The following is a 55,523-nucleotide window of genomic DNA, read 5'->3' as shown; positions in this document are numbered from 1 at the left end:
CCTTCTCGACGACGGTGACGTCGTATCCTCGTTCGCTCAGCAGGTACGCGGTCGAGCAACCGGCGATACCGCCACCGACTATCGTGATGTCTTGCATAGGTGTGTCCCCGCAGTGACAGCTCTTATTTAGTCGGTGCATAGTCTCGGAAGTGAGCTAATACTCTCCGGTAATGCTCTTTGTTTTCGGCCTCCACTGGAACAAACTGCCACAATCTCGCCGCAGACGTTTGGTTTTCAACTAGGACACCACCTTCATCTCGCCTGTCCACTATCGACCCACCAAGTCACCACCATTCGAAGCGGTTTCACTCGAATATCCGGATCCAACCGTCGGGAAGCTTCTCCATGCCCGGAACGCCGTCCGCCCACCAGACAATCGCCGCCAGCAGTGCTAGCACCGCTTCGGCGGCTCGAATCCACCAGCCGATTACCGGTGCCGTCGGGAGATGGCGGGCCGTCCAGACCGGCTTGATCGCGATCAGATCACTGAGGCCTGGAACACCGGTCAGCGCGCTGACGATGGCTGGGCCCGGAATCGTCAGCGGCCAGACGACGAACGATACCTCGAGAAAGTCTTTCGCGACCGTTCCCTGGAGTAAGAACAGCGACGCGTCGACGAATGGATGACAAACGTAGCCGACGGCGAAGGCGACGGCCGGTCCCCACGCTTCCGTCCGGCCGTGAATCAACACGCCGACAGCGAGGACGAACGGCACTGCAAATATCATGGAGTGCCCCACCGTCCGTCCGCCCGCGAATCCCCCGCCCAGCAGCGCCAACGGTTTGTCGAACAGGTCCGGGAGCTGGGTCCCAAGCATGACGAAGGCGATTTCACGGAACTCCGGTCGGCGTCGACGCGTGGCGCGGGCGTAGCCGGAGAACAGCAGGTAGCCGACCGCGAGGTGGCCGTGGGGTAACATCGTCGCTCGATACTGTTCGCCTGCTGGCTTCAGTAACAACTGCTTTCCAGTGCTCTGCCGTGCCCGTGCGTCATCGAATCACTGATGCGTGCCAGCTTACTCCCGGATCGCAATCTGTTCTGCCGGGACGCCAGCGACGACGGCGTACTCCGGCACCGACTTCGTCACGACGCTTCCGGCCGCGATTACGGCCCCCTCACCGACGGTCACGCCGTCGAGAATCGTGCAGTTCGCGCCGATCCAGACATCGTCGCCGATCTCGATGCCGGCCCTGGATATCTCTTGTGTGGCAATTGGCGCGTCCCTGTCGATGCCGTGTTCAGCCGCGACGATGGTTGTATGCGGACCGATTAGCACGCCGTCGCCGATGCGGATGTCGCCGTGTCCGATCAGCGTCACGAAGACGTTAAGCAGGCAGTCAGCTCCGATGTGGACGTTGCCACCAGACGGACCGATGACCACGTACCGGCCGATAGAACTCTCTCGTCCGATTGCAAGGGTCCCGTTCGTACCGACTTGCACGGTGGCATCGACCCTCGCAGTCGAGTGAATGTCGGTGTGTCGTCTGTGGTTCAGCGAGTGGCGTCGTACGGCGTCTCTGATGCGAGAGACGGCCAGCGATCCGGTCGTGAGGATGTCGCGGCTCCAGAATTGTCGAATCGCGGACCACGCCATTGCTGGAATCCGAACAAACGCTTTGCCGGCACGGATGCTGCGTGACATAGTCGTTATCGGTACCCGAGGTCCTCGAGACGAGCTTCGACATCGTCGTCCAGTCGACTGTCGCCTGCCGATGGCACCCCATCGCCCGCCGTCCCTGCGCGAAGATACTGGAGTCTGTCCTCGACGACCGCTCTAATTCGTGCTGCGTCTGGGGCGTCCGGGTCGACCTGTTGCATCGACCCCGTCTCGAAGAGACGGTGCTCCCCGAGAATCTCGTCGACTTCGTAGAGCCACGCATCGGACCGAGCGCCGACGACCCTGTCACCGTCGACCTCGTGTTCAGCGATCACGTGTGATCTGGACTCGCTCCCGGGGACGATCCCCTCGTAGGCTACTGGGACGTCTGTGCCCAGTGCCTCGTGGAACAGCGGTGGCAGATCGAGGAGACTCACGAGTTCGTCCTCGGGGAGCTCGAGCGATGGCGGACTGTTCACGACCACAAGCGGCACCCGGATGAGCTCGTCGTACATCCGTTCGGGTTTCCCGTACTGTCCGTACTCGCCGAACAACTCGCCGTGATCCGACGTGAGGACGATTAGCGTCTCCTCGAAGCGGTTCTCCCGTTTCAACACCTGCACCAACCGTGATATCTGGTCGTCGACGTACGCTATCGCAGCCCGGTAGAGCGCCGCCATCGTCTCGAGATCGTCGTCGGTGAGCGACGCCGAGTCGCCTATCAGAGCGGAGTAGAGCTCGGAAACCGTCTCGCTGTCGACGTCCTCGACTCCGTAGGCCGCTCGGTACTCCCGAGGCGGATGGCATGGGTGGTGGACGTCCATGTAGTGTGCCCAACAGAAAAACGGGTCACTCGTGGATTCGAGCCACTCGACTGCATCGTCCGTGATCACTTCGGCGCTGACGTAGGGTCGTGCCTTCCCCTGCACGTGGCGGTAGGCACTCTTTATCAGGCCGGTGAGGTTGACAACCTCGTCGACCCGCTTGAGTCTCGGATTGTTTATCTCGATGCCGCGGGGGAATATCTTCGTCGCGACCCCCATCAACGGGTTCTGGTAGTCCCTGAACTCGTCGAAGCCAACGTCGTAGTTGAAGTGCGTCGAGAGGAACGGGTTGCTGTGAAAGCCGGCGGTTGTCAACCCTCGCGCTCGCAGTTCCGCCGCGACCCGGGGCCGGTCCTCGGTGAGTGGACCGAGCCCGTGGTACGACAGCGGGAGCGTCCCGGTCAACATCCCCGGGAACGACGGCGTCGTCCCGGGGCCGGTGGCAAACGCACGGTCAAGACTCGTTCCGGCGCTTTCGAGTTGCGGGCCGGCGGTGAGCGACGGGCGCATCTCGTTCCAGACGTCGTACCTGAGTGAGTCGTAGGTGAGTAGCAGCACGTTCTCGACGGTATCGTTCATCGGGCGGGCACCTCCACGCGCGGTGCGGTACCGGCGAGCATTTCGTGATACTGGTCGACTGCCTCGTCTTTGACGAAGTGTTCCTCGAACGCCGCTCGCGCGTTATCCCCCTGTCGGTCGACGAGGTGTGGGTCGGCCAGCCACTGCTCGATGGCAGTGACGACCTGCTCGACCGCCCCCTGCTCGACGTTGAAGCCAGCGTCGAATCGTCTGACGATACGACCCTCGTCGTCGTTCGGTTGCGAGATGACCAGCACCGGTTGGCCCGCCGCCATCGACGTGTACAGTTTACTGGAGACGACGATTCCCTCGAACCCCTCTTTGACCGTGACGACGGAGACGTCTGCCGACGTGAGGCTATACGGAAGGTCGTCCCACGGCTGGTACGGAAGGAAGGTGACGCTCTCGCCCCGGACCCCCAGCTCCTCGGCCAGGTCGACGATGTGCTGTTTGTTGTCCCCCTCACCGATCAAGAGGAACTGTACGTCGGCGTCGTCCAATCGAGCAGCTGCCCGAACCAGTGTCTCCAGGTCGTGGAACTCGGCCATGTTGCCGGAGTACAATACCGTGAACGTCTCGACGAGGCCGTGTTCCCGGCTGAACCAGTTATCTGCCTTCTCCCGCGGCGTGATGAACGACTCGTCCTCCCAGTTGTGGATGATCTCGACTTTTCCGGCGTCGAAGCCGTCACCGGCCTTGGCGTCGATACGGTCCCGCATCACTGGGCCCAGCGCTACGACGTGCTTCGCGTCGCGGAACGCGTACCTGTCGAGCAGTTCCCAGCCCTGATGGATGAGGCCACCTCGTTTGAGGTACCCGAGTTCGACCGGTTCGTCCGGGTAGAGGTCGTAGGCGATGTACGTGTACTCCCAGCCTCGGAGGCGGCAGACGGCCCACATCGCTGCCGGCAGGAACGGGGGGCAGGTGACGAAGACGAGTTCGCGCTCCCTGTCTGTCTGGTCGAACAGGAGCACCACGGACATCCACGCCGTGAAGACGGTCCAGTTGAATAGGCGACGGACGAGTGAGGACTGTCGGACCTGTGGGGCACGAATGCGCCTGACAAACACGCCCTCGTGGACCGACCGGACTGGCTGTCGCTCGTTCTCCCCGCTGTGGTAGTTGGGCTGGCCGGTGTAGACCGACAGGTCCAGCCCGCGTTCCTGCAGGCCGACCGCGAGGTCGGTCATCAGCTGGCCGGTCGACGCGGTATCTGGATGGAAGTACTCGGTCACCAGCAGGTACTCTGTTTCCGTCCCCGACATCTATCGTTCGTGCAACAGCGTCTCGAGGTTCTCTCTCACGTACGCTCTGTCCCGCGCGCCGGTGTACCACTCGAGAGTGCGGCGGAGTCCGTCTTCGACAGTGTACTCCGGCTCCCAGCCGAGCAGGTTTTCGGCTCGGGTCGTGTCCGCGGCGCGATGACGAACGCCGACTGGCTTGTCTGTCATATACTCGCGTTCATCGGGCTCCCAACCGAGGTGGTCGAAAATGGCGTCGACGACTTCGTTGATGGTGACGTAACGGCCGATACCTGCGTTCACCGGCGTGGCGTCCGTGATATTCTCCGCTGCGAGACGGAGCGCTCGCGTGATGTCCTTGACGTAGGTGAAGTTGCGGGTCTGTTCACCGTCCCCCCAGATCTGGTATGGGTCCTGTTGGGCGTACGCTTTCGCCATGAGCGCGATGATCGCGTGTGTCTCGTTCTCTCGGGGGCCGTATGCGGTGAAGATTCGAACGATGCTCGCGTCGATGTCGTACTGTTCGTGATACGCCTGCAAGGAGCGCTCGCCCATGAGCTTCGCCCACCCGTACACCTCGTCGGCGTACGCGCCGCCACGCTCCTCAAAGCTCACCATGTCCTCACGTAGGGGTCGCCGCTCCTGCTGGATGTCGGTCGGGTAGGTACACGCGCTGGACGCGAATGTGATGCGTTCGACGCCGTTGTTCGCGGCGGATTCGTAGACGATGTTATCGAGCGCCATGTTCGTCGCGCAGTTGGCCGGATAGTTCGAGATGTATCCCCGACCGCCGTGATCTGCAGCGAGATGGAATACGGTCTCGATGTCGCGCGTCACCTCGTCGGCAAACGCTTTCTCGGTGAGGTCACCGTCGACTACGTCGACGCGGTCGTGCACGCCGTCGAGGTTGGCTCGCTCGCCGCTGGAGAAGTCGTCAGCGACGCGAACGTTCGCCCCTGCCGCGACGAGGTCTTCGACGAGATGGCTTCCAATGAACGACGCACCGCCGGTGACCAGCACCCGCTCTCCGTCCCAGTCGCTCATCGTCGCCCCCCGTCGGCCGAGACAACCGGCCGATCGGCGTCCAGTTCGCGTTCGGCCCACTCGTAGACCCTTTCGAGGCCATCTTCGAGGCTGACCGACGGTTCCCAGTCGAGTTCGGCTCTCATCGTGGTCATATCGCAGGCGTACTTGTCGGTGCCCGTCGGCTTCGACCGGTCGTAGGTCAGCGAGAGGTCCTTGCCGCTGATGTCGATAATCGTCGCCGCGAGTTCCTCGATACTGACGACCTCTTTCGAGTTCCCCAGATTTATCGGTTCACCGTCGGTTTTCGTCCGGAGCACCTCGATCATCCCGTCGACGAGATCCGTCACGTAGATGAATCCGCGCTGCTGTGACCCGTCGCCGAACAGCTCTATCGATTCACCGGGGTCGGCTTCGATGACTTTGCGACACAGCGACGGGATGACGTGGCTGCTATCGGGATCGAGACTCTCTCTCGGCCCGTAGCAGTTGAAGATACGGACACTGCTGGTCGTCAGGGAGGTGTCGGTGTGATACGCATCACAGGCCACTTCGCCGAGAATCTTCGCCCACCCGTAGGTGCTGTGGGGATTCGCTGGAATCGCCTGGTCCTCACTGAAGCGGTTGAGGCCGTCGTGCTGCTGGCGGTAGATGCAGGCACTCGACGCGAACAGGAAGCGGTCGACGCCGGTGATTCGTGCGGCCTCTAACATACACTGGTTCATGAGCACGCTGGGCGCGAGGCCGCCGACGTTCGCCTGCTTGATGTAGTGGATTCCGCCGACGCTCGCGGCGAGGTGGAAGACGTGGTCGACGCCTTCTGTCGCCTCGATACAGCCTTTCTGGGTCGTCAGATCGACCGGCAGTACCTCGATGTCTTCTCTGACGTTGTCCAATTTCGAAGGGGTTCCCCGCGAGAAGTTGTCGGCGACTCGGACGTCCGCGCCGAGTTCGACGAGTTCCTCGGTCAGAAAGGACCCGATGAAGCCCGCACCACCGGTAACGAGTACGGTGCTCCCTGATAGGTTTGCGTCCATGAGTTCGGTCCAGAGGAACTTTGGCAACTGTATTGTTATGTATCAGATACCGGAACACCAGCCCTCAGATGCTCGTTCCCGTGATAGCTTGAGGATACCCATTTGGCTTGGAGACGCTCTGAGACCGTCAAAATATTGCGTTTTACAGATATATCGAATATCGGTTGAGTTCGGGCGTGATAGTAATACCCTTACTCGTCACACGTCAATGCAGGGTCCGACACATTCCTGATAACCATCGTATAATTATTACTGGCTAATTGCAATTCATCCTCGATGCCAGAGTCAGTGTTCATAACCGGGATTGCCGGGTTTCTTGGTAGTCACCTCGCGGACGAGTTCATCGAGCGCGGCTACGACGTCTCGGGAAACGACACGTTCGTCGGCGGCTACGAAGCTAACATCCCGAAGGAGGCGACGTTCTTCGAAATCGATTGTAACGACGTTGATGCGATGAAGGAGGCGATGGCAGGAACAGATATCGTCTACCACACCGCCGCACTAGCCCACGAAGGGTTGAGCGTGTTCGCGCCCGCCCGTATCAACAAAAGCATCTACCAGTCGACATCGGCGACGCTGGCAGCGGCCGCTGCGACTGACGTCGACCGCTTCGTCTACTGCTCGAGTATGTCGCGGTACGGGGAAAACGAGACGCCCTTCACCGAGGACATGGAGCCCCAACCCCAGGATCCCTACGCTGTCAGCAAGGTCGCCGCCGAGGAGATGGTTGAACTGATGGCCGAGATTCACGACTTCGAGTACGTCATCGCAGTCCCGCACAACATCATCGGGCCGCGCCAGAAGTACAACGATCCGTTCCGGAACGTTGCGGCCATCTTCATCAACCGGATGTTACAGGGAAAACAACCCATTATCTACGGCGACGGCGAACAGATGCGTTGTTTCACGTTCATCCAGGACGACGTGCGCCCGCTCCGAAAGCTGGCGACCTACGACAACGTCACCGGCGAAGTGATCAACATCGGTCCCGACGACGAGTTCATCACGATCAACACGCTGGCCGAGACCATCGCCGACATTATCGGGTTCGACCTCGACCCGATCTACGAGCGAGACCGGCCACAGGAGGTGCGACTCGCCAACTGCTCGGCCGACAAGGCACGCGAGATGCTGGACTACAACGCCCAGTATACGCTCCGTGACGGACTGCAGGAGATGGTCGACTGGATCGAGCGTGAAGGGCCAAAGGAGTTCGAGTATCACCTCGATCTGGAGATAATCAACGAGGAGACTCCGGACACCTGGAAGAATCAGCTGATCTGACCGCCTGTCGACGGCTGTTCGATTTCCCCGTCGTAGTACCGGGCGACCACGGCGACAGTTTTCGGTGCGCGATGCGTTCAGAGGTCTCGGTGGATCGCGTCGGCGGCCTTCAGCGAGAGCGCGGCGATAGTTAACGTCGGGTTCATCGCGCCCCCGGTTACGAAGACGCTACTCGACGCGATAGAGAGGTTTCGTAGGTCGTGGGTCCGGAGTCGCGAGTCGACGACGCTCTCTGACGGGTCTGTCCCCATCCGTGTCGTGCCCATCTTGTGAGAGGCAGTCCGTAGTGGTGAGTCGACGATATTCGATGCGTCCATCTCGTTCAGAATGTCGCGTTGCACGTCCCGGATGAACTCAATCGTCCGGCGTTCGTATCCCCCGATGGTGAACGAGACGTCAGGGACCGGATTTCCATGCGAGTCGGTCTTCTCGTAATCGAGCGTCACACTGTTCTCCGCCCGCGGGAGAGTCTCTGGGTTGCCAAACATGCCGACCCGTCTGTTGGGCATCCGGTCGCGGACGGTGTCGACCAGCTCGTCGCCCCACGTGTCTCCTGCCACAACGTCGCTCAGATCGCCCGGGGTACCGGTGTCTCCACCTCGAAGCGCGCTCTCGGCCAGCGATGGTGGATTCACGTTCTCGAACACGAGTTTGACACTCCCTGGCGGCGAGTCGTCGTGGTCGTAGAACTGGTGTGTCTCGCGCGTCTGGTAACCGATCGGTTCCTGGTTGGTCGGTTCGTCGAGTTCCGCTCCGACGCGAACGACGAGGTGGTCCATGAAGTACTTCCCGACGACGCCGCTCGTGTTCGCGAGGCCCTCGGGGTACTGCGAAGAGCGCGAGAGCAGGAGGAGGCGCGGTATCTCGACTGCCCCGCAGGCCAGGACGAACTGTCTGGCCTCCTGTCGGTGTCGCTCGCCGTCGGGCGTCGCGTACACCGCTGCTTCGACTCTTTCGCCCGCACTGTCGTGTTCGAGATACTGGACCGGCGCCTGTGATATCACCCGCGCCCCGTTCGACTGGGCCTTCCGGACGTGGACGTCGCCGCTGTACTTCGCGCCAGACGGGCAGACCGGGATGCACGTGCTGTACCCGACACACTGACTCCGGTCGTCGTATGGTTCGGAGTTACGGGCCTGTGGGACCGAGTGCATCGTGATGCCGAGCGCCTCGCAGGCCTCGGCGAATAGCGAATCCGAGTAACTCGCGGGAAACGCATCCATCGGAAAATCGGTCTCTCGTGGCGGTGCGAACGGGTTGTCGGTGCCTCCCGAGACACCCAGTTCTGTCTCCGCCTCGGCGTAGTACGGCCGGAGGTCCTCATAGCCGATCGGCCAATCGCTGGCGAGGCCGTACCGCGACTGCATCTCGAAGTCCTTCTCGTGGAACCGTGGCGTGATTCCAAGCCAGTGGAGCGTCGTCCCGCCGACAGCCTTCACCCGCGTCCGGTTCAGCGCGTAGTAGAGGTCGCCTGAGGACGTGAACCGATCACGCTCACCACCCATATCCCAGACTTCGGGGAGGTGGTATTCCGGTCTGATCGCCCGCTCCATCCGTTGGAGACGGTTCGCCGGGTCGAATCGCTTTCCCGCTTCGAGCATCACGACATCGTGACCGCGGTCGGAGAGTGCGTAGGCGACCAGCGCCCCCGCGACTCCGGAACCGATTACACAGACGTCTTGCTTCTCGGCTGGCGCACGGTCGCCGCCACGCTGGCGCTCACTCATCTGTCGGCGGCCGCTGATAGGACTCATAGCCTCCGGGATAGCCGACAGGGTTCTCGACACCGATCAGTTCGCTACCCTGTGGAGTCGTGAAGAGACTGTATACCAACTGGTTGATAAGGTAGTACCGCACTCTCTCCGCCAGACTGCCTGACGGCGACGACCCCACCCGGGCGATACCCATCGAGCGGAGCGCGGCCCCGCGCTGTTGGACCGACATCTCCGCGAGCAAGCGTCCGTGGGACCCGAAGACGCGTCGATTCAGCTGGGTCAGCGTCCTGTGGAAAGCCGATCGCTGGTCATCGGGAACCCGGGTTGCATATTCCGATACGTCTTCGGCAGTTACGTCGATGGCTGATGGGAACACTACCTCCGCGATCGCGACGAGTTGCTCGAGATTCGCCCCGGTCAGGTCCCCCTGTCTCTCGGCCGTCTCCGTTTCAACGAGACCGGATGGGAGCGCCGACACGGCTGTGCCCGTTGCCCCTCCCGCGAGGAGTGCAGCGATCACTTCCCGTCGGCTCAATGACATACCTCACCTATCAATTGGACTCACCTAATTAGTAGTAAACTATATATAGGTAAGTGCAAAATCTGTAATTTATATGTGTAATTAATATTACTTTAAATCGGCACCACTTCTCTCCCCGTGTTATCTCCGTCTCGCACGATTCGACCGCTCGCGCCATAGCCAGGATACAACGCCCATATTACTTTGAGTGGTGCCAGTTTCTCGCCTCTCGTGATCTCTGGTCGGTCTCAGCGCCTCGGTCGCATCTTCCTCTCGCTGGTACTCGGGAGTGTTCTCACAATCGTCGTCTTCCGGATACAGGCGCTTCTCCCGCTCTCTGTGGGGATTCTCACGCTGCGTCCACTTGCCGCAACAGCGGTCGTCGTCGGGTACCGCGGCGGCATCGCGGGCGTCGGCGGCGTCGCGCTGGGATACTCTTCGTACGTGGTGTACCACCAGACTCTCGGCCCGCTACTGCTCCTCGAAGGAGTCGGATTCGTCATCCTCGGTGTCGGCGCTGCGACGCTCGTCGCCGAGCGACCGGTCTCGTTGGCTCGCTCACCGCCCGAACTTCGGAACGGGCCGCGACTTCGCTATGCCCTCATCGCGCTGTTCGGTGTGTGCGTGAGCGTGTCGGCCGTTCTCGCGGCAGCATACGAGGTGCTGGCTCTCGCGGATTTCTATCCCTTCGCTGCCACCCGAGTGACCGAACTCACGGTCTCCATGCTCCTCTTCGCGGTCCCGACCCTTGTTGTCACCGACCGTCTAGCCAACCGCGTCCTCTCGGACGACTTCCCGGCGGTCGCTGACGCTGCCCCGTCAGGTCGCTCGGACACCGTCCGGCCTCGATTGTCGAGGTTCCTCGGCCTATCGCTACTCTGGGTGCTTACCGGGTCGACGATTAGTATGGGATACCACGTCGCCGAACAAATCCCGATAATCGCCTTTTACCGACGCGGCCTCGAACTGCTGATCCCACTGACCGACCCACGCCTGGTCGGTCACGGCGGTCGCACGCTCCAGATCGCCCTCGGAACTGTCTTTCTGCTCTTGCTCGCCACGACGCTCTACCGGTCGCGCGTCTAGAACGGTCCCCCGACGCACCGGGCGAAAGGTGGAGGCGGCCCGACTCCGAGACAGTCCGGGCTACGATTTGGTTGCCAGACACCGCTCGGTGCAGTGCAAACCTCTCGAAGAAGACGAGTCAGGCCTATCGTGGACCACGACTGAGAAAGTGGGCCGGCGCGAATTCGAATCGCGGTTACGGCCACCCGAAGGCCGAAGGATACCAGGCTACCCCACCGGCCCGTGCGATAGCAATTATGCCGACGAGCGCTGCAGTTTTAATCGTTGCGAAACGCGAGGCCTTTTTCGGGGGTCGGGCGAACCCTCAGTATGGACGTTCACGAGGAGTTCATTCCGGCGGAGACGTTCGCGACCTGCCTCGAACACGTGCCCCAGCCCTGTGTCGACCTCGTCGTCGAGCACGACGGTGGCATCCTCCTGACCCGACGGCAGAACGAACCCGCAAAAGGCGAGTGGTTCTGGCCGGGCAGTCGTCTGTACAAGGGCGAGCGACTCGACGACGCCGTCCATCGAGTTGCCAGCGAGGAACTGGGTCTCGAAACAGTCGATATCGAGCGTCTCGGCGTCAGCGAACATTTCTGGGAGACGTCGTCGGTCGACGGCGTCGACTCCCGACACACGATCCCGGTGGTATACCGCGTGGTTCCCGCAGCGGGCCAGTCGATTACGCTCGACAGCCAGCACGACACGTATCGTGTCGTGACCGAGCCCCCCACAGATGCAAACGAGTACGTCGTGGAGTACTTCGAGCGGTTCGACCTCGTCTGAGCGACGAATTTCTCGCCGGTACTCGACGCCACACAGGACAGAAAATATTTACCACAGCGGAGTTACTCACGAACTGAGTAACTAATGACGATCCTCGTCACTGGCGGCGACGGCTACCTCGGCTGGCCGGCTGCCCTGCGAATCGCGGACAGAACCGACGACAGAGTGATTCTCGTGGATAACTTCGCCCGCCGCGAGTGGGTCGAGGAGGTCGGCGCGACCAGTGCCACGCCCGTCGCGAGCATCGACGCGCGCCTCGAAGCCGCCCGCGAGGTCCACGACCTCTCGAACCTCTCCTTTGTCGAGGGCGACCTCGTCGAGAAGTCCTTCGTCGACGAACTGCTTGCGGTCCACGAACCCGACGTCGTCGTCCACGCGGCAGCCCAGCCGTCGGCACCCTACTCGCAGATCAACGGCGAGCGGGCCAACTACACCCAGCACAACAACTTGCAGAGCACGCGCAACCTCCTGTGGGGTCTCGAGGAACACGACCTCACGGACACCCACTTCGTCGAGACCACCACGACAGGGGTCTACGGCGCGCCCGAGTTCCCTATCCCGGAGGGCGGCGCGACGATGGAGAACCAGGGCGAGCGAGACGAGGTGCCGTTCCCGGCGATGGCGGGCAGCTGGTACCATCTCACGAAATCGCACGACGCGGCCAACATGCGCCTCGCGCACAAGCAGTTCGACATCCCGGTCTCGGACGTCCGGACGGCTATCGTCTACGGGACCGAGACCGAGGAGACCCGCGCGGACGACCGCCTGAAGACGCGCTTCGACTTCGACTACTACTTCGGGACCGTCGGCCACCGCTTCGCGGCGCAGGCCGTCGCCGGTTACCCGGTCACCGTCTACGGCAAGGGCGAGCAGCGCAAGCCGTTCATCTCGCTCGAAGACGCCGTCGAAGGACTCGCTCAGGTCGCGCTCGTGGACCCCGACGACCGGCCCGAGGGGCTGACTGTCTACAACCAGGTCACCCGTGCCATCAGCATCGTCGAGATCGCCGAGACAATCGCCGATGTCGGCGACGAGTTCGACCTCGACGTGGCCGTCGAGCACTTCGAGAACCCCCGCGACGAGGACGAGACCCACAAGATGGAGATCGAGAACGACCGCTACGCAGGCCTCATCGGCGGCCAGTCCCAGACCTTCGAGGAGGGCGTCCGCGACATCTTCGAGACGCTGACCCGCTACGCCGACACTATCGAGGCCCACGAGGACCGCTTCCTCCCGGGCGTCCTCAGCGAGGACTGACCGATGGACGTGCTGGTCACCGGGGCGTGTGGCTACATCGGCAGCGCGCTATTGGGGCTGTTACAGGACGACGAGCAGGTCGACCGCGTGGTCGTTCTCGACAGCCTCGACTCGGGGTCGCCGCGTGCGATGCTCGGAACGCTCCGCGACGACCTAGATTTCCGACAGGGCGACGTCCGCGAGTACGGCGACGTCGAGAGCGCGATGCGTGGCGTCGACCGCGTCGTCCACCTCGCGGCCATAACGGGCGCATCGAGCACACACGACCGCCGCGAGGAGACCTTCGCGGTGAACTACGACGGGACCGAGAACGTCCTGACCGGGGCGGGGAAACTCGACGTCGACCACGTCGTCTTCGCTTCCTCCTGTAACGTTTACGGCCGCGCGACCAGCACCGACATCGACGAGACGGTCGACCCGGACCCGATCAACCCCTACGCGGAGTCGAAACTCGAATCCGAGACGCTCGTCCACGAGTACTGCGAGGCGTTCGACATGACCGGCACCTCGTTGCGGATGGCCACCAACTACGGCTACTCGCCGGGGGTCCGGTTCAACCTCGTGGTCAACTACTTCGTCTTCCGCGCGCTGACCGGCCGGCCGCTGACGGTGTATGGCGACGGGTCGAACTGGCGGCCGTTCGTCCACGTACGGGACGCCGCGCGTGCCTACGCCGACGCCGTGTTACATCCCGAGACGTGGGACGAACACGTGTACAACGTCGGCTCCGAGGACGGTAACTACCGCGTCTCGGAGGTTGCCGATATCGTCGCCGACGAAGTCGCGCCGGTCGACGTGACCTATCTCGAAGACGAACACCCCGGGCCGTCGTATCACGTCAACTTCGACCGGCTCACGAGTACCGGGTTCGAAACCGAATGGACGCTCCGTGAGGGCGTCCGTGACCTTGCGCAGGAGTTCACCAATGCCTGAACGAGCTATCGACACACCACACATCGCTATCACCGGTGCGGCCGGCTACATCGGTAGCCGCGTCGTCCACGACCTGCAGGAACAGCACCCCGACTGGGAGCTCACCGCGCTTGACAACTTCTATCGCGGACACGTTCGCTCTATCGACGACCTCGATATCGAGCACGTCGACATCCGGAACCGTGACCGGCTGGAAGCGGCACTCTCCGGTGCGGATATCGTGATGCACCTCGCTGCCATCTCCGGCGTCGACGACTGCGACCAACAACCTGACCTCGCATACGAGGTGAACGTTCAGGGGACCGAGAACGTCGCGTGGTTCTGCCGGAAGACCGGGGCTGGGATGATCTTCCCCTTCTCGATGGCTGTCCTCGGCGACCCCCAGGAGTTCCCGCTGACTGTCGACCATCCGCGCGATCCGATGAACTGGTACGGGCGCACGAAACTCCTCAACGAGCGCGTAATCGAGACGTTCGCCGATGGAGCGTTCCCTGCCCACCAGTTCATGATATCGAATCTGTATGGTGGGCACGAAATCGACGGTGAGCGGATCTCGAAAGGGACCGTGATCAACTTCTTCCTCTCACGGGCGCTGGACGGAGAGACGTTGACCGTGTACGAACCGGGCACGCAATCCCGGAATTTCGTCCACGTCAAGGATGTGGCGAGGGCGTATTTACGGAGTGCGGAGCGGATGATCGAGCAATTAGCTGCTGGCGAGACTGGCACGGAAAAGTACGAAATCGCGAGTGACGAAGACCCGAGCGTCCACACCGTCGCGGAACTGGTCCAGACTGTTGCGGCCGAACGGGGACTCGACTGTGACGTCGAACTCGTCGCGAACCCGCGTGCCGGCGAGGAGACGCTCGTCGACTCGTTCGCAGTCGAGACCACTCGCGCTCGCGAACAACTCGGCTGGCAGGTCGAACACGATGTCGAGTCGGTCGTCACCACGGCACTCACTGCTGCACTCGAGTGAGCGACCGGAACGCCGACTGGCCAATTCGTACTTGTGTTTGATTGTCACCGTTGTTGTCAACTATGGTCAAATTAATCATAACTCTTCAAACATGTGTCTTCGTTCTGTAGTCCACCGCCTAGCCGTTTGTGAGATTCAGCCCGGAACGCTTTTATCCAGGAAATAACACAACTCACACAATGGAGACAGGGTGGCGGTACCGATTCATCGCTCTCGCGGGGACTGCAGCACTCATCCTCTCGTCTATCGTTCTCGCGAACACGCCGACCGCTCAATCGGCGCTCACGGCACTCCCGATACTGGACAGACTGGAGCCCACCGTAATCGCCAGTACCGAGCTGCGAGACGAGCTCGCTACGACGCTGGTCATCGTCTTGGGTGCGATGTGGCCGCTGTTCAAGCCACGTCCGCGGCGCATTCTCGACGTGATCTCACTGGCGCAAAAACGGGTGTTCCTTGCCGCCGCGTTGCTGGCGACGATCGGGTACTTCGACTGGTCGACGCGGCTACCGAGGTCGACGCTCATCGCAGTGACGATGCTACTCGCGCTCGTACTGCCAGCCTGGTTCGTCTACATCCGACAGCGCCCACAGTCGGCGTCGCGAGCGATTCTCGTCGGTGACGACACGGAGTCGATGGAGACGCTGCTGGAATCTACCGAACTCCCGATTCTCGGGATCGTCGCACCGCCGGCGGTCCAGATTGACCGACAACGGATCGCTGATGGGGGACTGCTTGTCGAGTCTCCCGACAAGCTCACCCGGCTTGGTGGCCTCTCTCGGCTCGACGAAGTCCTGGTCGAGTACGACGTCGATACCGCCTTGCTCGGATTCCGGCGACCGGACCGACAGGAGTTCTTCGGCGCGATCGCATCCTGTCACGAACACGGCGTCCAGGCGAAAGTCCATCGTGGCCACGCCGATAGCGTCCTGGTGACGAACGCCGCCGGTGGCGATATCGTCGATACCGATCTCGAACCGTGGGACTGGCAGGATTACGTCGTCAAACGGCTATTCGATGTCCTGTTTGCTGCCACTGGGTTATTGTGTCTCTCGCCACTGCTGGCCGCCATCGCGGTCAGTATCAAGATCGACTCGCCGGGCCCAGTTCTGTACCGTCAGCGGCGGACGGCTGAGTTCGGGAACACGTTCGACGTCTACAAATTCCGCAGCATGGTAGCGAACGCCGAGGCCGAAACCGGTGCGAAGCTGAGCGAGGACGATGCAGGCGGTACCGATCCTCGAGTGACGGCCGTCGGTCGCGTACTTCGCACGACCCACCTCGACGAGATCCCACAACTCTGGTCGATACTCGTCGGAGATATGAGCGTCGTCGGGCCGCGTCCAGAGCGACCGGAACTGGACTACGATATCGAATCGGACGTCGACGAATGGCGGAGTCGCTGGTTCGTCAAGCCCGGCCTCACTGGCCTCGCGCAGATAAACGACGTGACTGGCCACGAACCCGAAGAGAAGCTCCGCTACGATATCGAGTACATCCGTCGACAGTCGATCTGGTTCGATATGAAAATTGTCGTCAGAGAGATCTACAGCGTCGGTCTCGATATGCTCTCGATAATTTCTCCCGGACGATTCGAGAACGAATGACTAGCAAGTGATCGGACTGGGCGAACGAAATGAAAAGACCAATACTCGGGCTCTGACACGAGTGATATATGACTGACTCGGACGGGTCGTCGGGGGTCATCGACGACGAGGGTAAGCTGCTCGGTCTGATCAATATCGTCGATCTTCTCGTCGTTTTGCTGGTCCTCGCTGTGGGTATCGCCGGCGTCGCACTGGTTCAATCGAGCGGCAGTGACCAGACGGATACCGAACCCGAACCCGAACCGACTCGATACGCGACCGTCGCGTATCCCGCGCCGCTCTCGAGCGACGCTGCGCTCATCGAAACCGGCGAAACGCTGTCACCGGTTGGAAGTAATACGGCGTTCACCGTCGTCGACGTGTACCGGAGCTTCACGACGGGCGGCGACGCGTACGTGCTGACTCGCATCGAGTACGACGGGGCGCTCTCTGGCGCTCAGGATAGGCTGTACGGCGGAGACGACACGGCCCTCTCGACTGACTCGTATCGCGTCAGCGCGCACGTGCTCGCGGCCAACCAGACTGCTACGGAAATCCGAACCCGACAAGTCCCGGTCGTTCTCAGTGCGAACGTCACCGATGCGACCGCTCGTTCGATCGCTGCGGGACAGCAAGCCACTATCGATGGTGACAGAGTCGCGACCATCGAGACGGTGACCGAACGCTCGCGGACCGAAGACCGACGCCAGTTACTGATCGGTGTCGAGCTCATCGTGTGGGACACGGAGCCGGTCCCGCAGTTCGACAGCCAGGCGTTGCGCGTCGACAACGACGTGACCATCGTGACGGACACGGCGACAATCCGGGGCCAGGTCTACACTGTCGGCACCACGGACGCCACCGCGGGTTCGTAATCAGCCATCACCGATGGAGGGATACCTATGTCGATGATACCCGAGCGAATGTACGACGGTTCGTACGTCTACGGCGTCGTAAGTCAGAGCGAGCGGCTGCAAAACCGTCTCAGAACGAGCTACGACCGCTCGGCGCTCGGACGTGGCGTCGAGACGCTCGGTTCGATTACCCGCCACTCGTTCCTCTTCCGGTGGCTCACAGCGGAACCGGACCCTGACGTTATCGTCATCGACTTGCGCGAGACGGTCACAGTCGGACCGCTCCTCGCTGTCCTCGACAGCGTCCTCTCGGTCCTCACGGATGCCTGGTCAAGCTCTCGTTTCCGTACCGTCACGACCGCAATCGAACGACACCTTCGAACAAGACCGGTCAGAATCGGCAGTTTCGTTCTGTTCCTCGCACTTGCTATGACGACGCTCGTTTCGCTCGCGACCGCGACGCTGACGACGCTCGAATTTGGTATCCGATTTGGTCTGCTCACCGTCTTCGCTGTCGGCACGCGGATCACCCACTCGTGGCGCGACATCACGGAGTCACGAATATACCGTCTCCTCCTCACCATCATCGAACCACCGGAGATGCCCGAAGACGATAGCGGAGACGGCGACCCGGGACCGAAGTAGTCCTCTCGACTGCCTCCTGCAGATACGTTTCGAACGGTGGGTCAGAACCGAGCTCAGGTTCCAAAGCTCGACAAGAGTTTTACCTGCCGGCGGACGAACAGACGAGCATGAAGGCTGTCGTACTCGCTGCTGGAGAGGGAACGCGGCTTCGCCCACTGACCGAGGACAAGCCGAAGGGGATGGTCGAAGTCGCGGGGAAACCGATCCTCACGCACTGTTTCGAGCAGCTCATCGACCTGGGTGCCGACGAGCTGTTGGTCGTGGTCGGCTACAAGAAACAGGCCATCATCAACCACTTCGAAGACGAGTTCGAGGGGGTCCCCATCACCTACACCCACCAGCGCGAGCAGAAGGGGCTGGCCCACGCGTTGATGACCTGCGAGGAGCATATCGACGACGACTTCATGCTGATGCTGGGGGACAACATCTTCCAGGCGAACCTCCAGGACGTCGTCAATCGCCAACGGGAAGACCGGGCCGACGCGGCGTTCCTCGTCGAAGAGGTCCCATGGGACGAGGCGAGTCGCTACGGGGTCTGTGACACCAACAAGTACGGCGAGATAACCGAAGTCATCGAGAAGCCCGAAGAGCCGCCGTCGAACCTGGTGATGACGGGCTTCTACACGTTCACCCCGTCCATCTTCCACGCCTGTCACCTGGTGCAACCGTCGAACCGCGGCGAGTACGAGATCTCCGATGCCATCGACCTCCTGCTTCACTCCGGACGGACTATCGATGCGATTCGGATGAACGGCTGGCGAAACGACATCGGCTACCCGGAGGACCGGGACGAGGCCGAAGAGCGACTGCAGGGTGAGGTCGACCCCGAACTGGCCGCGGAGAACCTCGCGACCAGCGAGTAACCGGACTCGGCGGTTTTGAGGCGGTCTGACCCATCTTCAGTCGTATTGTCCGCGTAGAGGCGGACTCCACGTCCGTCACTGGACTCCAAACTCGACACAAGACGTAAGCCTCATCGGGACTCAGTAGTTGCATGGCTGACACGAAAGACGGCCGCGACAAGAAGGGGCACGACGAGGAGCAACACCAGCGCGAACGCGAACTCGAGGAGGAGCTGGAGTACGAGGAAGAGGCCGAAGAGCGACGCGAGGAGCACGACGAAGCGGAAGCCGAACGAGAACTCGCCGACGACGAGTGACCGTCTAGCGGCACACTTGCGTCTGGTCCGACGACCCGTGTAGGTCAGGTCACACGTTCACGGGTACGGCCAACGTCCCTTCACCTATGGCACACCTGAGCGAGAACCTCGTCTCGATTCCGGTCGACGGTGTGGAACTCGAAGGCGACCTTCGACTCCCCGAGGATGCCACCGGCCTCGTGGTGTTCGCCCACGGCAGCGGTAGTAGTCGAAAGAGCCCGCGTAACAACTACGTCGCGGAGGTCCTGCGAGACCACGGCCTCGGAACCCTCCTGTTCGACCTGCTCACCGAAGCCGAAGACGAGACCTACGAGACGCGATTCGACATCGACCTCCTGACCACGAGACTGCTGGCGGCGACAGACTGGCTGCGCAGGCGAGACGAGACAGCCGGCTTGACTCTCGGCTACTTCGGGTCGAGCACGGGCGCGGCGGCCGCACTCCAGACCGCTGCAGTGCGAGGTGACGACGCGGGAGCTGTCGTCTCGCGCGGCGGCCGAGTCGACCTCGCCACCGACGAACTCCTCGACGTGACCGCGCCGACGCTGTTCATCGTGGGCAGCGCAGACACACAGGTGCTGGAACTCAACCGCCAGGCACGGACGAAACTCACGTGTCCGAACGACCTGCGAGTGGTCGAGGGCGCAGGCCACCTCTTCGAGGGGGCAGGCGAACTCGAAACGGTCGCCGACCTCGCAGCCGAATGGTTCGAGCGACATCTGTCGTGAGTCGACCAGTGTGCGGGAGGCCAGCGCTCAGATGAGACTCGTCCACGCCGCTCGGACCCAGCCGTGCTACGAGTGCCGCGAGCGCGCCGACGTGGCTATCGCTCGAGGCCACAGAATCTGGTACTGCTGCTGGGACCATGCTCAGGGGCTCCTCGAACACGGCGGCGTTATAATCGGCGGTGACCTCGACGGACGCTGAAAAAACGGGGCTCGCTATCCGACTACTCGATTTTGATGGTCCGCGCGGGTTCGGCCTCGATGCGGAGCGTGTGGTCTGTGACGTTGATACTGACCTCGTCGTGTTCGAAGCCGGGCAGGTCGACCGTCGCGACGAACTCCTCGTCGCGCTCGACCAGGTCGATCGCCATCGATCTGGCCTCGGACCGATAGACTGTGAGGGGCACCGTTCGTCCCCCATGACTGAGATGCTTCGTCGAACTGCCGGCTCATGCGCTCGAACAGGCGTTCGACCTCCTCGAAGGGGTTACTGCGTGCGCTCACGTTCGTTGCCTCCAGCAGTATGTTTGTTCTTTTGACATGAAGGTTCTATCGGCGAACGTCCCGACACTGCCGTCCGTCGGTTCTCGGGTTCCATGACTACTCAACCGGCTCGGTGCGACAGGGGCGCGAACAGCTTAATATTCAATCGGTTGATAGTAATAGTATGCACGAGATGTATGTCGACCAGCTCATGTCACGACCGCTGGAAACCGTCGCCGTAGACACGCCTGTTATCGAGGCGGCGGGTACACTCATCGCACAGGACGTCGGCGCGGTCGTCGTCGACGATGGGGACCAGTTGGCGGGTATCCTCACCGCGACGGACTTCGTCCGGATGGTCCGGGACGAGGGAGTGTCGTCGGACGCGACCGTCGGTGAGTTCATGCACGAAGACGTGGTCACGACGACCCGGAGCCGGCCGGTCAGTGAAGTGGCCGCGAAGATGCTCGACCACGGCATCCACCACGTCCCGGTGGTCGACGACGGCGAAGTCGTCGGCATCATCACGACCATGGACCTCACTGCGCACCTCTCGCGGTCGCTCAGTGCCTGAGACACACTCGTGATAGTCTTCGAGCTATCGCCCCGACTCACTCGATTGCTGGATGGGCGACGCGGTCAAGGAAGCACACCCGTCCGGTTCTTCGGCGAGTTCGATATCGCTCCCGAACGCGGTCAGCAGGTCCAGGTTCGTCCGGACGTGGTCGGTCACTCGCGGAATTCGGACGCGGCCGCCGGCCAGCGCGAGGAACACCAGCACCTGATCGGCCATGAACGGGTCGACCGGCGCGCCACGCTCGTGAACCGTCAGGAACCGCTCGACGGCGCCTGCGGCGACCGCTTCTGACGTCCGCCCCCGTTCGCCGAGCGCGTCGACGCCCGTCAGCGACCGCTCGTAGACGCCCCGGAGCAGTAACGAGGACCCCGTCGAGAGTGTCTCCGGGTACGAAACCTGTCGAACCTCGGCAGAGAAACCCAGGGCTTCGAGTTCGTCCAGGGCGTGCTGTGCCTGTCGATCCGCTACCTCTCTGGCTTCGAGTGTCTCGGCGGCCTTCGAGTAGATGTCGACCCGTTCGAGGTCGCCCCGCCGGTCGAGTTCGATAGGTGCGAGCGTTGCGGGCTTCGTCCGCAACACGGCCTGCCCCCCACCGGCCGGGAAGAAGCCCGTCTCCAACAGGTCGATGTCGGCGTCGAGCCCCCAGGTCGACAACAGGGGCAGTTTGACCCGTTGGTGATAGGCTATCGTCGGGGCCCACTTCACGTCGGTCCCGCCCGACGCCAGCAGCAGGACGGGCGTCTCGGCGGTGGTCGCAATCGGCAGGATAGTGTCGAACAGCAGCGTCACGCTCCCCGCCGTACCGATGTCGGCCGCCAGCCCCGACCGACGGTCGCGCCCCGGTCGGAACGTCAGCGTCTCCGAACCGGGCTCTGCCCCCGTGACCTCGGCCTCGCACAGCTCGGCGGTGACGTCGACGGCCGTGAGATGCTGTGGCCCGAGACCCGGGTTCGGTCGGGCACCCCGAATCGACTCCATTCGAAACGGCGTGTCCGTGACGACAGAGAGGCTCAACGCTGTCCGGAGGAGTTGCCCGCCGCCGTCGGTTCCGTCTATGGTAATCATCTGATTCGTGTCGCTCTGCGTCGGTCGTGCCTGCAGGATGTGAGCCGGACCGCCCGCCGTGCGTTCATCGGTCGAACCTGTACACGAGCGCGTCCCCTTCGCGCTCGAAGGTCGTCCCGAACGGGTCCGAGCGGTCCTGGATTCGCGCTCGACTCCACTGGGCAGCCCCGTCGCTCGCCCGGTGGACGGCGAAGTCGTCGATTTCTGTCGGCAGTAGCCGGAGCTCGACGGGGCCGCCGTCCTCGCTCACGGACAGTTCGAACAGGAAACTCCGATCGTTCCACAGGCGTGGGTCGACGGCGTAGTCGTCGATGAAATCGCCCGTGTCGTACAGTATCGGCCGGCCTTCGTACACCTCGACGCCCTGGAAGACGTGGGCGCTGTGACCGTGGACGACGTCGACGCCCTCCGATACGAGCCAGCGAGCGAACCGCTGGTGGGCCTCCGGTGGCTCTTCGACCATGTTCGGCCCCCAGTGCAGGGAGACGATCACGAGGTCCGGGTCGTGGGCCCTCGCGCGGGCGAGCGTGTCTTCGACGGCGGCCCGTGTCTCTGCGTCGTCGACGTCTATCTCGACGTACGCCGTCCCCGGCGAGTCGTCGCCGGCGGCGTACTCCGGGCTGTTGTCGGTCAGCGACACGAACGCCACGTCGAGGTCGCCGACCGTCACGAGGGCCGGTTCGAACGCCGCCTCGCGGCTCTCGCCAGCCCCGGCGTGTGCGATACCCGCCGTGCCGAGGTGCGTGAGCGTATCGAGGAGCGCTTCTTCCTCGTAGTCGAAGACGTGATTGTTCGCCAGCGCGCAGGCGTCGACACCGACCGTCTCGAGCGCCGGGACCGCCCATTCGGGCTCCGCGCGGAAGTGAAACGCCCGCTCGGTGCGTCGCCACTGTCGGCCCCGCGCCGAGAGACAGCACTCGAGGTTGACGAACAGGCCGTCGAGGTCACGCAGCCGGTCTTCGAGGTCGCCCCACACCGCGCTCGCGGGCCGGCGCTGCTGGTACTCGTCGACGAGGCGGCCGAGCATGACGTCCCCCGTCAAACCGAGTCGGTGTGGCATACCTGCAGACTTCGTGCTCCACTGACAAAACCATACGCAGGCTATCCGTCGGTCGCCGAGTCTTCTCCAGTCATCGGCGGCTCACCGAGTCCGGGTCGGCTCCCGGGGTGTCGAGCGAACGCGGTATCTGGGCTGGTCGCGAAGGGCCACCCATGACTGATGGCCGATCCACTCTCTACATCGCGACCAGCGTCGACGGGTACGTCGCGACACCGGACGGTGGCGTCGAGTGGCTCGACGCGTTCCAGACCGACGCCGAGAGCGACGTGACCCGGAGCTACGAGGCGTTCTACGAGACGGTCGACTGTCTCGTGATGGGGTCGACGACCTACGAGCAGATCCTGGGCTTCGGTGACTGGCCCTACGACGACCGGCCGACGTACGTGGTCACCAGCCGCGACCTCCCGCTCGCGACGGCGGCCGTCGAACTGGTCGACGGTGACCTCGACGCACTCGTCACGGACCTCAAGCGCCAGTACGACCACGTCTGGCTGGTCGGCGGCGCGCAACTCGCCCGGGCGTTCTTCGCGCTCGAGCAGGTCGACCGTCTCCGGCTGACGCTGGCTCCGGTGCTCCTGGGCGAGGGGATTCGACTCTTCGAGGACGGTGAGCGGACCGACCTTCAGCACGCTGAGACGACGACGTACGAGAACGGGCTGGTCGAACTGGCCTACGACGTCGACGCGTGATTCTTTCGGTGGTTCCGAAGCGGAGCGCGACTTGCGACTATTACTCGACGGTCACGCTCTTCGCGAGGTTGCGCGGCTTGTCGATGTTGCGCCCCAGCCGCGCGGCGACGTGGTACGACACCAGCTGGAGGTGGATGTTCGCGAGCACCGCGGCGGCCCGCGGATGTGTCTCGGGCAGTTCCAGCACCTGGTCGGCGTAGCGGTCCACGTCGCTCTGGCCGTCGGAGATGGCCACGACTGGCGCGTCGCGGGCCTCGACCTCCTTGACGTTCCCCACGGTCTTGCGGGCGCGCTCGTCGTCGCCGGTGACGATGGCGAACACCGGCGTGTGCTGAGTCACGAGCGCGAGCGGGCCGTGTTTCAGTTCCCCGGCAGCGAAGCCCTCCGCGTGTTTGTACGTAATCTCCTTCATCTTCAGCGCCCCTTCGAGCGCGACGGGGTGCTGGTAGCCCCGGCCGATGAAGAAGTACGCGTCGGCGTCCTCGTACAGTTCGGCCACCGCCGCGGCGGCCGACTCGTCGAGGATCTCCTGGACGTTGCCCGGGAGGTCACGCAGCGCCGCGATGACCTCGCGAGCGTCCGGGCAGCTGGTCATCCCGAGCGCGAGCAGGTTGAGCGCGGCCAGCTGCGAGGCGAAGGTCTTGGTCGCGGCGACGCCGATCTCGGGGCCGGCGCGGATGTAGAACGCGTGGTCGCATTCGCGGGCGGCCGTCGAGCCGACGACGTTCGTGACCGCCATCGTCCGCGCGCCGCGGCGGCGGGCCTCCCGGAGCGCCGAGAGGGTGTCGGCCGTCTCACCGCTCTGGGTGACGCCGACGACCAGCGCGTCGCCGATGGGCGGCGGGGTGGTGGCGTACTCGCTTGCGAGGAACGCCTGGGCCGGGATACCGCTCTCCCGGAACAGCTGCGCCCCGTGGAGCGCGGCGTGGTAGGAGGTCCCGCAGGCGACGAACTGGATGCCGGTCGGCGAGAGGTCGCCGAGGTCGCCGATGTCGACGCTGCCGGCCAGCTCGTCGACCCGGCCGCGCAGACACTGCCGGAGGGCGCGCGGTTGTTCGTGGATCTCCTTGAGCATGAAGTGGTCGTAGCCGCTCTTGCCGGTCTCCTCGGCGTCCCACTCGATGGTGTTGACCTCTTTCTCGACAGGCGCGCCGTCGCTGTCGGTGACCGCCCAGCCGTCGGCGTCGAGACGGGCGAACTCGCCGTCGGCGAGGTAGACGACCTGGTCGGTGAAATCGCGGAAGGCGGGGACGTCGCTCCCAAGGTAGGTCGCGTCGTCGCCCAGCCCGAGGACGAGCGGCGAGTCGTGCCGCGCGGTGAACACCGCTTCCGTGCCCGCGATGACGACGGCGACGGCGTAACTCCCCTCGAGTTGTGCGATGGCTTCGCGAACCGCCGCCTCCGGTTCGGCGCCGTCTTCGAGCGCGTCCTCGACCAGGTGGGGGATGACCTCGGTGTCGGTGTCGGAGGTGAACGTGTGGCCCGCCGAGACGAGCCGGTCGCGAAGCGACTGGTAGTTCTCGATGATGCCGTTGTGGACGACTGCGACGTCGCCGTGGCAGTCTTGATGCGGGTGCGCGTTCTCGTCGGTCGGCGGCCCGTGGGTGCTCCAGCGGGTGTGGCCGACGCCGACGGCCCCCGACAGCGTGACGGCCTCCAGCGACTCGCGGAGGTCGTCGATCTTGCCGGCGGTCCGACAGACCTTCACCGGTGCACCGGCGCTCGTGAGCGCCACGCCAGCGGAGTCGTAGCCCCGGTACTCGAGTTTCGAGAGGCCGTGGACAAGCGTGTCGAGCGTCGCGTCCTCGCGACCGACACAGCCGATGATACCACACATCAGCGGACCACCTCCGCGTCCTCCCTGACGTTGCCGCTCACGGTCACACCCGCGTGGAGCGTCGCGTTCGGACCGACGAGTGCGCCGGGGTCGAAGCTCACGTTGCCCCGCGCGCTGACACGGTCGGCGATGACCGCGCCGAGGCGCTGGTCCTCGAAGACGTCGGTCCCGACCTGGACGTCCGCGGGACCGCCGGGGACGACGGTGTTCGCGCCGAGGTCGACGTCCTGCCCGGTGACGGTGTCGACGAGCGTCGACCCCGGGTCCACCCGCGTGTCGGCATCGAGGACGGACTGCTGGACGACGGCGTTCGAACCGACGGTGACGTTGCTCCCCAGCGCGGTGTTCGGCCCGACGACGGCACAGGGACCGATTTCGCAGTCGGGCCCGACGACGACTGGCCCCTGCAGGACGGCCCGCTCGTGGACGGTCGCGGAGTCGTCGACCCAGATGCGCTCCTCCGTGCGCGTCTCGACGAGCCGCCCGCGGGCCAGTACCTCGCGGGCGACCGACAGCAGGTCCCAGGGGTAGGTCGCGTCGACCCACATCCCGTCGACCTCGACGCCGCGGACGCGGTCGTACTCGACGAGCCGTTCGATGGTGTCGGTCAGGCCCAGTTCGCCGTGCTCGCGTGGCGTGTCCTCGATGTCGTCGAAGATGGTCTCGGCGAAGGCGTAGACGCCGCCGTTGATGAGCCGGTAGTCGTCCGACTGTGGCTTCTCGACGAACTCTGTGATGTCACCGCCCCGCAGTTCGACGGCGCCGTAGCGGTGGGTGTCCTGGCGCTCGACGACCGCGATGCTCGTGTCGCCCGTCTCGGCGTAGGAGTTCGCGACCGCCTCGACGGTCCCCGGGTCGATGAGTCGGTCGCCGTTCAGCACCAGTACGGGCCCGTCGACGGCGTGTCGGGCCTGCAGGAGCGCGTGCCCGCTCCCTAGCTGCTTGTCCTGGACGACGTAGGCTATCGGCACGCCGCGGTACGTCGACCCGAAGTGGTCCTGGACGCGGTCGCGCTTGAACCCGACGACGGCCACCAGTTGCTCGATACCGGCTTCTACGAGCGCGTCGAAGACGTGCTCCAGAATTGGACGGTTGGCCGCCGGCAGCATCGGTTTGGGCCGATTGCGCGTCAGTGGGCGCAACCGAGTCCCTTCGCCGGCTGCGAGGACGACTGCCGTGTCGATTTGCATACCCCAACATACTCGAGAAGGGGTTTCAATATGCCGGCCTTACCGATATTTCTGTCCGACATGTCTCGGTGACTCTCCAAGACCCTACCCGTCTCCCCACCCGGAAACTGGACGTTCGTCCGACACTGTCGTTCGGGCCGTCTCAGCGCGGTAGTTCCCGTTCGTTGGCGATTCGGACGGGTAACGAGTTCCTTCCAGTCGGTGAGCTGTCCGGCGTTCGACGTTTCGAAGCATCCTACTGCTCGCGGGTCGCGTCGCTCCCCGCTGCGCTATTTCGAGGGCCGCTCACTCGCTGTGCTCGTTCGCGCCCCTCGCTACTGCTCTCCCATCCGCTCGCCGGCGACCCGCCGCCCCTTCGTCGTCAAGTCGACCTCCGTCCGCTCGCGCAGGACGCTGATGACGTCGAGTTCGATGAGGCGGTCGAATATCGCCTCGGTCTTCTCGACGTCGATGCCGACGAAGGTGGGGATGTCGAACGGCGAGACACCGGAGTGCAGCGCCATGATGACCCGCTGTTCGGTCGCCGAGAGGTCGATGTCCGCCCGGTTCTGTTCGGCGCTGTCCTCGAGCATCGTCCGGAGGACCGTGGCGTGGAACTCCTCGCCGGCGAGATGGGTCTCGACGCTGATGTCGTCCTCGCTGTGTTCGACCTGGATGACGGTCCGTTCGGCCCCCTCGACCTGCTTGTCCTCGACTTCCAGCGAGCCGATGTCGGCCCGGTCGATGACGACGCCCTGCCCGTCGGCCATCGCGAGCTTCACGGCCTCGTCGGTAATCTTGAGCCGGCCCTTCGTCCACGGGGCGTTCTTGACGACGCCGCCCTTGAGCGCGGGATGCTGGACGAGGATGATCTCGCCGTCGAGGCTCGCCCGATAGAAGTCCGTCTCGAACTCGGCGTGGTCGGCGGCCGAGACGAGGATGACGTCCTCGCCGACGTGGAAGCCGACGTACTCGGAGACGCCGGCGCTCTGCTGGTTGACGTCGAAGCGGTCGACGATGCGGTCGATGTCCGAAAGCGCGACCTGGCGCTTCCCGTCGGCTATCATCGCAATGCGTTCCGTGGTGAGGATGAGCCGGCAGTTCTGCCACTCGGCGTCGGTAAGATGTTGGCCCTGCGAGACTGCTTGCAGGTACTGGCCCTGCGTGTCCGCAATCTTCTTTTCAGTGTCGCTCATCCCGTGACCGGCCTCGTATCTCCTCGTTCTGCGTAGTCCTGAATATATGTTCCGCCGGCAGTGTCGCGACTGAGAACGGTGAGGCGCGCCCTGATCCAGACAGCGAGTCTAGAAGGAATGCTTTTGGTAACTCATCCAAAGGTTCAACCGATGACACCTGGCGACGGTACTGGCCGCGACGTCTCCCTCTCTGCGCGGTCGGTTATCGACCCGCCCGAGTGGTTCGTCGAGCAGGCCAACGTCCGTGACGCCGACGTCTACGACGCATTCGACGCCGAGTGGCCCGACTGCTGGGACCGGGCCGGTGACCTCCTGGACTGGGAGACACCCTACGACGAGGTGTTCCGCGGCGGTGAGACGCCGCCCTTCGGGTGGTTCCCCGGCGGCGAACTGAACGCCGCGTACAACTGCATCGACCGGCACCTCCCCGAGCGCAAGAACCAGCTGGCGCTCGTCTGGGAGGGCCACCTCGGTGAGTCGCGCACGTACACGTACCTCGAACTGTACCGCGAGGTCAACGCCGTCGCCGCCGCACTTCGCGACCGGGGCGTCGGGCCCGACGACGTCGTCACCGTCTACCTCCCGATGGTGCCCGAACTCCCCGTCGTGATGCTGGCCTGTGCGCGCCTGGGCGTGCCGCACAACGTCGTCTTCGCCGGCTTCTCGGCGGACGCGCTGGCCGAGCGGATGGAACGGACGGGGTCCGCCCACCTCGTGACCTGTGACGGCTACTACCGACGGGGTAGCGCGGTCGCCCAGAAGAACAAGGCCGACAACGCCCGCATCGCCGTCGAGCAGGACGTCTCGATGGTAGTGCTGGACCACCTGGGCGGCGAGGTCCACCTCGGGTCCGACGATTACGACTACCACGACCTGGTCGATTCGCACCGCGGCGCCGAGGTCGACCCGGTCCCGCGGGCCGCCGACGACCCGCTCTTTCGCATCTACACGTCGGGGACAACCGGCGAGCCGAAGGCCGTCGACCACACGACGGGTGGCTATCTCGCCCACGTCGCCTGGACGAGCCAGTCGGTGCTGGACATCAAGCCCGAGGACACCTACTGGTGTTCGGCGGACATCGGCTGGATTACGGGTCACTCCTACATCGTCTACGGCCCGCTCGCGCTCGGGACCACGACCGTGCTGTACAACGGCACGCCGGACCACCCCGAGAAGGACCGCCTGTGGGAACTGGTCGAGCGCTACGCCGTCGACGTCTTCTACACCGCGCCCACCGCGGTGCGGGCGTTCATGAAGTGGGGCAAGGAGTACCCCGAGCAACACGACCTCTCGAGCCTGCGGCTGCTCGGCACGGTCGGCGAACCCATCGACGAGCGGGCCTGGCGGTGGTACCGCGAGCACATCGGTGGCGGGGAGTGTCCCGTGGTCGACACCTGGTGGCAGACCGAGACGGGCGCGATTCTCGTCTCGACGCTCCCCGGCGTCGACGCGATGAAACCGGGGTCGGCCGGGCGCGCCCTGCCGGGCATCGACGCGACCGTCGTCGACCCGGCGGGCGAGGCGGTCGACCGGAACGAGGCGGGCGAACTCGTCGTCACGCGACCGTGGCCGGGGATGCCCACGTCGCTGCTGGCCGGCGACGACTGGGGCGCGGTCTCGGCCCACGGCGACGAGTGGCGCTACTACCCCGAGGACGGAGCGACGATGGACGGGGACGGGTACGTGACGTTCCTCGGGCGCGTCGACGACGCCATCAACGTCGCCGGCCGGCGCTTCAGTACGATGGAACTGGAGTCGACCATCGCGAGCGTCGGCGGCGTCGCCGAGGCGGCCGTCGTCGGCGCCGACCACGCGACCACCGGGACGGCCATCTATGCGTACGTCTCGCCCGAGCGGGGGCAGGACGAGGCGGCCCTGCAGGACCGTATCGAGGCGGCCGTCGCCGACGCCATCGGCGGCGTCGCCAGGCCAGAGGCGGTCGTGTTCACCCCGGACCTGCCGAAGACCCGGTCGGGGAAGGTGATGCGCCGCCTCCTGACGGCCGTCGCCAACGGCGAGGACCTCGGTGACACGAGTGCGCTCCGCAACCCCGAGATTCTCGGCGAGCTGCAGTCGGCCACGAACGAGGAGTGACTGTTTCGGCATCTTTTTGTCTAGCGAAACGAAAATCGGGTGTTCTGAACGCCACTTTTCGTGTTTGAGGTGAGTATCGCGATTCGTGGGCAATTCAGCCGGCAAACTTATTTCGTATTATCCAGAAGTTCCGAAACAACGATGCCGACAACGAAGGACGTCCTCGGTACGCGGGGATACGAGCGTCTCCGGCGCGCCGCCCAGACGCACCGTGAGGACCTCGTCTTGCGCCTCGGGGCGGAGGTCGGGCTGCGGCCAGCGGAGATGACACGCGTGCGCCTGGCCGACGTCTCGAGCCACGAGGACCACTTCTTCCTCTCGGTGCGCGCCGAGGACGGCGTCGCTCGCGAGGCGTACCTGCCGGCCGAGGTGGAACACGACCTGCGGAAGTACGCGAGCGCGACCGACAGCGCCGACGACGACCCGCTGGTGCCGGTGTCGGCCCGCCGACTCCAGATGCTCGTCGGCGAGGTCGCAGACCGCGTCCCCGAAGTCGGTGACGTCTCCTCGCGGGACCTCCGCTGGCGGTTCGCCGCTGGGTTGCTCGACGACGGCGTCCCCCCGCAGGTCGTCTGTGCGCTCGGCGGCTGGGACCGCCTGGCCCGGCTCGAACCTCTGCTGGACGAGCCCGACCGCGACGCGACCGTCGCGGCGATGGCCGACGAGGACGGGACCGAGGCGTCGGCGCTGCTCCACCGGACGGTCGCCGTCGCCGCCGACGTCGGCGAGGGACTCACGCGCGCGGCGACCGGGACGGAGATCGAGCAGACGGTGTGTGACCGCCTCGCCGACACCGAGGGCTTTCGCTTCGCGTGGACGGCCGAGCGGACCGGCGACGGCCTCACGCAGAGCTGTGGCGCGGGCCTCGGCTCGGAGCGAATCCAGGCCCAGCTCGGGGAGTTCGCCGACGACCTGGGGATGGCGCTGGAGGACCACGAGACGCAGGTGGTCGAACGTAGCGACGGCGCTCTCGCGTTCGTCCCCGTCACCGGCGATACGACCGTCTCGGGCGTGCTCGCGCTCGGAACCGAGGCCCCGGTCGACGACACCGAGCGGAAGTTGCTCACCGCGCTGGGCGCACAGGTTGGCCACGCCGTGACGGCCATCGAGCGAAAGCGGCTGCTGCTTGCCGACGTCGTCACCGAACTGGAGTTCGACTGCAGCGACGCCACGGCCTTCACCGTCGGGCTCTCCGGCGAACTCGACTGCTCGGTCGACCTCTCGGGAGTCGTTCCCGTCAGCGGCCAGTCGCTGCTGTACTACCTCGTAGTCGACGGCGCGCCCGCGGCCGACGTGCTCGCCTACGCCGTCGACGACCCGACGGTCACCGATGCGCGGCTCATCGAGAACTACGGCGACGGCGCCCTGGTCGAGGTGGTCGTCAGCGCGGCCCCGGCGCTGACGCTGGTCGAGAGCGGCGCGCGGGTCTGTGACCTCTCGGTCGAGGGCGGGGCCGCGACCATCCTCGTCGACCTGCCCGGCGAGGCCGACCTCCGGCCCGTCGTCGACGCCGTCGTCGACGCATACCCCGATACGACGCTCACGGCCAAGCGCGAGGCCGAACGCCCCGTCCAGACGGACGTCGGTTTCCGCGAGCGCTTCGCCGACCGGCTGACCGACCGCCAGGAGACGGTGCTCCGGGCGGCCTACCACAGCGGCTACTTCGAGTGGCCCCGTGGAACCACCGCGGAGGAGCTGGCCGACTCGCTGGACGTCGCCTCGCCGACGCTCCACAACCACCTCAGAAAGGCCCAGCAGGCGCTGCTGACGGAGTTTTTCACCGAGACGCCGAGCCGCCGGCCGCCGTCGCTCGGCGAGTGACGCCGCCTCGAATTTCTGTCACCCTGCGAGATAGTTAGACACCCCGTTTATATGGTCGCTGTTAATTGTGAGTGATAGACCATGTCAGATGACGATGTCCAACTCGAGGCGCGACTCGAAGAACAGGAAGTCTTCGAGCCGCCGGAGTCGTTCGTCGAGCAGGCGAACGTCAACGACGAGGCGATCTACGAGGAGTTCGATGAGAACTGGCCCGACGCCTGGGAGCGTGCGGCCGAACTGCTCGACTGGGAGGAAGAGTGGGACCAGGTACTCGACGACAGCGACGCGCCGTTCTACGAGTGGTTCGTCGACGGCGAACTGAACGCCTCGGCGAACTGTCTCGACCGCCACCTCGCGGATCGCGGCGACGAGGCCGCCATCGAGTGGATCGGCGAGCTCGGCGAGAAGCGTACCTACACCTACGACGACCTCCACCGCGAGGTCAACGAGTTCGCCGCCGCGCTGCGGGACCTGGGCGTCGAGGAGGACGACGTGGTCACGATGTACATGCCGATGATCCCCGAGCTGCCCATCGCCATGCTGGCGTGTGCTCGCATCGGCGCGCCACACTCCGTCGTCTTCGCGGGCTTCTCGGCGGACGCGCTGGCGACGCGGATGGAGTCCGCGGACTCGGAGTTCCTCGTGACGTGTGACGGCTACTACCGTCGCGGCGACCCCCTGGAGCACAAGGGGAAGGCCGACGAGGGCCTCGACGACGTCGGGCACGACGTCGAGACTATCGTCGTCGACCGGCTCGACGACGACTACGACCACCCGATGAAAGCCGGCGAGCACGACTACGACGAGCTCGTCGCCGAGTACGCGGGCGCCGAGGTCGACCCGGTCACCCGGGACGCCGAGGACATGCTCTTCCTCATGTACACCTCGGGCACCACCGGCCAGCCCAAGGGCGTGAAACACACAACCGGCGGCTACCTCTCGTACGCCGCCTGGACGAGCCAGTCGGTGCTGGACATCAAGCCCGACGACACCTACTGGTGTTCGGCGGACATCGGCTGGATTACTGGTCACTCCTACATCGTCTACGGGCCGCTCGCACTCGGGACGACCACCGTGATGTACGAGGGGACGCCAGACTACCCCGACAAAGACCGCCTCTGGCAGATCGTCGAGGACTACGACGTCACTCAGCTGTACACCGCACCCACGGCGATTCGGGCGTTCATGAAGTGGGGCAAGGAGTACCCCGAGCAACACGACCTCTCGAGCCTGCGGCTGCTCGGCACGGTCGGCGAACCCATCAACCCGCGGGCCTGGAAGTGGTACTACAAGCACATCGGCCGCGAGGAGTGTCCCGTGGTCGACACCTGGTGGCAGACCGAGACGGGCGGCATGATGCTGACGACGCTGCCGGGCGTCGGGGACATGAAACCCGGCTCCGCGGGACCGCCCCTGCCGGGTATCAGCGCCGACATCGTCGACGTCGGTGGCGATCCGGTCGAGGCCGGCCGGGCGGGCTATCTCGTTGTCAACAAGCCGTGGCCCGGGATGCTCCGCACCCTCTACAAGAACGACGAGCGCTTCATCGACGAGTACTGGGACGAGTACTCCAACCCCGACCGCGACGAGTGGGTGTACTTCCCGGAGGACGGCGCGAAGATCGACGACGACGGCTACATCACCGTGCTGGGCCGCGTCGACGACGTGCTGAACGTCTCGGGACACCGCCTCGGGACCATGGAGATCGAGAGCGCCATCGTCGGCGTCGAGGGCGTCGCGGAAGCGGCCGTCGTCGGAGGGAACCACGAGATAAAGGGCGAGGCGGTGTACGCCTACGTCATCACCGAAGACGGCTACGACGAGACCGAGGAGTTGCGCGACCGCATCATCGAGGGCGTCGAGGACGCCATCGGCCCCATCGCACGGCCGGAGCAGGTCATCTTCACCCCCGAGCTGCCCAAGACTCGGTCGGGCAAGATCATGCGCCGCCTGCTCGAGGACATCGCCAACGGCGACGAACTGGGTAACACCAGCACGCTGCGCAACCCCGACGTCGTCGAGGACATCGAGGCGAAGGTCCGGGGCGACTGAACGCGCCCGGGACTGCGGTTTCATCGGACGAACCACAGACACGATTCGACACGACACAAAGCACACATGACAGATATTGACTCGCACACCGATTCCGGAGACGAATCGCTGGCTCCGGACGGTGGCACGACACAGGCCGCACAGCAACACAGAGAGACCAACTACCTCGACAGGGAGGTGAACATCCTCAAGCCCAGCACCGCGTTCATGCGCGACCACCTCAGGATCGTGTGGACCGGGTTCATCGTCTGGGCGCTCATCGTCTTCGGTCCGGTGACGGCGACGGCCGTCGCCCCCGAAGCGATGCAGATGATTGTCCCCGGCCTCGGCTTCCCGCTGCACTACTTCCTGGTCGCCTTCGGTGCCCCGACCGGGGCGCTCGTGCTCGCGGCGGTCTACGCCCGCCAGCGGGACAAGCTCGACCAGAAGTACGGCATCGACCACAGCCAGACCGGGGCTGGAATGGACGACGAGGACGCGACCGGTGAGACTGCGGCGGCCGACGGAGGGGTCGCGGAATGACGGTGCCACTGCAGGCGGAGGCGCTGGACATCTCGTTCAAGCTCCTGCCCGCCATCATCGTCTTCCTGATGATGGCCTCGTTCCTCGTCATCGGCTATCTCTTCAAGGTGGCCGACACCGAGGGCATGTGGGTCGCGGGCCGCGGCATCGGGAACATCGAGAACGGCATGGCCATCGGTGCGAACTGGATGTCCGCCGCGTCGTATCTCGGGCTGGCCGGGCTAGTCGCGCTCGCGGGCTTCTACGGCCTGGCGTTCATCGTCGGCTGGACGACCGGCTACTTCGTCCTGCTCATCTTCCTGGCGGCCCAGATGCGCCGCTTCGGGAAGTACACCGCACCGGACTTCGTCGGTGACCGGTTCAACTCGCCCACCGCACGGGCGCTGGCCGCGTTCACGACGCTGCTCATCGCGTACGTCTACTCCGTCGGGCAGGCTCGCGGCATGGGCCTGGTCGGCCAGTACGTCTTCGGTCTGGACATCATCCCGATGATCGTCGTGATGATGACCATCACCGTCGGCTACCTGGCGCTGTCGGGGATGCTGGGCGCGACGAAGAACATGGCCGTCCAGTACGTCATCCTCATCATCGCGTTCCTCGCGGGCGTCTACGTCGTCGGCTGGACGCAGGGCTACTCGACGGTGCTCCCGCAGATCGAGTACGGCGCGCTCTTCAGCGAGCTCGGCCGACAGTTCTCCGAGCCGTTCACCGGCGGGAACACCTACTACCTGTGGGTCGCGACGGCGTTCTCGCTCATCTTCGGGACCTGTGGTCTCCCGCACGTCCTGGTGCGGTTCTACACGGTCGAGTCCGAGCGGACCGCCCGCTGGTCGACCGTCTGGGGGCTGTTCTTCATCCTCCTGCTGTACTGGGCCGCCCCCGCGATGGCGGCCTTCGGCGTCGACCTGTTCGCGTCGGTCAACGACATCTCCCCCGAGGCCGTCTTCACGGGCGAGCAGGCGATGACCGGGGCGGAAGGCGACGTCATCGTCGTCCTGGCCGCGCAGTTCGCCAACCTGCCGTCGTGGTTCGTCGGCCTCGTCGCCGCCGGCGCGATGGCTGCGGCGATCGCGACGACTGCGGGGCTGTTCATCACTGCCTCGTCGGCCGTCGCCCACGACATCTACACCGAACTCGTCAACCCCGACGCGACCCAGCGCCAGCAGATCCTCATCGGTCGCGCGACCATCATCGGCATCGGTGCGCTGGTCACCGTGACCGCGTTCAACCCGCCGGCGCTCATCGGCGAACTGGTCGCCTACGCGTTCTCGCTCGCGGGCACCGTCCTGTTCCCGATGTTCTTCCTCGGGCTCTGGTGGGAGAACACCAACCGACAGGGCGCGCTAGCCGGCATGTCGGTCGGCCTGCTCCTCTGGATCGGCTCCATCGTCAACAGCGTGCTGCCCAACTACATCGGCGCCCTCGGCGCGGCGGCCGGTGAGGGTGGTGCGCTCGTCCCCATCTACGCACAGTACGTCCCACCGATCGGCGCGGCGCTGGTCGGCACGCCGCTCGTGTTCATCGTCACCATCGTCGTCTCGATGCTGACGCCCGAACCCGACCTCGAGACCAAGCAGCTGGTCCGGCAGTGTCACAGCCCCGAGCCGATGGGACAGCAACAGTCCGCCGAAGACATCGTGAGTAGTTCCGGTGGCAGCGGCGGCGCCCCCTCTGACGACTAACAATGTACGACCATATCCTCATCCCAACGGACGGTAGCAACGTCGCGGAAGTCGCGGTCGACCACGCGATCGACCTCGCCCGCAAGTACGACGCCACACTCCACGCGCTGTACGTCGTCGACATCGACGCGGTCAACCTCGGGCTCGGTACCGAGCAGGTCGACCGCATCCGCCAGGGCCACTTCGGCGACATGGAAGAGCTGGAGGAGAAGGCCAACGCAGCCACCGGCGCCGTCGCCGACGCGGCCGCCGAACACGGACTCGACGTCGTCGAAGACGTCCGCGTCGGTCGGCCCCACTCGGTCATCGCCGACTACGCCGAGGCCAACGATATCGACATCGTCGTCATGGGCAGTCACGGCCGCTCCGGCGTCAAGCGTGCGCTGCTCGGGAGCGTCACCGAACGCGTCCTGCGCTCGACGCATCGACCGGTCCTGGTCGTCGACGAACACGGCGAGGACTGAGCCGATGCTGCCGACCCACTGCGGAGGGCACCGGTGAGCCGACTCGAAGCCATCGGCCGGCACATCCAGGAGCACCGCTCGGGGATGGTCGTCGACATGGTGTTCGCCATCGCGTGGGTGACCGTCGTCACCGTCGTCCTCGACGTCCTCATGGGCGCGCCGCAGTGGCTCTACTACCTCACGCTGCTGGGCGGCATCGTCGCGTACTACGGGTTCTTCTGGACCCTCGATGCGGTGACGGCGGGCGGAGACGAGTGACGCGACGGCCGGCTCATCGCCTCAGTTAACGTAACTAGGCACACCCGATACAACCGGGGCGGTCTTTCTCCCTCGTATGAACTCTTCGGACACCATCTACCGGAGTGACACCGGTCGCTACTACAGCCCCCTCGAACTGTGGCGCCGCCTGGAGGCGGGCGAATGGACCCCCATCAACTGGGACGAGGACTCCGAGAAGGAGTGGGTCGAGACCCGGGACGGCGACATGCTGGAGCTGACACCCGTCGCCCCGTCGTCGCTCCCCCCCGACGTCTCCCTCGTCGAGACGGACTACGGCGTCGCCGTCGAGGGCGAGGAAGCCCTCTGAGACGGTCGCCGTTCCGCTTCTCGAGGGTCGCTCCCTTCGGTCGCGTCCCTCGCTACTGCTCACTCATCGCTTCACTCGCCATATTCCGCCCCTGCGCGTTCAGCGAGACCTCCGTCCGGGTCCGGACCTTGTCGACGGCGCCGACGTCCAGCAGTTTCTGGTAGATCTCTTCGACCTCGTCCGGGCCGATGCCGACGAAGTCGGCCATCTCGAACGGCGAGACACCGGAGTACAGCCCCATCAGCACCTGGCTCTCTAGGTCCGTGAGCTCGTAGTCGTCCTCGCGCTGGTCGACCACCCGCGAGAAGAGCGTCTCGAGGGCGTTCGTGTGGTGGGGCATGCCGGAGAGGTGCGTCTCGACGCTACGGTCCTCCTCGTCGGTGTGTTCGACCTCGATGACCTGGCGGAGCTCGCCCAGGACGGTACTCTCGCTGGTCTCGATGGTCCCGACGTCCGCCACCTCGAAGGCCGTCGACCCGCCGTCGGGGAACTGCAGGCGGACCATGTCGTCGTCGAGTCTGAACCGGGCTTTCGTCCACTCGGCCTCGTCCTGGACCACGCCCCCGACGACCGCGGGGTCCCGTGCAAGGATGACCTTGCCGTGGAGCGTCGCCCGACAGTACGCCGTCTGGAAGTCGTCGACGTTCCCGGCGTCGACGACGAGCACGTTGTCTCCAATCTCCAGCACCGTCGTGTTGCTCGGGAGGCCGTCGGGGACGACGGACTCGGGGTCGCTCGGGATGGATATCTTCGAGTGCGGTATCTGTTGCTTGTTGCCGTTCGTGGCCAGAACGAGCCGCTTGTTGGTGACGACGAAGCGGCAGGATTGCCACTGGGGGGCCGCGACCGGGTCGCCGTTCCGGACGACGTACTGGACGTCGCCGGACGCGTCAACGACCTTCTGTTCGTCACCACTCATGGCCGCAACTACGGGAGAGTTGTCGCCGGACGATATATAACTTCCATCGTGTTCTTAGAGCGCGACGAGGAGGCCACCGACGACGCCGAGGCCGCCGAAGACCGTACAGACCGCCCAGAACGGTACCTGGCGGACCAGTCGAACGAGTGCGCCGACGGTCAGGTAGCCGACGACGGCGCTGACTGCAAGCGCGACGACCGCTCCGACCGGTTCGATGGCCGGCACGCCGTCGTCGACGAGAATGAGCGCGTTCGCCGCCAGCGCGGCTGGGATGGAGAGCAGAAAGGAGAGGCGAAGGGACGACTCGCCCTCGTGGCCCCGCAGGAGCAGCGCGCTGACGGTGGTCCCCGACCGCGAGATCCCGGGGAGGATGGCCAACCCCTGGAGGACGCCGACGAAGACGGCGTCGAGCCAGTTCGGAATCTCGCGCTCGCCCAGCGAGAGCGCCGCCGCGAAGCGCTGGACGAGGCCGGTGACCACGAGCAGGCCGCCGACGAGCGCCAGGAAGAGTCCCCCTTCGAGCTCGGATACGGCGGCGTCCAGCAGCGCGTACGCCGGCAGGCCCGTGACGCCGGTCGCGAGCGTCGCGACGACGATGAAAGAGAGGTCGGCCGTCTCGTCGGCGAACGGCCGTCGCGAGAGCTCGCGGACGGAGTCGACGATGTCGCGGACCTCGCGTCGGTAGTAGACGACCGCCGAGATGGCCGTTCCGGCGTGCAAGAAGAGCGCGAGCCGGGTCGCTGCGGCCGGCGAGACGCCCGTGAGCGCCGTCGACGCCAGGGCGACCCCGCCCTCGCTGGAGACCGGAATCCACTCCAGCACCCCCTGGAGGATTCCGAGCACGACGGCGACCAGAATCGGGTTCATATGCACGGTGCAGTCGGTTGGGGGACAAAGGCGGTTCGGTTTCGCGGACGTCCCCGGACTCCCAGCGGGCCGGGGCGTTCGCCACTGGTGCGTCCAGTATTTATACCGTGGTGTTCATTAGTTGATATGCAACTGGATAGCGCTCTCCTCGACGCGCTGGCGGCCCTGCCGGTCTGGCAGGGGTTCACGCTGCTCGTCGTCTCCGGGCTCTTCCTCGCCGCACTGGTCAACGTCCTCGGCGACCGGTACATGCGGCGGGTGACCGAGCGCATCGACGGCGAGGTCGACGACATCGTCCTGCGGGCGGTCCACACCGGCCTGTATCTCACGCTCGCGGTCGGCGGCCTGTACGCCGGGACGCAGGTGTACGAGGTGTCGCCGGACGTCGCCGTCCCGCTCGAAGCGGGGACGCTGTCGGTCGTCATCGTCGTCTGGATGCTCCTGCTCATCCGGACCGGCCGGCGGGTCTCGAGTCGCATCACCGACAGCCGCTACATCGACCGGCAGGTCGTCCCCATCCTCCAGAACGTCTGGAGCGCGCTGGTCTCCGGGCTCGGCATCTTCCTGCTGCTCGTCCTCTGGGACATCGACGTCACGCCGCTGCTGGCGTCGGCCGGCGTCATCGGTATCATCGTCGGCCTGGCCGCCCGCGACACGCTCGCGAACTTCTTCGGGTCGCTGTCGCTGTACCTCGATGGCACCTACAAGGTCGGCGACTTCGTCGTCCTCGAGACTGGTGAACGGGGCCGCGTCGAGGACATCTCTGTCCGCTCGACGGTCATCCGGACTCGCGACGACATCCTCGTCACCGTCCCGAACGCGACGCTGAACAGCGCCGCCATCGTCAACGAGTCGACGCCGAAGCGAAAGCGCCGCATCCGCGTGCCCATCGGTGTCGCCTACGGGAGCGACATCGACCAGGTCGAAGCGATTCTGTTGGACGTCGCCGAGTACGAGGACCTGGTCATCGAACGACCGAAGCCACGCGTCCGGTTCCGCGAGTTCGGCGGGTCGTCGCTGAACTTCGAGTTGCTGTGCTGGGTGTCGAACCCGGCGTTGACAGCGCGCGCGACCCACAAGCTCAACAGTGAAATCTACCACCGGTTCCAGGCCGAGGGCGTCGAGATTCCCTTCCCGCAGCGCGACGTCTCGCTTTCGGTGGCCGACGTGCCCGGTGACCTGTTCGGACGTGAGTCGACCGAAGTACCGACCGACGCCGGCCGCGACGAGACCTGACCCGGCGGTGGTGCACCACGCCCCGGTCGTTCGTCGAACGGTTAGAAGAACGCCCGTTCGAGCAGTCGGCGCGAGAACGGCGGGCGGAGCGACTCGTGGGGATAGACCGTGACGGTCGTACACCCCGGATTCGGAATCGTCGGCCGGTCGTCGAACAACACGTGTCGCAGTCGGTGGTCGGCCCCGCGACGGACGAGCAGGTCGGTGCGCCGGAGCTGTCCGCCGTCGGTCCTGACCGACTCGGTTCGAACCGGAACCGAGAGCAGCTCGGTGAGGTCGGACTGGTAGTCGTCCCGCGTCCGTGCGTGGCGGTCGGTGCGGTCGTGGTCGGCCACCTCCCACAGCGAGATTCCACCGCCGTTGGCACTGGCGACCGACTCCGCGATGTTCACCGCCAGCGGTGGATACGGCCCGCCGTCGCCCGTGAGCGCGATCTGTTCCGCTCGCTCGTAGCCGAGATTGTCGACGAGGAGGACGTCACACGGCGCGTGTCTGACGACCCAGTCGATCGGGTCGCCGAACAGCCGCGAGCGCAGCCGGAGCGGTTCGTGTTCGGCCAGTATCGCGTCCACGCCCCTGTGTTCGGCGAAGTTGACGATGGCGTGTTTCGTGTCGTGACTGACGATCTCGTCGGCCTCGACGTCGACGTCGAACTCGGCTGCGAGCGTCGCCGCCCGCGTCTCGAACGCGATGTCAGAGGACGACTGGACGGTCGCGTTCTCGGTCAGCGGCGCCTGGTCGGGTATCTCCTCGAAGCGCACGACTACGACCTGGCCGTCGTCACCCCGGACGACGTCCGCAGCGAGGCCGACGAGCGCGCGCTCGCGTCGCTCGTCTACGTCTTTCGTGAGCGCGACGAGCACCTCGCGGGTCGCGTCCGCGGGCCCGGACTCGATGTCGGTGAGCGCACTCCGGCCGACCTGCCGCCGGATCGCGTCCGTCGCGACGCCCTCCCGGCGGACGCGCGGGCGGACGTAGAGCACGTACCAGACGACGCTGCCAAGCGTGATGAGCGCGGCACCGGCCAGGGCGACGGTCCCCATCTGCGTCAGCAGCGCCACGCCGGTGACGGCCCCGAAGATCTGCACCCACGGGTACAGCGGGGACGTGAACTCGGGCTCGTACTCCGCGCTCCCCTCGCGGAACGCGACGAGCGCCACGTTGATGAGTCCGAACACCATAATCTGGAAGGCGCTGGCGAGTTTCGCGATCTCCAGAATCGGAACGAACGCGATGAGCACGAGCAACACTGCACCCGTGAGGGTGATCGAGGTCACCGGGGTTCCGAACCGCTCGCTGACCGACGAGAGCGACGGCGGCGCCAGGTTGTCCCGACTCATCGCGAACGGATAGCGCGACGAGGAGAGGATACCGGCGTTGGCCGTCGAGATGAGCGCGAGGATGGCTGCGAGGATGACGGCGACGACCCCGGCCTGTCCGAGCGTCACCTCCGCGGCGACGGCGACCGGGGTCAGCGACCCGGCGACGGTGCCGGGGTCCGTTATCCCGACCAGGACGGCGACGATTGCCACGTACAGCACGGTCGTGAACGCCAGCGACCCGAGGATGCCGAGCGGGATGTTCCGGCCGGGGTCTTCGACCTCTTCGGCGACGCTCGCGACCTTCGTGACGCCTGCGTAGGACACGAAGACCAGCCCGGTCGCCGCGAGCAGGCCACCGACGCCGGCGTCGAAGAAGTCGACGTAGTTGGCCGACTGCACGCTGGTCGCGCTTCCGGCGGCGAACCAGCCGAGCGCCGCCAGCATGACGACGACGATGGCGACCTGGAGTCGCCCCGTCTGTTTCGCGCCGAACAGGTTCACCAGTATCAACACCGCCGCCAGACCCAGCGCGACGGGTTTCAGCGGCAGGTCGAACAGCAAGAGCAGGTACGGGACGCCGCCGACGAGCGCGAGCGCGCCCTTGAACGACAGCGAGAACCACGTCCCGACCCCGGCGACGGTTCCGAGCAACGGCCCCATCCCGCGTTCGATGTAGATGTACGTCCCACCTGCCTCGGGCATCGCAGTCGCCATCTCCGATTTCGAGAGGGCGGCCGGAACGACCAGCAGGCCCGCGAGTGCGTACGCGAGAATGACAGCTGGACCGGCGATTTCGAGCGCGAGTGCCGGCAGGATGAAGATGCCGCTCCCGATCATCGCACCGATGCTGATGGCGAGTACGGACGGGAGACCGAGGTCTCGTTCGAGGTCCTTCGTCATCGTCAGACGGATTCGGCTTCGCCGAGCGTCGTTTCGACCGTGCGCTGCAGTTCAGTAGCGAGGCAGGTCGACCCGCAGACGACCGCCGAAGCGAGGTCCGCGATGGCATCGCGGCGCTGTGGGTCGTTGAGGAGGACGACGACGGAGTCGATATCGAACTGCGTCCGGAGCAACTGCGTCACCAGGAGTGCCCGCCGGTCAGACCGCAGTGCAACGACTGCAGCGGCGGCGTCTGTCGCACCCTGTAAGGTATCGACCGCGGTCAGGTCACCGACTGTCACCCGAACGCCGTCGGGCACCTGCCCGGCGACACCCGCGTGGTCAGTGACGAGACGGACGTCGACGCTATCGTACGCGGTGGCGAGCGCAGCGCCGACGTGCCAATCGCTGACGACGGCGAGTCGGGGCGGTCCTGCAGTGCGAGCGAGTGCGTCTCGAAGGGATGTTCGAAGCGTCATGGGATGAGGGTCGGCGGCGAGCGGGTGTGAGTGGCACGCGAGTCGCCGACACAGGGTCGGGCGGACCGACTGCGTCGAGGGACCTGCCGGTCTCGTCACACATCGCCTCCATTTCGAACTCAGTTCCGAATGCGGATAAATCTATAGTTATTATTCCGCATCGGAATTAAAACACCTAGAATATCAGGTCGGCGGAATCAAGACTGTTCGGTCGCGCTCCTCACTTCGTCGACGCCGAAGAGGTGGAACGGCCGCGTGTACTCGTTGCGGATGAGGTCTTCGTCGACCACTTCGAGCCCGATGTCGTTGAGGTCCCGACCGATGCGGCTGAGGTCGTTCCCGTCGGTGCCGACCACTTCGACGTGGACGTTGTCCGCACCGGTCATGACCTCCCGGATGGCGACGACGCCCTCCACGTCGAGGGCACGCTGTGCGATCTCCTCGCGTTCGTGAATCGGGGCGGTACAGACGATGAGTGTATGTAGCTGGTAGCCGGCGGCCTCGTAGTCGACGTCGACGTCGTACCCGCGGATGACGTCGGCTTCCTCCAGTTTCGAGATGCGGTTCCGGACGGTGCGGGCCGAGACGTCGAGCGACTCCGCGATTTCACTGGCGGAGGTGTGCCGAGCGTCCTGCTGCAGGGCGTAGATGATACGCCGGTCGAGGTCGTCGATGGGGTACTCCGGGTCGGTCATAGCGTCCGATTCGGGAGGGTCGGTACAAAAAGTCGTGGTCGGGTGTGTGAACGGACGCGGAGGTCCTACCGCAACCAGTGCAAGTCCACAGGAGGTCGAAACGCAGTTACGGACCCGCCGCATCACCCCGACAATGACGATACTCGAGGACGCCCGTGCCGCGCTGGAGACCGGGCCGCTCTGTGACTCCTGTCTGGGTCGCCTCTTCGCCGACCGCAGTTTCGGCCTCGCGAACGCCGAACGGGGCCACGCCCTCCGGGTAACGCTCGCCCTGGAAGCCGACGACCCCTTCGAACCCGACGAGGACTGCTGGGTCTGCGAGACGGAAACCGACCGCGTCGACTGGTGGGCCGAACAGGCCGCCACCGCCGCCCGCGGCTACGACTTCGCGACTTACCAGGTCGGGACGCGCGTCCCGCCGCTCTTAGAGGAGAACGACGCCTTGCTCCGCGAGGACGTCGGCCTCGAGGAGGACGCCGGCGAGGCGCTGAAGACGGAGTTCAACCGCGAGGTCGGCAAGCGCATCGGCCAGCGCACCGGCGCGGAGGTAGATTTCGGTCGCCCGGACGTCCAGTTCACGCTCGACCTGGCGACCGACGAGGTCGACGTGCAGGTCAACTCCGCGTTCGTCTACGGCCGCTACCGGAAGCTCGAGCGGGACATCCCCCAGACGAAGTGGCCCTGTAACGACTGCAACGGCACCGGTATGTGGCAGGGCGAGCCCTGCGAGGGGTGTGACGGCAGCGGCTACCGCTACGACGAGAGCGTCGAGCAGCTCTCGGCTCCCGTCGTCCTGGAGGCGATGGACGGCGAGAGCGCGACGTTCCACGGCGCGGGCCGCGAGGACGTCGACGCGCTGATGCTCGAATCCGGCCGCCCCTTCGTCATCGAGGTCGACGAACCCCGGGTCCGCGACGTGGATACCGACCAGCTGGAGCGCGACGTCAACGACTTCGCCGACGGGAAGGTCGAGGTCGAGGGCCTGCGCCTCGCGACCTACGAGATGGTCGAGCGCGTGAAGGAACTGGAGGCATCGAAGACCTACCGGATGGACGTCGAGTTCGACGCACCGGTGGCGGCCGACGACCTGCAGGCCGCGTTCTCGGAGCTCACCGGCGCGACCATCCACCAGGAGACACCCCAGCGCGTCGCCCACCGTCGGGCCGACCTCACACGGACGCGCGAGGTCTACGACGCGTCCGGTGAACTCCTTGACGACCGCCACGCCGACCTCCGCATCCACGGCGCTGGCGGCCTCTACGTGAAGGAACTCGTCTCCAGTGACGAGGGACGGACGGAGCCGAGTCTGGCCGGACTCCTCGGCGTCGGGGCCGAGGTGACCGCGCTGGACGTCGTCGACGTCGAAGGCGAGGACGAACCGTTCGACAAGGCGCAGTTCCTGCTGGAGTGAGCGGCGAAAGTTATTCCCTCGTCTGCATACAACTGTATGCACATGTCGAAGAGCATCCGCCTCTCCGAAGACGCGTACGAGCGTCTCGCCGCGCATAAACGGGACGACGAGACGTTCTCGGACGTGGTTTTGCGACTCGCGGGTGAACGGTCACTTCTCGAACTCGCTGGAATTCTCAGCGACGAGGAAGCCGACGCGCTCAGGGACGCCGTCGAGGAACGTCGAGAACGACGGAATGAGGAACTGGAAGAAACTGCAGGGGACCTGAGGCGGGTGTAACGTGCTTCTGGATACCTCGTTTTTAATCGACTTGATGAACGGGGACGAGGCTGCCGTCGAGAAGGCGAGAGAACTGGAAAAAGACCTCGTTCAACAGCGTCTCTCGACGATGACGGTCTTCGAACTCTACTACGGGGTGGCAAGGGCGATGGAATCAGAAGCCGAACAGGAGAAGGTCGAATCCGTGCTCGACTCGAAACCGACACACTCCGCTGATACTGCAGTTATGCAGAAGGCTGGCCGCCTCGCTGGGGAACTGATGAACGATGGGAACGCAATCGGCGATGGGGACGTCATCATTGCTGCGACCGCAGACATCGTCGAAGAACCGGTTCTCACGCGCAACGTAGACGACTTCGAACGGTTGGGAGTAGATATCGAGACGTACTGAACCGTCGTCACCAACGACAGTTCGGTGCACGCCACCGCAACGACTATTTTCCCGCCCTCGAACCGACCAGCCATGCGATTCGGCGTCGACGAGGCCGGCAAGGGCCCCGTCCTCGGGTCGATGTTCGCCGCCGCGGTCAGGGCCGACCCCGCGGCGCTCCCCGAGGGCGTGGGCGACTCGAAGGGTATCGCGCCGGCGCGCCGCGAGGAGCTGGACCGGGCGGTTCGAGCGACAGCCGACGCCGTCGCCGTCGCAGAAATTCCGGTCGCGCGCATCGATGACCCCGAGACGGACATGAACACGTTGACCGTCGACGCCCACGGCGAAGCGCTCGGTGGGGTCGCGACCGAGGGGCTCGCGGGTATGGTCGACGCCGGTGACACCGACGCCTCACGGTTCGGTCGGCGTGTGGCCGACCGGCTCGACGTGTCGGTCGAGATTCGGGCAGAACACGGCGCCGACGAGACGGACCCGCTAGTGGGGGCGGCGTCCATCGTCGCGAAAGTGGCCCGCGACGCACACGTCGACGGGCTGGCCGAGGCACACGGTTCGGTTGGGTCCGGCTATCCGAGCGACCCCACGACCCGCGACTTTTTGGCCGACTACGTCGCCGAACACGGGACGCTGCCGGACTGCGCCCGGACCTCGTGGTCGACGTGTGCGGACGTGCTCGCCGCTGCCGAGCAGTCGTCGCTAGGCGACTTCTGAGCGCCGTCGGCGAAGGAAGTGAATCGAAGAATCCGCGGAAGCGGTTTGGACCTGGACGGCAGATGTTTTCGACAACCCGTTCGGCCCTGCTGGCACGTGTGCCACCGTTCAGCCGGGCTTCCACCGGCGTTGCCGTTTGACGGGCTTTAGCTGGGCTCTCACCAGCCTTGGCGGCGTACCAGGTTCCCGAGCGCCGTTCACACGACGTCCGGTACTTGGCCTTCACACCGTTCCGGCCGGCCGGAGCGGTTGTGGGCTGTGGCGGTTCTGCTTCAGAGCGTTAACCTCGGAATCCTGTTACGGATCGCTTGGTTGTTGCCCCCAACGCATCCCGTCTCCTCCTGTACGGATGGTCTGAGATGCGTCGTCCAGTGTGTCCCCGCGTTCCAGCGGGAAGTGAATATAGGACGGCAGGGATAATAAATCATTCTATCAATATTTTGGACTGATTGACACGAACGCGGAACCCCCGGCTTCGGCTCAGTCCTCGTCCAGCACGAGGTTCCGGAGGATGTCCCCGTAGGCCGGCCGGGTGACCAGCACCCCGAGGAGGACGCCGACGATGGTGATGATGGCGAACCCGGAGAGGTCACCTAGGGGGAGCGCCACCAGTGGACTCATCGCGACGATGGTCGTCGCCGCGGCCGCGCCGATGACCCAGAACGCCTTGCGGAAGCGGCTCTCGAAGACGCGCCCGGTCCGGACCTCCCCTTGCTGGAGGATCTCGTCGCCGATGATGATGAGGTCGTCCACCCCCGTCCCGATGACGGCGATGAACCCGGCCAGGTGTGAGAGGTTGAGTGGGTACTGGACGAACGAGACGAAGCCGAGCAACAGGAACACCTCGGAGAGCGCGGTGACGACCATCGGGGCCGCGACCTCAATGCGCCCGTAGCGGACGTACACCACGATGCTGACCGCGATGACCGCCAGGATACCCGTGATCAGCGAGTTCTGCTGGAAGCCCTCCGCGAGCGCGGGGTCCAGCGAGAGGCTGTCGTCGTTCTCGAAGTCCAGCGGCGCGGGCAGGCGGCCGGACTTCAGGCTGAGTTCGACCTCGCGGGCCTCCTCCATCGAACTCGTCGACATCACGAACGTCGGGTCGTTGACGAAGTCACCGTTGGCGAAAGACTCGCCGAGGCCCTGCGTGACCGGCGCGACGAAGACCGGCTCGCCGTTCAGCGTCGCGACGATACAGCGTTCGTTTCCGTTGAGGCTGCTCGGGTTACTGTGGTTGTAGTTGTTCGGGTTACAGACGGTCTGGCTGTCGAAGCCGTTCGTCGCCATCGTGGTGGCGAATTCTTCGGCGGCGCTCTCCTCGACAGTGACCGGGACGCCCGGCCCCGAGTCGCTCTCGCGGGCGGTCCCGATGCCGGCGAACTCGTCCTGGTCGAGCACCTGCTCGCGGACGTGGCTGCCGTTCTCGACGGGATAGACGGCGTAGACGCGGACGACACCCCGCTCCTCGAGGATACTGACGAGCTCGCCGCGGTCACGGTCGGGCGCGGTGATGCTGATGAACGTCTGGCCGCCGGGCACCGCGACTTCCTGGACTGACCCGCCGCTGAGCGCCGACTCGGTGATGCGGCGCTGGACGCTGTCGACCACCTGGCTTCGGGTCTCGTCGGTGACGCCGTCGCGTATCGTCTCCGGCTGGTAGCCCTCCGCTTCCAGTGCGGCCCGGAACTCTGACTCGGTGACGTTCCGCGCGAACACCTCGACGGTCTGTGTCTCGTTCGAGGCACGGACGTCGATGGGGTCGACGCCGAGGTCGGCGGCGACGGCTTCGGTCACGTCCGATTCGTCTTGGAAGCCGACGGCCACGCCCTCCGCGGTCATGCCGACGACGGGCGCGCGGATGCGGGTCCCGCCGCTGAGCTGGATACCGAACTGGAGGTTGGTCAGCTGTCCCTCGGCGGCCGCCCCCTCGTCGGGCGTCGCGCCGGGCGGCGTGCCGGGGACGAACAGCGCGACGGCGCTCACGAGCAGGAGGACGACCAGCAGCGCGATGCGCCAGTTCTCGCGGAGCGCGCTCATCGGTTCACCCCCTCGTACTTGTACCAGCGAAGCAGCGTGACGTTGAGCATGTAGGTGTTCATCAGGTCCGCGGAGAGTCCGAGGACGAGCACGAGGCCGATGTCGGCCATCAGGTCGATACCGAACAGTGTCGCGGTGACGGCCATCACGGCCATCGCGGCGATGGACGTGACTGTCATCGTCACCCCGGTCCGCATCGCGCGGTATGTCGACTCGTAGAAGCCGCCCGACCGGCGGAGCACGTGGTTGTTCAGCAGGATGTCCGAGTCCACGCTATACCCGATGAGCATCAGGAGCGCGGCGACGATACCAAGCGAGAGTTTGATCCCCAGTACGTTCATCACAGCGAGGGGGATCACGATGTCCGAGAACGCCGAGATGACGATGGCGATGCTCGGGACGAAGGTCCGGAAGAAGACGAACGCGAGCAGACTCATGCCGCCGAAGGCGACGGCGAGGCCGAGTACCGCGAGCCGCCGGTTCTCCTCGCCGAAGATGGGCGAGGTCGACCCGCTGCCCAGCACGGTCATCCCGTCGGCCGCCTCGGCGCTGTCGCGGATGTCGTCGATGTCAGACGACTCGAACGTGATGATGTAGCGGTTCTCGGCCTGTTCGATGCCCTGAACGGACGAGACGGGCTCGTCGAAGGTGGCGCGAATCTCTTCCTGTGACAGCGTCGTCTCCACCGTAATCTCCGACCCGCCAGTGAAGTCGATGCCATAGGTGACCGGGGCGCCGGTCACGACCCACCAGCCACCGATGACCGCGAGCGCCAGCACCAGCACCGCCAGCGGTATCGCCACCAGCTGGCGGTTCGTGTACTGGGTGTAATCGACCTCCGGGACCTCGTACTCGACCATGCGCGACGGTGTGGTACGACTCCGAATAAGCCTTCTCAATCCCGCTCGGCCGAGGCCGGACCCCGCTCAGTCGGGGAGGTACCGGACGCTGACGACGCCGGCGGCGGTCCGGACCTCGACGCGGTCGACGCCCAGGCGGGCGGCCCGCGTCACCGTCGCCTCGTCTTCGACGACGTCCTCGGCGGCGGCGTCGGTCTGTTCGTCGGCGACGGTGAGGACGTGAATCTCGCCCTCGCCGGCGCGCTCGCGGGTGGTCAGTTCGCCGACGGGCTGGTCGGCCGCGAGCGACTTGGTCTGGGCCGTCGGTTCGAGGTCGACCCGTTCGACCGGGATGGTCCGCTGTTCGCGTATCTCGGCCGTGTAGGTCACCTCCATCGGCGGTTCGGCCTCGACGGTGGCGTCGACGACCTCGCCGGCTTCGACCCCGGGGTTGTCCAAGAGGGTCAGCACCTGCGAGTCGGCGACGTCTCGCAGCGTCACCGTCGCTGCCTCGGCGTGGACGACGAGAAAGGTCCCCTCCTTGGTTGTCATAGCGTCCGATAGTCGGCGAGCCTTCTTCGGGGTTTCGAACCTCGCCCGGGCCACTCGGTGCCTACTCGTCTACGTCGCGCCGGAGGCGGCGGTGGACGGCGTACATCAGCCCGACGGCGAGCAGCGGCGGGGCGAGGCCCGCCAGCTGCGGGAGCGCGTAGAGCAGACCGATGACGGCGCTGCCGGTCGGTTCCTGGAGGTCCGGCGGCACCGACACGACGAGGCCGACGTACAGCGACGCGACGAACACCAGCGCCGAGAGTGCGAGCGCGCGGTCGTAGCGGAGCGACGACCCGGTCCGGCGGTGACGGCGGGCGACGAGCAGGACGGGCGCGAGCAGCGGCGCGACGACGAGCGCGCCGACGAAGACGAAGAAGGCCCGCGAGAACGTGAACGTCCCGCCGGCGACGGCGGCCGACTGCCCGAACAGCACGACCAGCCCGAGGACGAAGCCCAGTCCGATGGAAAGCGAGAGGAGGACGGCGAGCGCGACGTACCCCTTGAACAGCAACGACTCGCTGGCCCGGAACGCGTAGGGGAACGCGCCCGGGAGGCCGTTGTACGGCTCCGGCACGGCGTCGGTCCCGGTCTCCGCCGGCGTGTCTGTCATCACGTGGGCTAGGGGCGACGAGGTGAATAAACGCCGTGTTTCGTCGTGGGTCGCGTCACCGTGGGGCACGGTCCGGTCGCGTGCCAACAGTATTTGTGGGCGGCACGAGAGTCCTCGCACATGCACCTCGACATCGGTCCTGCACTGGCGGCGACGGACCCCGGAATCGACGAGGCCGACCTGGAACGGCTCGACGACCGGGTCGCCTCGGCCCACGAACGCATCGCGGCGGGGATGGCCGACGACGAGTTCGGCTACGCCTCGCTGAACCTGCCCGAGACCACCGACACAGACGCGATTCGCGCGGCCGTCGACCCCGTCTCCGAGATGGGACACGTCCTCACCGTCGGCATCGGCGGGTCCGCGCTCGGGGCGAAAGCCATCACGGCCGCACTCGCCGAGGAACCGGAGCGCCACGTCGTCCTCGACAACGTCGACCCGGAACACGTCGAGCGGACGCTGGCTGACCTGCCGCTCGCCGACACGGCTATCAACGTCGTCTCGCGCTCGGGGACGACGGCCGAGACGCTGGCGAACTTCCTGGTCGTCCGCGAGGCCTACGAGCGGGCCGACGTGGACTGGACCGACCGCATCGTCGTGACGACGGGCGAGGCGGGTCCGCTTCGCGAACTCGCCGACGCCCACGACCTGCCCACGCTGCCGGTCCCCGAGGGCGTCCCGGGGCGCTTCTCCGCGCTCTCGTCGGTCGGGCTGGTCCCGCCGGCGATCCTCGGTCTCGACATCGAGGCCGTCCTCGATGGCGGGGCGAGCGTGGCCGCCGACCTCGGACCGTCGCTGTTCGACTCGCCCGCGTACGCCTACGGTGCCGTGTCCTACGCCCTGGAAGAGGAAGGGGCGTCGGTCAACGCGATGATGCCCTACGCCGAGCGCCTGGAGGTGTTCGCCGAGTGGTTCGCCCAGCTGTGGGCCGAGAGCCTCGGGAAGGCGGGTCGCGGCCAGACGCCCGCGCGAGCCCTCGGTGCGACCGACCAGCACTCCCAGTTGCAGCTGTATCGCGCCGGCCCGGGCGACAAGGTGGTCACGTTCGTCCGCCCCGGCGAGCGGGCCGACGTCCAGATTCCGGACCCAGACCACGACTCGCTCGAATACCTCTCGGGGACCGACCTGGGCGAACTCATCGACGCCGAGTACGAGGCGACGGTGGCCAGCCTCCCGGCAGCCGACCGGCCGGCGCTCGACCTCCAGCTCGACCGCCTCGACGCGGCGGAGGTCGGTGCGTTGCTCTATGCGATGGAGGCCGCCTGCGTCCTCGTCGGCGAACTGGCCGACGTCGAGACGTTCACCCAGCCCGCCGTCGAGTGGGGGAAGAACGCGACCCGGGGGTTGATTCGCGGCGTCGAGACCGAGGAGACGCGGACCGTCGCCGAGCGGACCTCCTACCGCATCGACTGAACAGTTTAGAGGGGAGTCGAGTAATCGGTGGGGTCTTGAACGTCGGCACCATACGCTATGTCACACTGTATGGCGCTCACTCGCCCGTACGTCGAGGTCGCTGAGAGGGAGCTGCTGGTCGTCAACGTGGTCCGCGCCCTGGCCGTCGTCGCGGGGGCGTTCCTGCTGGGGGCCATCTTTCAGAGCATCTTCGTCGCGATACTCGGCTCCCCATCACAGGCGGCGCTCCGGCAGTCGCCGGCGCTCTACGTCGTCGTCAACGCCTCCTTCTTCGCCGGGTTCGTCGTGACTGCGCTCTGGGCTCTCAGGCTCCGCCAGGACGAGCCACTGCTCCACCTCCGCTCGCCGCGACTGACCGACGTGGGCTGGGTCGTCGGCGGCGTCGCCGTCCTGTTCACCGGGGCCATCGCCGTCGGGGCCGCACTGAACGCCATCATCTCGGCGCTGGAGTCGGTGTTCGGCGTCTCGACGACCGTCGCGACCAACCAGATTATCACCACCGGGCAGGGCAACCCGGAGCTGTTCCTGTATCTCATCCCCCTCTCCTTGCTGGTGGTCGGCCCGGCCGAGGAGCTCGTCTTCCGCGGCGTCGTCCAGGGGCTGATGCGTCGCTCGTTCGGCGTCCTCCCCGGAGTCGTCCTCGCGAGCCTCCTCTTTGGCCTCGGGCACGTCTTCGCCCTCTCGTCGGGCGACGCCTGGACGATGGTGTTTCTCACCGGGTCGCTCGGCCTGATTCTCGGTGTGCTGTACGAGTACACCGAGACCATCCTGGTCCCCGCACTGGCCCACGGTGCCTGGAACGCGACCCTGTTCCTGATACAGTATCTCTCGGCCATCGGCGTCGACATCCCGTTCTGACGCTGCGCCCTCGCATGACGGCCGTCTGACGGGTGTTTAAGCGGGCAGTCAGTCTACCGTGGGGCATGGCTACCCGGTTCACGGTCGTCTGTGACGACGACCAGGCCCAGGCGGTGGAGATGCTGGCGCGCCGGTACGGTATCACCGAAGACGAGGTGCTCCAGCAGCTCGTCGACCTGGGGCTCGAATCGCTCGAGGAGCGACCGCTCTAGGCCGGGTTCTTCCGCGAGAGGGAACTGCCACAGATGGGACAGCGGTCGTGGTTCTCGTCGAACTCGCGACCACACCCCTGACACTGGAACCGCCAGTCGCGCTGCTCGGTGATTCCCTCGCGGTCGATGACCTCAACGCGCACGTCGAGCTTCTCGGCGACGTTCTGCATCGCGTAGTCGTCCGTGACGAGTCGGCTGTCGAGCTCGAACGCCGCCGCGACGAGTCGGATGTCGGTCTCGGAGAGCTCGGCGAGGTCGCCCGTCTCGCGGGCCGCGCGTTCGATGCGCTCGACGGTGTTCTCCTCGGGGATGTGGAGGTGCATCCCGGCCCCTTCGAGCGCGTCGAACCGGAACGACGCCTCGCCCTCCAGTTCCTCGCGGACGAGCGGTATCGACGCGATCTGCTCGTCGGTGTGGTACTCGTTGATGAAGGCCGACGAATCGAGGACGTACATCTAGCGTTCGATTATCATGTGGTCCTTGACCGCGCGGACCTGTCCGACGGGGACGATGAGCCGTCCCTGGTCGCTGTACTCGAAGTCGGTGTTGCGAAGCGTCTCTGCGGGGTCGATGACGAGGTTCTTCAGCGCACCCGAGGAGAGGTCCATCGTGATGTTGTAGAGGCTACCGAGTTCGGCACCGTCTGCGCCCATCACGTCCTTCCCCGAGAGGTTCTCGGCGAGTATCTCTGCCATATCCCTCTTTCCGAGTCTGGTTACATAAACGCCACGGGCCGTCAGACGGGCGTCAGCCCCAGGGTTAAGCGCCGCCGGACCCGAGGGTGGGTATGAACGACGACCGACGGCACTTCCTGGCCGCGCTGTCTGCGGGACTCACCGGCGTGATCGCCGGCTGTGGTGGAGACGGTGGGAGTGGTGAAGACGGCGGGGACGGCGGGGCAGACACCCAAACGGACCGACCGACGGCCACCGAGACAGCGACGCCCACGGCGACCGAGACCGCGACGCCCGCAGCGACCGCCACGGAGACGCCGACTGCGACGCCGACAGCCACCGAGACAGTCGACGCCGCCCAGCGGGTCGCGGTCGGCCCCGGCGACTTCGTCTTCGAACCCGAGACGTTCTCGGTCCCCGTCGGGAGTACCGTCCTGTGGGAGTGGGCGAGCAGCAACCACAACGTCAAGCCGACGTCGACGCCCGACGGCAGCGACTGGACGGGGACGCCGGGCGGCAGTCAGACGTTCGAGACCGGCCACACGTACGCAGCGACTTTCGAGACAGCCGGCGAGTACGCCTACGTCTGTCGGCCCCACCAGAGCCTGGGGATGGCCGGGTCGTTCACCGTCACCGAGTAACGCGGTTGCAGCCGATGACGATGAACTTAACTGGCACCGCCAACTTCCTCAACACAACTTCTGGAGCCATCTATGTCTGACACCGACGCCACACCAGAGACGGACGCCGCGACCCTCAGGACGCCCATCGTCGCCGTCCTGGGACACGTCGACCACGGGAAGACGAGCCTGCTCGACCGCATCCGGGGGTCGGCCGTCACCGCCGGGGAGTCCGGCGCCATCACCCAGCACATCGGGGCCACGGCGGTTCCGCTTTCGGTCATCTCCGAGATAGCGGGCGAGCTCGTCGACCCGACGGACTTCGACCTGCCGGGCCTGTTGTTCATCGACACGCCGGGCCACCACTCCTTCTCGACGCTGCGCTCACGCGGCGGGGCGCTGGCCGACATCGCCATCCTCGTCGTCGACGTCAACGACGGCTTCCAGCCCCAGACGCTGGAGGCCATCGACATCCTCAAACGCACGCAGACGCCGTTCATCGTCGCTGCGAACAAGGTGGACACGATTCCGGGCTGGAACCCCAACGAGGGCCAGCCCATCCAGCAGACGATGGAGAAACAGTCCCAGCGCGTGCAGGACGACCTGAACCAGAAACTGTACGAGATAATCGGCGAGCTCTCTGACAACGGGTTCTCGGCGGACATGTACTGGCGGGTCCAGAACTTCCAGAACAACATCGGCGTCGTCCCCGTCTCCGCCGAGACGGGCGAGGGCGTCCCGGACCTGCTGACGGTCCAGATGGGCCTTTCCCAGCGCTACATGAAAGAAGAGATGGAGATCGACGCCGCCGGCCCCGGCGTCGGCACCGTCCTCGAAGTCAAGGACACGCAGGGCTTCGGCGCGACGCTCGACGCCATCATCTACGACGGCACCATCCGGAAGGACGACACCATCGTCGTCGGCGGTCTGCAGGGCCCCATCGTCACCGACGTCCGCGCGCTGCTTCGCCCGCGGCCCCTGGCGGAGATTCGCACCGAGAAGCAGTTCGAGCAGGTCGACGAGGTCGCCGCCGCCGACGGCGTGAAGATCGCCGCGCCGGACCTGGACGACGCCATCGCCGGCGCGCCCATCCGCGTCATCCGTGACCGCGACCGAACCGAGGTCATCGCCGAGGTCGAGGAGGAACTCGCCGAAATCGAGGTGACGACCCAGGAGGAGGGCGTCGTCGTCAAAGCCGACACGCTCGGGTCGCTGGAGGCCATCTCCAGTACGCTCGCCGAAGAGGAGATTCCTATCATGCGCGCCGAGGTCGGTGCCGTCGCCCCGCGAGACATCCGCGTCGCCGAGACGGCCAACGAGCCGACCCACCAGGCCATCCTCGCGTTCTCCGTCGAGGTGCTCGACGACGCCCGAAAACTCGCCGAGCAAGAGGGCGTCGAACTGTTCGAGAA

59 protein-coding genes and 1 tRNA gene (2 of these 60 cut by a window edge) are annotated in these 55,523 nt (G+C 65.3%); 33 read left to right on the top strand and 27 right to left on the bottom strand.

Annotated features, from left to right (window positions below; genetic code table 11):
* From P1L41_RS01480 to P1L41_RS01450, 7 genes are all read right to left on the bottom strand, one after another.
* Positions 1–97, bottom strand: the start of a protein-coding gene (locus P1L41_RS01480) for a protoporphyrinogen/coproporphyrinogen oxidase (RefSeq protein WP_276297114.1). Its footprint begins 1,145 nt before the window's first position; only the first 97 of its 1,242 coding nucleotides appear in the window; it begins with the start codon at positions 95–97; its stop codon lies beyond the left edge, outside the window.
* 208 nt (positions 98–305) lie between these two features.
* Positions 306–920 (bottom strand): metal-dependent hydrolase, encoded by a 615-nt coding sequence (locus P1L41_RS01475; protein WP_276297113.1) that lies wholly within the window; start codon positions 918–920, stop codon positions 306–308.
* A 96-nt stretch (positions 921–1,016) separates the two neighbouring features.
* The gene (locus tag P1L41_RS01470) at positions 1,017–1,442 is read right to left on the bottom strand and encodes an acyltransferase (RefSeq protein WP_276297112.1); all 426 of its coding nucleotides are present in this window, start codon (positions 1,440–1,442) and stop codon (positions 1,017–1,019) included.
* Between the two features lie 206 nt (positions 1,443–1,648).
* Positions 1,649–3,001 (bottom strand): sulfatase, encoded by a 1,353-nt coding sequence (locus P1L41_RS01465; protein WP_276297111.1) that lies wholly within the window; start codon positions 2,999–3,001, stop codon positions 1,649–1,651.
* Complete coding sequence (locus P1L41_RS01460) at positions 2,998–4,266, bottom strand: glycosyltransferase family 4 protein (RefSeq protein WP_276297110.1); 1,269 nt, start codon at positions 4,264–4,266, stop codon at positions 2,998–3,000. Before P1L41_RS01460 ends, P1L41_RS01465 begins: the two co-directional genes overlap by 4 nt.
* The gene (locus P1L41_RS01455) at positions 4,267–5,286 is read right to left on the bottom strand and encodes an NAD-dependent epimerase/dehydratase family protein (protein ID WP_276297109.1); all 1,020 of its coding nucleotides are present in this window, start codon (positions 5,284–5,286) and stop codon (positions 4,267–4,269) included. It abuts the gene before it with no gap.
* Positions 5,283–6,302 (bottom strand): NAD-dependent epimerase/dehydratase family protein, encoded by a 1,020-nt coding sequence (locus tag P1L41_RS01450; RefSeq protein WP_276297108.1) that lies wholly within the window; start codon positions 6,300–6,302, stop codon positions 5,283–5,285. The genes P1L41_RS01455 and P1L41_RS01450 overlap by 4 nt, the downstream gene beginning before the upstream one ends.
* 276 nt (positions 6,303–6,578) lie before the next feature.
* Between P1L41_RS01450 and P1L41_RS01445 the strand changes: the two genes are divergently transcribed.
* Positions 6,579–7,586 carry an NAD-dependent epimerase/dehydratase family protein gene (locus P1L41_RS01445; RefSeq protein ID WP_276297107.1) on the top strand — a complete coding sequence of 336 codons (1,008 nt, stop codon included), beginning with the start codon at positions 6,579–6,581 and terminating at the stop codon, positions 7,584–7,586.
* 77 nt (positions 7,587–7,663) lie between these two features.
* Here the strand turns inward: P1L41_RS01445 and P1L41_RS01440 are convergent, their stop codons facing one another.
* Both P1L41_RS01440 and P1L41_RS01435 read right to left on the bottom strand, forming a co-directional pair.
* The gene (locus P1L41_RS01440; RefSeq protein WP_276297106.1) at positions 7,664–9,313 is read right to left on the bottom strand and encodes a GMC family oxidoreductase; all 1,650 of its coding nucleotides are present in this window, start codon (positions 9,311–9,313) and stop codon (positions 7,664–7,666) included.
* Positions 9,306–9,836 carry a gluconate 2-dehydrogenase subunit 3 family protein gene (locus P1L41_RS01435; RefSeq protein ID WP_276297105.1) on the bottom strand — a complete coding sequence of 177 codons (531 nt, stop codon included), beginning with the start codon at positions 9,834–9,836 and terminating at the stop codon, positions 9,306–9,308. The genes P1L41_RS01440 and P1L41_RS01435 overlap by 8 nt, the downstream gene beginning before the upstream one ends.
* A gap of 216 nt (positions 9,837–10,052) precedes the next feature.
* Here P1L41_RS01435 and P1L41_RS01430 point away from each other — a divergent pair, with 216 nt between their 5' ends.
* Positions 10,053–10,907, top strand: a complete 855-nt coding sequence (locus P1L41_RS01430; RefSeq protein ID WP_276297104.1) for a hypothetical protein — start codon at positions 10,053–10,055, stop codon at positions 10,905–10,907.
* A 149-nt stretch (positions 10,908–11,056) separates the two neighbouring features.
* Here the strand turns inward: P1L41_RS01430 and P1L41_RS01425 are convergent.
* A tRNA-Pro gene (locus P1L41_RS01425) sits at positions 11,057–11,129 on the bottom strand.
* An 87-nt stretch (positions 11,130–11,216) separates the two neighbouring features.
* Here P1L41_RS01425 and P1L41_RS01420 point away from each other — a divergent pair.
* The 11 genes from P1L41_RS01420 (at position 11,217) to P1L41_RS01370 (ending at position 20,015) form a co-directional block, all read left to right on the top strand.
* Positions 11,217–11,675 (top strand): GDP-mannose mannosyl hydrolase, encoded by a 459-nt coding sequence (locus P1L41_RS01420; RefSeq protein WP_276297103.1) that lies wholly within the window; start codon positions 11,217–11,219, stop codon positions 11,673–11,675.
* 84 nt (positions 11,676–11,759) lie between these two features.
* Positions 11,760–12,932 carry an NAD-dependent epimerase/dehydratase family protein gene (locus tag P1L41_RS01415; protein WP_276297102.1) on the top strand — a complete coding sequence of 391 codons (1,173 nt, stop codon included), beginning with the start codon at positions 11,760–11,762 and terminating at the stop codon, positions 12,930–12,932.
* 3 nt (positions 12,933–12,935) lie between these two features.
* Entirely contained in the window at positions 12,936–13,865 is a 930-nt protein-coding gene (locus P1L41_RS01410; protein WP_276297101.1) for an NAD-dependent epimerase/dehydratase family protein, read from the top strand.
* Positions 13,858–14,844: an NAD-dependent epimerase/dehydratase family protein gene (locus P1L41_RS01405; protein ID WP_276297100.1), complete on the top strand. Its 987-nt coding sequence runs from the start codon at positions 13,858–13,860 to the stop codon at positions 14,842–14,844. The genes P1L41_RS01410 and P1L41_RS01405 overlap by 8 nt, the downstream gene beginning before the upstream one ends.
* Before the next feature lie 179 nt (positions 14,845–15,023).
* Positions 15,024–16,451: a sugar transferase gene (locus P1L41_RS01400; protein WP_276297099.1), complete on the top strand. Its 1,428-nt coding sequence runs from the start codon at positions 15,024–15,026 to the stop codon at positions 16,449–16,451.
* A gap of 68 nt (positions 16,452–16,519) precedes the next feature.
* Complete coding sequence (locus P1L41_RS01395) at positions 16,520–17,305, top strand: DUF4330 family protein (protein ID WP_276297098.1); 786 nt, start codon at positions 16,520–16,522, stop codon at positions 17,303–17,305.
* Between the two features lie 27 nt (positions 17,306–17,332).
* Positions 17,333–17,929, top strand: coding sequence for a hypothetical protein (locus P1L41_RS01390; RefSeq protein ID WP_276297097.1), 597 nt, complete (start codon positions 17,333–17,335; stop codon positions 17,927–17,929).
* A 107-nt stretch (positions 17,930–18,036) separates the two neighbouring features.
* Positions 18,037–18,792 (top strand): UTP--glucose-1-phosphate uridylyltransferase AglF, encoded by a 756-nt coding sequence (gene aglF / locus P1L41_RS01385; RefSeq protein ID WP_276297096.1) that lies wholly within the window; start codon positions 18,037–18,039, stop codon positions 18,790–18,792.
* Positions 18,793–18,923: 131 nt separating this feature from the next.
* Positions 18,924–19,088: a hypothetical protein gene (locus tag P1L41_RS01380; protein WP_276297095.1), complete on the top strand. Its 165-nt coding sequence runs from the start codon at positions 18,924–18,926 to the stop codon at positions 19,086–19,088.
* Positions 19,089–19,174: 86 nt separating this feature from the next.
* Positions 19,175–19,816, top strand: coding sequence for a dienelactone hydrolase family protein (locus P1L41_RS01375; RefSeq protein WP_276297094.1), 642 nt, complete (start codon positions 19,175–19,177; stop codon positions 19,814–19,816).
* Positions 19,817–19,847: 31 nt separating this feature from the next.
* The gene (locus P1L41_RS01370) at positions 19,848–20,015 is read left to right on the top strand and encodes a hypothetical protein (RefSeq protein ID WP_276297093.1); all 168 of its coding nucleotides are present in this window, start codon (positions 19,848–19,850) and stop codon (positions 20,013–20,015) included.
* 22 nt (positions 20,016–20,037) lie between these two features.
* Here P1L41_RS01370 and P1L41_RS01365 read toward each other — a convergent pair whose 3' ends face one another.
* A complete protein-coding gene (locus P1L41_RS01365; protein ID WP_276297092.1) occupies positions 20,038–20,184 on the bottom strand; it encodes an Hsp20/alpha crystallin family protein in 147 nt (48 codons plus the stop codon).
* 296 nt (positions 20,185–20,480) lie between these two features.
* Between P1L41_RS01365 and P1L41_RS01360 the strand changes: the two genes are divergently transcribed.
* On the top strand, positions 20,481–20,870 hold the full coding sequence (locus P1L41_RS01360; RefSeq protein WP_276297091.1) for a CBS domain-containing protein: 390 nt from the start codon (positions 20,481–20,483) through the stop codon (positions 20,868–20,870).
* Between the two features lie 24 nt (positions 20,871–20,894).
* Here the strand turns inward: P1L41_RS01360 and rtcA are convergent, their stop codons facing one another.
* Together rtcA and P1L41_RS01350 are read right to left on the bottom strand one after the other, a co-directional pair.
* The gene (rtcA, locus tag P1L41_RS01355) at positions 20,895–21,938 is read right to left on the bottom strand and encodes an RNA 3'-terminal phosphate cyclase (RefSeq protein ID WP_276297090.1); all 1,044 of its coding nucleotides are present in this window, start codon (positions 21,936–21,938) and stop codon (positions 20,895–20,897) included.
* Positions 21,939–22,002: 64 nt separating this feature from the next.
* The gene (locus P1L41_RS01350; RefSeq protein ID WP_276297089.1) at positions 22,003–22,998 is read right to left on the bottom strand and encodes a CapA family protein; all 996 of its coding nucleotides are present in this window, start codon (positions 22,996–22,998) and stop codon (positions 22,003–22,005) included.
* Between the two features lie 152 nt (positions 22,999–23,150).
* On the opposite strand from P1L41_RS01350, the gene P1L41_RS01345 reads away from it, so the two are divergent.
* Positions 23,151–23,687, top strand: a complete 537-nt coding sequence (locus P1L41_RS01345) for a dihydrofolate reductase family protein (protein WP_276297088.1) — start codon at positions 23,151–23,153, stop codon at positions 23,685–23,687.
* 40 nt (positions 23,688–23,727) lie between these two features.
* Here P1L41_RS01345 and glmS read toward each other — a convergent pair whose 3' ends face one another.
* From glmS to P1L41_RS01330, 3 genes are all read right to left on the bottom strand, one after another.
* A complete protein-coding gene (gene glmS, locus P1L41_RS01340; protein WP_276297087.1) occupies positions 23,728–25,524 on the bottom strand; it encodes a glutamine--fructose-6-phosphate transaminase (isomerizing) in 1,797 nt (598 codons plus the stop codon).
* Positions 25,524–26,714 carry a bifunctional sugar-1-phosphate nucleotidylyltransferase/acetyltransferase gene (glmU, locus tag P1L41_RS01335; protein ID WP_276297086.1) on the bottom strand — a complete coding sequence of 397 codons (1,191 nt, stop codon included), beginning with the start codon at positions 26,712–26,714 and terminating at the stop codon, positions 25,524–25,526. The genes glmS and glmU overlap by 1 nt, the downstream gene beginning before the upstream one ends.
* A gap of 314 nt (positions 26,715–27,028) precedes the next feature.
* Complete coding sequence (locus tag P1L41_RS01330) at positions 27,029–27,889, bottom strand: CheF family chemotaxis protein (protein ID WP_276297085.1); 861 nt, start codon at positions 27,887–27,889, stop codon at positions 27,029–27,031.
* Between the two features lie 150 nt (positions 27,890–28,039).
* On the opposite strand from P1L41_RS01330, the gene acs (P1L41_RS01325) reads away from it, so the two are divergent.
* The 8 genes from acs (P1L41_RS01325) (at position 28,040) to P1L41_RS01290 (ending at position 37,110) form a co-directional block, all read left to right on the top strand.
* The gene (gene acs / locus P1L41_RS01325) at positions 28,040–29,983 is read left to right on the top strand and encodes an acetate--CoA ligase (RefSeq protein WP_276297084.1); all 1,944 of its coding nucleotides are present in this window, start codon (positions 28,040–28,042) and stop codon (positions 29,981–29,983) included.
* A 141-nt stretch (positions 29,984–30,124) separates the two neighbouring features.
* Positions 30,125–31,804 carry a bacterio-opsin activator domain-containing protein gene (locus tag P1L41_RS01320; protein ID WP_276297083.1) on the top strand — a complete coding sequence of 560 codons (1,680 nt, stop codon included), beginning with the start codon at positions 30,125–30,127 and terminating at the stop codon, positions 31,802–31,804.
* Between the two features lie 81 nt (positions 31,805–31,885).
* Complete coding sequence (gene acs, locus P1L41_RS01315) at positions 31,886–33,856, top strand: acetate--CoA ligase (protein WP_276297082.1); 1,971 nt, start codon at positions 31,886–31,888, stop codon at positions 33,854–33,856.
* A gap of 66 nt (positions 33,857–33,922) precedes the next feature.
* Positions 33,923–34,378 (top strand): DUF4212 domain-containing protein, encoded by a 456-nt coding sequence (locus P1L41_RS01310; RefSeq protein WP_276297081.1) that lies wholly within the window; start codon positions 33,923–33,925, stop codon positions 34,376–34,378.
* Entirely contained in the window at positions 34,375–36,060 is a 1,686-nt protein-coding gene (locus P1L41_RS01305; RefSeq protein ID WP_276297080.1) for a sodium:solute symporter family transporter, read from the top strand. Before P1L41_RS01310 ends, P1L41_RS01305 begins: the two co-directional genes overlap by 4 nt.
* 2 nt (positions 36,061–36,062) lie before the next feature.
* Positions 36,063–36,524, top strand: coding sequence for a universal stress protein (locus P1L41_RS01300; protein ID WP_276297079.1), 462 nt, complete (start codon positions 36,063–36,065; stop codon positions 36,522–36,524).
* A 33-nt stretch (positions 36,525–36,557) separates the two neighbouring features.
* A complete protein-coding gene (locus P1L41_RS01295; RefSeq protein ID WP_276297078.1) occupies positions 36,558–36,782 on the top strand; it encodes a DUF8119 family protein in 225 nt (74 codons plus the stop codon).
* A 76-nt stretch (positions 36,783–36,858) separates the two neighbouring features.
* Positions 36,859–37,110: a hypothetical protein gene (locus tag P1L41_RS01290; RefSeq protein WP_276297077.1), complete on the top strand. Its 252-nt coding sequence runs from the start codon at positions 36,859–36,861 to the stop codon at positions 37,108–37,110.
* Between the two features lie 52 nt (positions 37,111–37,162).
* Here the strand turns inward: P1L41_RS01290 and P1L41_RS01285 are convergent, their stop codons facing one another.
* Entirely contained in the window at positions 37,163–38,029 is an 867-nt protein-coding gene (locus P1L41_RS01285; protein WP_276297076.1) for a CheF family chemotaxis protein, read from the bottom strand.
* Between the two features lie 54 nt (positions 38,030–38,083).
* Entirely contained in the window at positions 38,084–38,896 is an 813-nt protein-coding gene (locus P1L41_RS01280) for an undecaprenyl-diphosphate phosphatase (protein WP_276297075.1), read from the bottom strand.
* 126 nt (positions 38,897–39,022) lie between these two features.
* Here P1L41_RS01280 and P1L41_RS01275 point away from each other — a divergent pair, with 126 nt between their 5' ends.
* Complete coding sequence (locus P1L41_RS01275; RefSeq protein ID WP_276297074.1) at positions 39,023–40,132, top strand: mechanosensitive ion channel family protein; 1,110 nt, start codon at positions 39,023–39,025, stop codon at positions 40,130–40,132.
* Positions 40,133–40,173: 41 nt separating this feature from the next.
* Here the strand turns inward: P1L41_RS01275 and P1L41_RS01270 are convergent, their stop codons facing one another.
* The 3 genes from P1L41_RS01270 to P1L41_RS01260 all read right to left on the bottom strand — a co-directional run bounded on the left by P1L41_RS01270 (position 40,174) and on the right by P1L41_RS01260 (position 43,507).
* A complete protein-coding gene (locus P1L41_RS01270) occupies positions 40,174–42,354 on the bottom strand; it encodes a universal stress protein (protein WP_276297073.1) in 2,181 nt (726 codons plus the stop codon).
* A gap of 2 nt (positions 42,355–42,356) precedes the next feature.
* On the bottom strand, positions 42,357–42,812 hold the full coding sequence (locus tag P1L41_RS01265; protein ID WP_276297072.1) for a potassium transporter: 456 nt from the start codon (positions 42,810–42,812) through the stop codon (positions 42,357–42,359).
* Between the two features lie 197 nt (positions 42,813–43,009).
* Complete coding sequence (locus P1L41_RS01260; protein WP_276297071.1) at positions 43,010–43,507, bottom strand: Lrp/AsnC family transcriptional regulator; 498 nt, start codon at positions 43,505–43,507, stop codon at positions 43,010–43,012.
* Positions 43,508–43,640: 133 nt separating this feature from the next.
* On the opposite strand from P1L41_RS01260, the gene P1L41_RS01255 reads away from it, so the two are divergent.
* The 4 genes from P1L41_RS01255 (at position 43,641) to rnhB (ending at position 46,296) form a co-directional block, all read left to right on the top strand.
* Positions 43,641–44,918, top strand: a complete 1,278-nt coding sequence (locus tag P1L41_RS01255) for a tRNA pseudouridine(54/55) synthase Pus10 (protein WP_276297070.1) — start codon at positions 43,641–43,643, stop codon at positions 44,916–44,918.
* 42 nt (positions 44,919–44,960) lie between these two features.
* Complete coding sequence (locus P1L41_RS01250; RefSeq protein WP_276297069.1) at positions 44,961–45,197, top strand: antitoxin VapB family protein; 237 nt, start codon at positions 44,961–44,963, stop codon at positions 45,195–45,197.
* A gap of 1 nt (position 45,198) precedes the next feature.
* Positions 45,199–45,588, top strand: coding sequence for a type II toxin-antitoxin system VapC family toxin (locus P1L41_RS01245; protein ID WP_276297068.1), 390 nt, complete (start codon positions 45,199–45,201; stop codon positions 45,586–45,588).
* Between the two features lie 72 nt (positions 45,589–45,660).
* A complete protein-coding gene (rnhB, locus tag P1L41_RS01240; protein WP_276297067.1) occupies positions 45,661–46,296 on the top strand; it encodes a ribonuclease HII in 636 nt (211 codons plus the stop codon).
* A 480-nt stretch (positions 46,297–46,776) separates the two neighbouring features.
* Here rnhB and P1L41_RS01235 read toward each other — a convergent pair whose 3' ends face one another.
* The 4 genes from P1L41_RS01235 to P1L41_RS01220 all read right to left on the bottom strand — a co-directional run bounded on the left by P1L41_RS01235 (position 46,777) and on the right by P1L41_RS01220 (position 50,334).
* Positions 46,777–48,333, bottom strand: coding sequence for a preprotein translocase subunit SecD (locus P1L41_RS01235; RefSeq protein WP_276297066.1), 1,557 nt, complete (start codon positions 48,331–48,333; stop codon positions 46,777–46,779).
* Entirely contained in the window at positions 48,330–49,193 is an 864-nt protein-coding gene (gene secF / locus P1L41_RS01230) for a protein translocase subunit SecF (RefSeq protein WP_276297065.1), read from the bottom strand. Before secF ends, P1L41_RS01235 begins: the two co-directional genes overlap by 4 nt.
* Positions 49,194–49,259: 66 nt before the next feature.
* The gene (locus P1L41_RS01225) at positions 49,260–49,724 is read right to left on the bottom strand and encodes a DUF5812 family protein (protein WP_276297064.1); all 465 of its coding nucleotides are present in this window, start codon (positions 49,722–49,724) and stop codon (positions 49,260–49,262) included.
* A gap of 61 nt (positions 49,725–49,785) precedes the next feature.
* Positions 49,786–50,334, bottom strand: a complete 549-nt coding sequence (locus P1L41_RS01220) for a DUF8056 family protein (RefSeq protein ID WP_276297063.1) — start codon at positions 50,332–50,334, stop codon at positions 49,786–49,788.
* A gap of 120 nt (positions 50,335–50,454) precedes the next feature.
* On the opposite strand from P1L41_RS01220, the gene P1L41_RS01215 reads away from it, so the two are divergent.
* From P1L41_RS01215 to P1L41_RS01205, 3 genes are all read left to right on the top strand, one after another.
* The gene (locus P1L41_RS01215; RefSeq protein ID WP_276297062.1) at positions 50,455–51,747 is read left to right on the top strand and encodes a glucose-6-phosphate isomerase; all 1,293 of its coding nucleotides are present in this window, start codon (positions 50,455–50,457) and stop codon (positions 51,745–51,747) included.
* 69 nt (positions 51,748–51,816) lie between these two features.
* A complete protein-coding gene (locus tag P1L41_RS01210; protein ID WP_276297061.1) occupies positions 51,817–52,605 on the top strand; it encodes a CPBP family intramembrane glutamic endopeptidase in 789 nt (262 codons plus the stop codon).
* Between the two features lie 65 nt (positions 52,606–52,670).
* Complete coding sequence (locus P1L41_RS01205; RefSeq protein WP_276297060.1) at positions 52,671–52,817, top strand: CopG family transcriptional regulator; 147 nt, start codon at positions 52,671–52,673, stop codon at positions 52,815–52,817.
* Here P1L41_RS01205 and P1L41_RS01200 read toward each other — a convergent pair.
* Positions 52,814–53,272: an NOB1 family endonuclease gene (locus P1L41_RS01200; RefSeq protein WP_276297059.1), complete on the bottom strand. Its 459-nt coding sequence runs from the start codon at positions 53,270–53,272 to the stop codon at positions 52,814–52,816. The genes P1L41_RS01205 and P1L41_RS01200 overlap by 4 nt on opposite strands.
* The gene (locus P1L41_RS01195; protein WP_276297058.1) at positions 53,273–53,512 is read right to left on the bottom strand and encodes a PRC-barrel domain-containing protein; all 240 of its coding nucleotides are present in this window, start codon (positions 53,510–53,512) and stop codon (positions 53,273–53,275) included.
* 92 nt (positions 53,513–53,604) lie between these two features.
* Between P1L41_RS01195 and P1L41_RS01190 the strand changes: the two genes are divergently transcribed.
* A complete protein-coding gene (locus P1L41_RS01190) occupies positions 53,605–54,132 on the top strand; it encodes a plastocyanin/azurin family copper-binding protein (RefSeq protein ID WP_276297057.1) in 528 nt (175 codons plus the stop codon).
* A 72-nt stretch (positions 54,133–54,204) separates the two neighbouring features.
* Positions 54,205–55,523 carry the 5' portion of a translation initiation factor IF-2 gene (infB, locus tag P1L41_RS01185; protein WP_276297056.1) on the top strand. The gene runs 490 nt beyond the window's last position, so 1,319 of the gene's 1,809 nt are visible here — the first part of the coding sequence; it begins with the start codon at positions 54,205–54,207; the stop codon falls past the right edge of the window.

Origin of the sequence: Haloarcula ordinaria (assembly GCF_029338275.1) — an archaeon.
Classification (GTDB): domain Archaea; phylum Halobacteriota; class Halobacteria; order Halobacteriales; family Haloarculaceae; genus Haloarcula; species Haloarcula ordinaria.
This window is presented reverse-complemented; position numbering and strand designations above follow the sequence as displayed.

Excerpts from the sequence above, each read along its gene's own strand:
- P1L41_RS01475 (WP_276297113.1), bottom strand. The coding sequence starts at position 920 with ATGTTACCCCACGGCCACCTCGCGGTCGGCTACCTGCTGTTCTCCGGC.
- P1L41_RS01465 (WP_276297111.1), bottom strand. The coding sequence starts at position 3,001 with ATGAACGATACCGTCGAGAACGTGCTGCTACTCACCTACGACTCACTC.
- P1L41_RS01460 (WP_276297110.1), bottom strand. The coding sequence starts at position 4,266 with ATGTCGGGGACGGAAACAGAGTACCTGCTGGTGACCGAGTACTTCCAT.
- P1L41_RS01455 (WP_276297109.1), bottom strand. The coding sequence starts at position 5,286 with ATGAGCGACTGGGACGGAGAGCGGGTGCTGGTCACCGGCGGTGCGTCG.
- P1L41_RS01450 (WP_276297108.1), bottom strand. The coding sequence starts at position 6,302 with ATGGACGCAAACCTATCAGGGAGCACCGTACTCGTTACCGGTGGTGCG.
- P1L41_RS01445 (WP_276297107.1), top strand. The coding sequence starts at position 6,579 with ATGCCAGAGTCAGTGTTCATAACCGGGATTGCCGGGTTTCTTGGTAGT.
- P1L41_RS01440 (WP_276297106.1), bottom strand. The coding sequence starts at position 9,313 with ATGAGTGAGCGCCAGCGTGGCGGCGACCGTGCGCCAGCCGAGAAGCAA.
- P1L41_RS01420 (WP_276297103.1), top strand. The coding sequence starts at position 11,217 with ATGGACGTTCACGAGGAGTTCATTCCGGCGGAGACGTTCGCGACCTGC.
- P1L41_RS01415 (WP_276297102.1), top strand. The coding sequence starts at position 11,760 with ATGACGATCCTCGTCACTGGCGGCGACGGCTACCTCGGCTGGCCGGCT.
- P1L41_RS01410 (WP_276297101.1), top strand. The coding sequence starts at position 12,936 with ATGGACGTGCTGGTCACCGGGGCGTGTGGCTACATCGGCAGCGCGCTA.
- P1L41_RS01405 (WP_276297100.1), top strand. The coding sequence starts at position 13,858 with ATGCCTGAACGAGCTATCGACACACCACACATCGCTATCACCGGTGCG.
- P1L41_RS01400 (WP_276297099.1), top strand. The coding sequence starts at position 15,024 with ATGGAGACAGGGTGGCGGTACCGATTCATCGCTCTCGCGGGGACTGCA.
- P1L41_RS01395 (WP_276297098.1), top strand. The coding sequence starts at position 16,520 with ATGACTGACTCGGACGGGTCGTCGGGGGTCATCGACGACGAGGGTAAG.
- P1L41_RS01390 (WP_276297097.1), top strand. The coding sequence starts at position 17,333 with ATGTCGATGATACCCGAGCGAATGTACGACGGTTCGTACGTCTACGGC.
- aglF (WP_276297096.1), top strand. The coding sequence starts at position 18,037 with ATGAAGGCTGTCGTACTCGCTGCTGGAGAGGGAACGCGGCTTCGCCCA.
- P1L41_RS01380 (WP_276297095.1), top strand. The coding sequence starts at position 18,924 with ATGGCTGACACGAAAGACGGCCGCGACAAGAAGGGGCACGACGAGGAG.
- P1L41_RS01375 (WP_276297094.1), top strand. The coding sequence starts at position 19,175 with ATGGCACACCTGAGCGAGAACCTCGTCTCGATTCCGGTCGACGGTGTG.
- P1L41_RS01370 (WP_276297093.1), top strand. The coding sequence starts at position 19,848 with ATGAGACTCGTCCACGCCGCTCGGACCCAGCCGTGCTACGAGTGCCGC.
- P1L41_RS01365 (WP_276297092.1), bottom strand. The coding sequence starts at position 20,184 with ATGGCGATCGACCTGGTCGAGCGCGACGAGGAGTTCGTCGCGACGGTC.
- P1L41_RS01360 (WP_276297091.1), top strand. The coding sequence starts at position 20,481 with ATGCACGAGATGTATGTCGACCAGCTCATGTCACGACCGCTGGAAACC.
- rtcA (WP_276297090.1), bottom strand. The coding sequence starts at position 21,938 with ATGATTACCATAGACGGAACCGACGGCGGCGGGCAACTCCTCCGGACA.
- P1L41_RS01350 (WP_276297089.1), bottom strand. The coding sequence starts at position 22,998 with ATGCCACACCGACTCGGTTTGACGGGGGACGTCATGCTCGGCCGCCTC.
- P1L41_RS01345 (WP_276297088.1), top strand. The coding sequence starts at position 23,151 with ATGACTGATGGCCGATCCACTCTCTACATCGCGACCAGCGTCGACGGG.
- glmS (WP_276297087.1), bottom strand. The coding sequence starts at position 25,524 with ATGTGTGGTATCATCGGCTGTGTCGGTCGCGAGGACGCGACGCTCGAC.
- glmU (WP_276297086.1), bottom strand. The coding sequence starts at position 26,714 with ATGCAAATCGACACGGCAGTCGTCCTCGCAGCCGGCGAAGGGACTCGG.
- P1L41_RS01330 (WP_276297085.1), bottom strand. The coding sequence starts at position 27,889 with ATGAGCGACACTGAAAAGAAGATTGCGGACACGCAGGGCCAGTACCTG.
- acs (WP_276297084.1), top strand. The coding sequence starts at position 28,040 with ATGACACCTGGCGACGGTACTGGCCGCGACGTCTCCCTCTCTGCGCGG.
- P1L41_RS01320 (WP_276297083.1), top strand. The coding sequence starts at position 30,125 with ATGCCGACAACGAAGGACGTCCTCGGTACGCGGGGATACGAGCGTCTC.
- acs (WP_276297082.1), top strand. The coding sequence starts at position 31,886 with ATGTCAGATGACGATGTCCAACTCGAGGCGCGACTCGAAGAACAGGAA.
- P1L41_RS01310 (WP_276297081.1), top strand. The coding sequence starts at position 33,923 with ATGACAGATATTGACTCGCACACCGATTCCGGAGACGAATCGCTGGCT.
- P1L41_RS01305 (WP_276297080.1), top strand. The coding sequence starts at position 34,375 with ATGACGGTGCCACTGCAGGCGGAGGCGCTGGACATCTCGTTCAAGCTC.
- P1L41_RS01300 (WP_276297079.1), top strand. The coding sequence starts at position 36,063 with ATGTACGACCATATCCTCATCCCAACGGACGGTAGCAACGTCGCGGAA.
- P1L41_RS01290 (WP_276297077.1), top strand. The coding sequence starts at position 36,859 with ATGAACTCTTCGGACACCATCTACCGGAGTGACACCGGTCGCTACTAC.
- P1L41_RS01285 (WP_276297076.1), bottom strand. The coding sequence starts at position 38,029 with ATGAGTGGTGACGAACAGAAGGTCGTTGACGCGTCCGGCGACGTCCAG.
- P1L41_RS01280 (WP_276297075.1), bottom strand. The coding sequence starts at position 38,896 with ATGAACCCGATTCTGGTCGCCGTCGTGCTCGGAATCCTCCAGGGGGTG.
- P1L41_RS01275 (WP_276297074.1), top strand. The coding sequence starts at position 39,023 with ATGCAACTGGATAGCGCTCTCCTCGACGCGCTGGCGGCCCTGCCGGTC.
- P1L41_RS01270 (WP_276297073.1), bottom strand. The coding sequence starts at position 42,354 with ATGACGAAGGACCTCGAACGAGACCTCGGTCTCCCGTCCGTACTCGCC.
- P1L41_RS01265 (WP_276297072.1), bottom strand. The coding sequence starts at position 42,812 with ATGACGCTTCGAACATCCCTTCGAGACGCACTCGCTCGCACTGCAGGA.
- P1L41_RS01260 (WP_276297071.1), bottom strand. The coding sequence starts at position 43,507 with ATGACCGACCCGGAGTACCCCATCGACGACCTCGACCGGCGTATCATC.
- P1L41_RS01255 (WP_276297070.1), top strand. The coding sequence starts at position 43,641 with ATGACGATACTCGAGGACGCCCGTGCCGCGCTGGAGACCGGGCCGCTC.
- P1L41_RS01250 (WP_276297069.1), top strand. The coding sequence starts at position 44,961 with ATGTCGAAGAGCATCCGCCTCTCCGAAGACGCGTACGAGCGTCTCGCC.
- rnhB (WP_276297067.1), top strand. The coding sequence starts at position 45,661 with ATGCGATTCGGCGTCGACGAGGCCGGCAAGGGCCCCGTCCTCGGGTCG.
- P1L41_RS01235 (WP_276297066.1), bottom strand. The coding sequence starts at position 48,333 with ATGAGCGCGCTCCGCGAGAACTGGCGCATCGCGCTGCTGGTCGTCCTC.
- secF (WP_276297065.1), bottom strand. The coding sequence starts at position 49,193 with ATGGTCGAGTACGAGGTCCCGGAGGTCGATTACACCCAGTACACGAAC.
- P1L41_RS01225 (WP_276297064.1), bottom strand. The coding sequence starts at position 49,724 with ATGACAACCAAGGAGGGGACCTTTCTCGTCGTCCACGCCGAGGCAGCG.
- P1L41_RS01220 (WP_276297063.1), bottom strand. The coding sequence starts at position 50,334 with ATGACAGACACGCCGGCGGAGACCGGGACCGACGCCGTGCCGGAGCCG.
- P1L41_RS01215 (WP_276297062.1), top strand. The coding sequence starts at position 50,455 with ATGCACCTCGACATCGGTCCTGCACTGGCGGCGACGGACCCCGGAATC.
- P1L41_RS01210 (WP_276297061.1), top strand. The coding sequence starts at position 51,817 with ATGGCGCTCACTCGCCCGTACGTCGAGGTCGCTGAGAGGGAGCTGCTG.
- P1L41_RS01205 (WP_276297060.1), top strand. The coding sequence starts at position 52,671 with ATGGCTACCCGGTTCACGGTCGTCTGTGACGACGACCAGGCCCAGGCG.
- P1L41_RS01200 (WP_276297059.1), bottom strand. The coding sequence starts at position 53,272 with ATGTACGTCCTCGATTCGTCGGCCTTCATCAACGAGTACCACACCGAC.
- P1L41_RS01195 (WP_276297058.1), bottom strand. The coding sequence starts at position 53,512 with ATGGCAGAGATACTCGCCGAGAACCTCTCGGGGAAGGACGTGATGGGC.
- P1L41_RS01190 (WP_276297057.1), top strand. The coding sequence starts at position 53,605 with ATGAACGACGACCGACGGCACTTCCTGGCCGCGCTGTCTGCGGGACTC.